46 protein-coding genes and 1 tRNA gene (1 of these 47 cut by a window edge) are annotated in these 57,671 nt (G+C 52.9%); 24 read left to right on the forward strand and 23 right to left on the reverse strand.

Annotated features, from left to right (window positions below; translation table 11 throughout):
• The 3 genes from NXT09_RS17150 to NXT09_RS17160 form a co-directional block, all read right to left on the reverse strand.
• Positions 1-463 carry the 5' portion of a 23S rRNA (adenine(2030)-N(6))-methyltransferase RlmJ gene (locus NXT09_RS17150; RefSeq protein ID WP_039316638.1) on the reverse strand. 380 nt of this gene lie to the left of the window's left edge, so 463 of the gene's 843 nt are visible here — the first part of the coding sequence; it begins with the start codon at positions 461-463; its stop codon lies off the left edge, out of view.
• Positions 464-733: 270 nt separating this feature from the next.
• Positions 734-1,117 (reverse strand): TfoX/Sxy family protein, encoded by a 384-nt coding sequence (locus tag NXT09_RS17155; protein WP_268580668.1) that lies wholly within the window; start codon positions 1,115-1,117, stop codon positions 734-736.
• A gap of 121 nt (positions 1,118-1,238) precedes the next feature.
• A complete protein-coding gene (locus NXT09_RS17160; protein WP_268580669.1) occupies positions 1,239-2,594 on the reverse strand; it encodes an alkyl/aryl-sulfatase in 1,356 nt (451 codons plus the stop codon).
• Between the two features lie 384 nt (positions 2,595-2,978).
• On the opposite strand from NXT09_RS17160, the gene NXT09_RS17165 reads away from it, so the two are divergent.
• Positions 2,979-3,707 carry a DUF1266 domain-containing protein gene (locus tag NXT09_RS17165; protein WP_268580670.1) on the forward strand — a complete coding sequence of 243 codons (729 nt, stop codon included), beginning with the start codon at positions 2,979-2,981 and terminating at the stop codon, positions 3,705-3,707.
• On the forward strand, positions 3,707-6,436 hold the full coding sequence (locus NXT09_RS17170; protein ID WP_268580671.1) for a J domain-containing protein: 2,730 nt from the start codon (positions 3,707-3,709) through the stop codon (positions 6,434-6,436). The genes NXT09_RS17165 and NXT09_RS17170 overlap by 1 nt, the downstream gene beginning before the upstream one ends.
• A 167-nt stretch (positions 6,437-6,603) precedes the next feature.
• Here NXT09_RS17170 and NXT09_RS17175 read toward each other — a convergent pair whose 3' ends face one another.
• Positions 6,604-8,295 carry a molecular chaperone HscC gene (locus NXT09_RS17175; protein ID WP_268580672.1) on the reverse strand — a complete coding sequence of 564 codons (1,692 nt, stop codon included), beginning with the start codon at positions 8,293-8,295 and terminating at the stop codon, positions 6,604-6,606.
• 219 nt (positions 8,296-8,514) lie between these two features.
• Between NXT09_RS17175 and NXT09_RS17180 the strand changes: the two genes are divergently transcribed.
• Positions 8,515-8,808, forward strand: coding sequence for a DUF2623 domain-containing protein (locus NXT09_RS17180; protein ID WP_005968196.1), 294 nt, complete (start codon positions 8,515-8,517; stop codon positions 8,806-8,808).
• A gap of 10 nt (positions 8,809-8,818) precedes the next feature.
• On the opposite strand, the gene NXT09_RS17185 is transcribed toward NXT09_RS17180, so the two are convergent.
• From NXT09_RS17185 to NXT09_RS17200, 4 genes are all read right to left on the reverse strand, one after another.
• Positions 8,819-9,640, reverse strand: a complete 822-nt coding sequence (locus tag NXT09_RS17185; RefSeq protein ID WP_268580673.1) for an energy transducer TonB — start codon at positions 9,638-9,640, stop codon at positions 8,819-8,821.
• Positions 9,641-9,840: 200 nt separating this feature from the next.
• Entirely contained in the window at positions 9,841-10,830 is a 990-nt protein-coding gene (locus NXT09_RS17190) for a FecR domain-containing protein (RefSeq protein ID WP_268580674.1), read from the reverse strand.
• On the reverse strand, positions 10,827-11,339 hold the full coding sequence (locus NXT09_RS17195; RefSeq protein ID WP_010296516.1) for a sigma-70 family RNA polymerase sigma factor: 513 nt from the start codon (positions 11,337-11,339) through the stop codon (positions 10,827-10,829). Before NXT09_RS17195 ends, NXT09_RS17190 begins: the two co-directional genes overlap by 4 nt.
• A 179-nt stretch (positions 11,340-11,518) precedes the next feature.
• Entirely contained in the window at positions 11,519-14,068 is a 2,550-nt protein-coding gene (locus NXT09_RS17200) for a TonB-dependent hemoglobin/transferrin/lactoferrin family receptor (protein WP_268580675.1), read from the reverse strand.
• A 323-nt stretch (positions 14,069-14,391) separates the two neighbouring features.
• Here NXT09_RS17200 and prlC point away from each other — a divergent pair, with 323 nt between their 5' ends.
• The 3 genes from prlC (at position 14,392) to NXT09_RS17215 (ending at position 19,225) form a co-directional block, all read left to right on the forward strand.
• Positions 14,392-16,434 carry an oligopeptidase A gene (prlC, locus tag NXT09_RS17205; RefSeq protein ID WP_268580676.1) on the forward strand — a complete coding sequence of 681 codons (2,043 nt, stop codon included), beginning with the start codon at positions 14,392-14,394 and terminating at the stop codon, positions 16,432-16,434.
• The gene (gene rsmJ / locus NXT09_RS17210) at positions 16,431-17,177 is read left to right on the forward strand and encodes a 16S rRNA (guanine(1516)-N(2))-methyltransferase RsmJ (RefSeq protein WP_268580677.1); all 747 of its coding nucleotides are present in this window, start codon (positions 16,431-16,433) and stop codon (positions 17,175-17,177) included. Before prlC ends, rsmJ begins: the two co-directional genes overlap by 4 nt.
• Before the next feature lie 152 nt (positions 17,178-17,329).
• On the forward strand, positions 17,330-19,225 hold the full coding sequence (locus tag NXT09_RS17215; RefSeq protein ID WP_268580678.1) for a bifunctional metallophosphatase/5'-nucleotidase: 1,896 nt from the start codon (positions 17,330-17,332) through the stop codon (positions 19,223-19,225).
• A 102-nt stretch (positions 19,226-19,327) separates the two neighbouring features.
• Here the strand turns inward: NXT09_RS17215 and NXT09_RS17220 are convergent, their stop codons facing one another.
• The 3 genes from NXT09_RS17220 to uspA all read right to left on the reverse strand — a co-directional run bounded on the left by NXT09_RS17220 (position 19,328) and on the right by uspA (position 22,888).
• Positions 19,328-20,641: an NAD(P)/FAD-dependent oxidoreductase gene (locus tag NXT09_RS17220; protein WP_268580679.1), complete on the reverse strand. Its 1,314-nt coding sequence runs from the start codon at positions 20,639-20,641 to the stop codon at positions 19,328-19,330.
• Positions 20,642-20,815: 174 nt separating this feature from the next.
• Entirely contained in the window at positions 20,816-22,159 is a 1,344-nt protein-coding gene (gdhA, locus tag NXT09_RS17225; RefSeq protein ID WP_010298201.1) for an NADP-specific glutamate dehydrogenase, read from the reverse strand.
• 291 nt (positions 22,160-22,450) lie between these two features.
• The gene (gene uspA / locus NXT09_RS17230; RefSeq protein WP_014913652.1) at positions 22,451-22,888 is read right to left on the reverse strand and encodes a universal stress protein UspA; all 438 of its coding nucleotides are present in this window, start codon (positions 22,886-22,888) and stop codon (positions 22,451-22,453) included.
• 552 nt (positions 22,889-23,440) lie between these two features.
• Here uspA and uspB point away from each other — a divergent pair.
• The gene (gene uspB, locus NXT09_RS17235; protein ID WP_010281678.1) at positions 23,441-23,776 is read left to right on the forward strand and encodes a universal stress protein UspB; all 336 of its coding nucleotides are present in this window, start codon (positions 23,441-23,443) and stop codon (positions 23,774-23,776) included.
• Positions 23,777-23,995: 219 nt separating this feature from the next.
• Here uspB and pitA read toward each other — a convergent pair whose 3' ends face one another.
• A complete protein-coding gene (gene pitA / locus NXT09_RS17240) occupies positions 23,996-25,501 on the reverse strand; it encodes an inorganic phosphate transporter PitA (protein WP_039550184.1) in 1,506 nt (501 codons plus the stop codon).
• 278 nt (positions 25,502-25,779) lie between these two features.
• On the opposite strand from pitA, the gene NXT09_RS17245 reads away from it, so the two are divergent.
• From NXT09_RS17245 to NXT09_RS17265, 5 genes are all read left to right on the forward strand, one after another.
• Positions 25,780-26,982, forward strand: a complete 1,203-nt coding sequence (locus tag NXT09_RS17245) for a BaiN/RdsA family NAD(P)/FAD-dependent oxidoreductase (protein ID WP_268580680.1) — start codon at positions 25,780-25,782, stop codon at positions 26,980-26,982.
• Positions 26,983-27,024: 42 nt separating this feature from the next.
• Entirely contained in the window at positions 27,025-27,183 is a 159-nt protein-coding gene (locus NXT09_RS17250) for a hypothetical protein (protein WP_268580704.1), read from the forward strand.
• Positions 27,184-27,368: 185 nt separating this feature from the next.
• A complete protein-coding gene (locus NXT09_RS17255; RefSeq protein WP_240584118.1) occupies positions 27,369-27,854 on the forward strand; it encodes a (R)-mandelonitrile lyase in 486 nt (161 codons plus the stop codon).
• Positions 27,855-27,864: 10 nt separating this feature from the next.
• Positions 27,865-28,647 (forward strand): carboxymuconolactone decarboxylase family protein, encoded by a 783-nt coding sequence (locus NXT09_RS17260; RefSeq protein WP_268580681.1) that lies wholly within the window; start codon positions 27,865-27,867, stop codon positions 28,645-28,647.
• A gap of 211 nt (positions 28,648-28,858) precedes the next feature.
• Positions 28,859-30,463, forward strand: a complete 1,605-nt coding sequence (locus tag NXT09_RS17265) for an EAL domain-containing protein (protein ID WP_268580682.1) — start codon at positions 28,859-28,861, stop codon at positions 30,461-30,463.
• 43 nt (positions 30,464-30,506) lie between these two features.
• Here NXT09_RS17265 and NXT09_RS17270 read toward each other — a convergent pair whose 3' ends face one another.
• The 4 genes from NXT09_RS17270 to ligB form a co-directional block, all read right to left on the reverse strand.
• Complete coding sequence (locus tag NXT09_RS17270) at positions 30,507-31,169, reverse strand: Ail/Lom family outer membrane beta-barrel protein (RefSeq protein ID WP_268580683.1); 663 nt, start codon at positions 31,167-31,169, stop codon at positions 30,507-30,509.
• Between the two features lie 303 nt (positions 31,170-31,472).
• Positions 31,473-31,549 (reverse strand) — tRNA-Pro (locus NXT09_RS17275).
• Between the two features lie 131 nt (positions 31,550-31,680).
• Positions 31,681-33,360: a kdo(2)-lipid A phosphoethanolamine 7''-transferase gene (eptB, locus tag NXT09_RS17280; protein ID WP_268580684.1), complete on the reverse strand. Its 1,680-nt coding sequence runs from the start codon at positions 33,358-33,360 to the stop codon at positions 31,681-31,683.
• A gap of 255 nt (positions 33,361-33,615) precedes the next feature.
• Positions 33,616-35,307 (reverse strand): NAD-dependent DNA ligase LigB, encoded by a 1,692-nt coding sequence (ligB, locus tag NXT09_RS17285; protein ID WP_268580685.1) that lies wholly within the window; start codon positions 35,305-35,307, stop codon positions 33,616-33,618.
• Between the two features lie 321 nt (positions 35,308-35,628).
• On the opposite strand from ligB, the gene gmk reads away from it, so the two are divergent.
• The 7 genes from gmk to NXT09_RS17320 all read left to right on the forward strand — a co-directional run bounded on the left by gmk (position 35,629) and on the right by NXT09_RS17320 (position 45,076).
• Positions 35,629-36,252 (forward strand): guanylate kinase, encoded by a 624-nt coding sequence (gene gmk / locus NXT09_RS17290; protein ID WP_268580686.1) that lies wholly within the window; start codon positions 35,629-35,631, stop codon positions 36,250-36,252.
• A 53-nt stretch (positions 36,253-36,305) separates the two neighbouring features.
• Positions 36,306-36,581, forward strand: coding sequence for a DNA-directed RNA polymerase subunit omega (gene rpoZ, locus NXT09_RS17295; protein WP_005968230.1), 276 nt, complete (start codon positions 36,306-36,308; stop codon positions 36,579-36,581).
• Between the two features lie 18 nt (positions 36,582-36,599).
• On the forward strand, positions 36,600-38,699 hold the full coding sequence (spoT, locus tag NXT09_RS17300; protein WP_240584124.1) for a bifunctional GTP diphosphokinase/guanosine-3',5'-bis pyrophosphate 3'-pyrophosphohydrolase: 2,100 nt from the start codon (positions 36,600-36,602) through the stop codon (positions 38,697-38,699).
• Positions 38,700-38,704: 5 nt separating this feature from the next.
• A complete protein-coding gene (trmH, locus tag NXT09_RS17305) occupies positions 38,705-39,397 on the forward strand; it encodes a tRNA (guanosine(18)-2'-O)-methyltransferase TrmH (RefSeq protein WP_095993239.1) in 693 nt (230 codons plus the stop codon).
• On the forward strand, positions 39,397-41,478 hold the full coding sequence (gene recG / locus NXT09_RS17310; RefSeq protein WP_268580703.1) for an ATP-dependent DNA helicase RecG: 2,082 nt from the start codon (positions 39,397-39,399) through the stop codon (positions 41,476-41,478). The genes trmH and recG overlap by 1 nt, the downstream gene beginning before the upstream one ends.
• A gap of 360 nt (positions 41,479-41,838) precedes the next feature.
• A complete protein-coding gene (locus tag NXT09_RS17315; protein ID WP_010281660.1) occupies positions 41,839-43,227 on the forward strand; it encodes a nucleobase:cation symporter-2 family protein in 1,389 nt (462 codons plus the stop codon).
• 157 nt (positions 43,228-43,384) lie between these two features.
• On the forward strand, positions 43,385-45,076 hold the full coding sequence (locus NXT09_RS17320) for an AsmA family protein (RefSeq protein WP_268580687.1): 1,692 nt from the start codon (positions 43,385-43,387) through the stop codon (positions 45,074-45,076).
• A gap of 174 nt (positions 45,077-45,250) precedes the next feature.
• Here the strand turns inward: NXT09_RS17320 and fabY are convergent, their stop codons facing one another.
• The 4 genes from fabY to typA form a co-directional block, all read right to left on the reverse strand.
• Complete coding sequence (fabY, locus tag NXT09_RS17325; protein WP_205551867.1) at positions 45,251-46,192, reverse strand: fatty acid biosynthesis protein FabY; 942 nt, start codon at positions 46,190-46,192, stop codon at positions 45,251-45,253.
• 134 nt (positions 46,193-46,326) lie between these two features.
• Positions 46,327-46,764, reverse strand: coding sequence for a D-aminoacyl-tRNA deacylase (dtd, locus tag NXT09_RS17330; RefSeq protein WP_010281657.1), 438 nt, complete (start codon positions 46,762-46,764; stop codon positions 46,327-46,329).
• Between the two features lie 64 nt (positions 46,765-46,828).
• The gene (gene yihX, locus NXT09_RS17335) at positions 46,829-47,440 is read right to left on the reverse strand and encodes a glucose-1-phosphatase (protein WP_268580688.1); all 612 of its coding nucleotides are present in this window, start codon (positions 47,438-47,440) and stop codon (positions 46,829-46,831) included.
• Positions 47,441-47,602: 162 nt separating this feature from the next.
• Positions 47,603-49,426: a ribosome-dependent GTPase TypA gene (gene typA / locus NXT09_RS17340; RefSeq protein WP_010298147.1), complete on the reverse strand. Its 1,824-nt coding sequence runs from the start codon at positions 49,424-49,426 to the stop codon at positions 47,603-47,605.
• A 369-nt stretch (positions 49,427-49,795) separates the two neighbouring features.
• On the opposite strand from typA, the gene glnA reads away from it, so the two are divergent.
• The 4 genes from glnA to NXT09_RS17360 all read left to right on the forward strand — a co-directional run bounded on the left by glnA (position 49,796) and on the right by NXT09_RS17360 (position 54,159).
• Positions 49,796-51,205 (forward strand): glutamate--ammonia ligase, encoded by a 1,410-nt coding sequence (glnA, locus tag NXT09_RS17345; RefSeq protein ID WP_010281651.1) that lies wholly within the window; start codon positions 49,796-49,798, stop codon positions 51,203-51,205.
• 217 nt (positions 51,206-51,422) lie between these two features.
• Complete coding sequence (glnL, locus tag NXT09_RS17350; RefSeq protein ID WP_010298136.1) at positions 51,423-52,472, forward strand: nitrogen regulation protein NR(II); 1,050 nt, start codon at positions 51,423-51,425, stop codon at positions 52,470-52,472.
• Positions 52,473-52,480: 8 nt separating this feature from the next.
• Positions 52,481-53,893: a nitrogen regulation protein NR(I) gene (glnG, locus tag NXT09_RS17355; protein WP_010298133.1), complete on the forward strand. Its 1,413-nt coding sequence runs from the start codon at positions 52,481-52,483 to the stop codon at positions 53,891-53,893.
• Between the two features lie 143 nt (positions 53,894-54,036).
• Positions 54,037-54,159, forward strand: coding sequence for a YshB family small membrane protein (locus tag NXT09_RS17360; protein ID WP_015842303.1), 123 nt, complete (start codon positions 54,037-54,039; stop codon positions 54,157-54,159).
• A gap of 58 nt (positions 54,160-54,217) precedes the next feature.
• Here the strand turns inward: NXT09_RS17360 and hemN are convergent, their stop codons facing one another.
• Positions 54,218-55,591, reverse strand: coding sequence for an oxygen-independent coproporphyrinogen III oxidase (hemN, locus tag NXT09_RS17365; protein ID WP_268580689.1), 1,374 nt, complete (start codon positions 55,589-55,591; stop codon positions 54,218-54,220).
• Between the two features lie 321 nt (positions 55,592-55,912).
• Positions 55,913-56,467 (reverse strand): Der GTPase-activating protein YihI, encoded by a 555-nt coding sequence (yihI, locus tag NXT09_RS17370; RefSeq protein WP_268580690.1) that lies wholly within the window; start codon positions 56,465-56,467, stop codon positions 55,913-55,915.
• 203 nt (positions 56,468-56,670) lie between these two features.
• On the opposite strand from yihI, the gene yihA reads away from it, so the two are divergent.
• Positions 56,671-57,306: a ribosome biogenesis GTP-binding protein YihA/YsxC gene (gene yihA / locus NXT09_RS17375; RefSeq protein WP_029367904.1), complete on the forward strand. Its 636-nt coding sequence runs from the start codon at positions 56,671-56,673 to the stop codon at positions 57,304-57,306.
• A gap of 206 nt (positions 57,307-57,512) precedes the next feature.
• On the opposite strand, the gene spfP is transcribed toward yihA, so the two are convergent.
• Positions 57,513-57,560, reverse strand: coding sequence for a small protein SpfP (gene spfP, locus NXT09_RS22645; RefSeq protein WP_071892919.1), 48 nt, complete (start codon positions 57,558-57,560; stop codon positions 57,513-57,515).
• Positions 57,561-57,671 lie beyond the last annotated feature (111 nt).

Below are 57,671 nucleotides of genomic sequence, written 5' to 3' on the forward strand. Positions count from 1 at the left end.
GCGGCGGCAGCTGTGATTTCAACTGCTGGTAGCCATCGTCACGCAGCACTTTGGTACGCGAATCCTTCTGGAATTCATTGCGCAGCAATGGGAAATCGCTAGGGTGCAGTTCGGTCAGGTGGAGCTTGTCCTGTTCACGCAGCAGCTGGCGCGCAATCAGCGGGGAGCCCGGGTAATAGCGCAGTTGGCCGTTGTGGTTATAGGTGCGTACGGCCTGCATGTAAGGTTCGAGTTCAGCCGGAATGTCGTCACGCTGCCAGATTTTCGCGATGCCATCCAGATACTCGCCTGTGCGCTCGGCGTGTTCGCCGCTGAGCTGATAGCGACCCGCACCCGCGTGGGTATCCAGATACAGGAAAGGTTTCTCTTTCTCTTTCAGGGCAGTGATGATCAGGCTCTGAACGGTGTGTTTCAGCACGTCGGCGTGATTGCCGGCATGGAAACTGTGGCGGTAACTTAGCATGCTTGCTTTCCGGTGAAGTTTTTATAAATAACGTCGATTAACTGACAGTATAACCGTCTGCGACGGAAAATATCCCGTCAAACACTCCCCTCTGCGAACCGTCCCGCAAACCAGTCATTTTTATCGTCTTAAATCAGTAAATTGAGAAACAGGGTCGTTTTTCATTCGATTGAAAACTTCCGATATTCAGGCAGATAAAGGGGGGGCAACGCAGCACTCGAAAAATCAACCACGCCAGCGCGGTAACCTCTTACGGACAGCTAAAAACATTCACGGAGTTGGCACGTGGGTAGATTTACCTTTCGGGAGCGCAGTGCGTCGTGCGGCCTCAATACCAGATGCCACCCAACGGACAAACGTTTCCTGTTCCTCCATCGCATCGTCCGGCAGTTGTGAGAAAGACAGGCAAATGGTTTTGAGTTTGCCATCCTCTCCACGGCGGGTGTAAGTGAACGGCGGGCACCCTGCCTTATCAAAAAAACTGCGATTCAGGTCGTCTGTTTTAACGAAAATCTCACCCTGATTGTTGATAAGTAAAACCATTAAGCCATCGTGAAAAATCGCCAGACAGCCAAACATCTTACGCGGAACAAAACGACCGAGTGGTGAGAGCTGATCCATGATGAACGCGGTCAACTCTCCGGAAATATTCATATCAGTCTCCTTTTACGCGATACGCTGGACAGGTTTTACAAGTGCCTAAACAGGCGTTGATGAAAGCAGAATGCCGGATAAATCCGGCATTCGATAAGGGTATTAAAGCAAGGGTAGCAGGTTAGGGATTTTTCTTCAGATACTGTGCCGCGGTCAGGTAATAATTACGCGCAGTGGCGTTATCCTGACGTTCGCCCAACTCAGTCAGCGCATCCGCTTTAATCTTTCTAGCTTCTGAATGATGGGGTTCAACGGCCAGCACGTAATCCGCCTGTTCGGCAGCCCACTGGAAATCGCCGGACGACAGCGCTTTCTCCGCGCTTTTAAGCATGTTCGCCTGACCTCCGATCATAGCCAGTAACCGTGTGGCTCGATCTTTCTCAGTCAGCGGATAGATGTGTGTGGCATTGCCGTCAAACCAGCCCGCCTGCTGCGCGTAAATACCGCGTACGGTAAACGCCACGCTACCGTAATATTCCTGTAGATAAGGATTTTTTGCCAACTCTGGAGGCAGTTTCACCGTCTGTACCAGCTCATCCGGCGTCATTCCCTTCGCGATACCGGCCATCGTCTGATCCCAGACGCTTTTGATGCCGTCGCGGTAAGCGGTCAGCGCAGCCTTGACGTCGGCAGCACCGCTGACTGGCTGCATGTGCCCAGGAATGAGGTGCTCTGCGTTCAGTGCAATTATTTTATCCAGACTGGCAATCCATTCATCAATCTTACGCGTTGGCAGACCACGCAGCGGGGCGATGTTCGGAAAGGTTTTCAGAAAATTATCACCCGCCAGCAAGACCTTCTGCTCAGGCAGCCAGACCGCAGTGTTTTCGTCAGACTCACCCGGCGTATGGAGCAGTTCCATTTTTACGCCTGAAAGGGTCAGGTTCTTGCTGTCACCGTCAAATGTTTGGGTCGGTGGCAGAAAACCTTCACGGGTGTGTGGCGTTTTACGACCGTATTCAAGCTGCGTGCCCGCATTGATAAATTTGTCATCAGGCAAGGAAGTCCCGAAGGCATCACCGCCCTCACGCTTTCCACGACCGGTATCCGGTTTTGCTGTAACCAAAAGGCGGTGGCTGATAATTTCTGGCTTGTCATTACTGGCAAAAACCGTCGCGCCGCCGGAGTGATCGGGGTGGTTATGTGTGTAAATGATGGCTTGCACAGGCCGAACCATACGGCTGCCAAATGCTTCAATGATCGCTTTTGCATCCACAGGATTCGCCGACGTATCCACGATAATCGCGCCATCTTTTCCCTGAATCAGGGTCACGTTTGCAGCCGAATACCCAACGGCCACATAAACGCCTTTTGCGACTTCCACGATCTGCTTCTGAAAATCGGCATTATGTGCGAGCAGCGTTTTTGCACCCGCCGTTTCTTCATGCGCACCTGCGTAGCCTGCCGCCGTCAGTGCCATAACCGTTGTGAGCAACAATGTAGCTTTCCTCAGTTTTCCGTCGAAATACTGTGTCATCTTTTCTCCGTCAATTCACGACGCTGAGTCCCATTTCTGATTCATGTACCAAAAACGGGAGGGACAGGAACAAAGCCCGCGCAAAACCTAGCGAATTGGCAGGATTCCGTAATCCCCGCAGCATAAAAGCAGCAGAGCCAAAAGGGTATAGTGATAAATGACAGTCCACTTCTCATAAGTGAGAGGAGTGTAGTGAAAGGGAGCGTTCCGTTTCGAGCCTTCACCTGACGGGCGTCATCACCTTACTCTGGGGTCTGGAAAACGTGCCCATTGCGCGGCCGATTCCAACTTGTATACAGATCCAATCTGGATAAAAAACCGCTTTAGCGTGGGATATTTTTCGTTTCCCAGACGGGTCACATACAGTACGATCGCACGCTAACCATGATGGAATTGGACGTTATTCTGATGGAACCTGAATATCAGCGCTGGCTGATGGCGCTTTCCGCCCCGATGGTCGCACTCAATATCAAGTACGGCGCCCGCTTCTGCGAGCCGACCTTTTATGAGCCCGGTGAACCCATCAGTCTGAGTAACAGCTGGGGCATCACCTCCCGCGAAGGCCTGATCACAATGATTAACGATATGACAGACGGCGGCCACGCCGAGCGTCTGGCGTATTACTATCACCTTTGGCACCACCTGACGGCATCCGAATGGCAGCAGCACTGCGCCAATCAATCCGAAGACGTACAGGGTACACTCGCGCTGGTGACCGAAACGGCCGCGCTGTGCGGTGAAGGCGGGATCCGCGCCTGGGATCTGGGGCGCATGAGTTTCCTGAGCCGCATCGGATTACTCAACGGCTGGATTAGCGAAAAAGAGAACCTGTGGATTCACACCCGGCTGGCCGACAGAGCGCGTTACTATTACCGCAGTTGGGAAAATTATTACGCAGCATTCCTGATCGGCCGCACCTACTGGCTCGGCTCGGATGAGGAAGATCAAGAATGCCAGCGCTACATTTTCAGCAACTGTAGCCAGATTCCTGACTACATTGACCAGATCGGCACGCTCTATACCCACCCGGACTGCCCGATTCATGACCTCGACTGGGATGTTGATCCGATAGAAATGGATAAGCCCGAGTCCTTACCAGAAGCGGAAATATAATGGACATACAATGCTGGCAGCGACTAGGCATTGAGCCGACTCAGGATCTGGATGTTATCCGTCAGGCTTATCGTCAGAAAGTACCGCAGTTTCATCCGGAAACCGACCCAGAGGGCTTTAAACAGCTGCGCGATGCGTACGATACCGCCTGTAAGCTGGCGAAAAATCCCGTACTGTCGGATGAAGAAGAGCAGACCCCCGCCGAATCACAAAACGCCACTTCGGCAACCGAGAATGCCTCCGCCGAGCAGGCCGCTCCCCAGTCAGAAGCGCTGGTTAACGCGTTTGAGCAGCTGTTAAGCAACCCGGCCGAACGTTTCGTTCCGCTGTGCTGGGAACGCTACATTCAGTTGTTGAATCAGCAGGCTTTCGAGGTGATCGATCGCATTCGCTGGCCGCTGCTTCAGCGTCTGATGCGCGAGTCTTGCATCTCAACTCTCTGTGTCCGCGTATTGGCCGAACGCCTGCGCTGGCAGCAGCGGCAAGGAGAGCTGTCCGGCGACGGGGTGGAAGATGTCCGCCACTTCCTCGACTCGCTCGGCTATGAGGATCTGTTCGATTTTTCCCTGCTATCGCACCTGAACCTGCCCGCACAGTTGGAAACCATCTTCCATTTCCAGCAGGCCAACGGAATGTACTGGAATCGGCCCGCATTTATGCTGGGCACGCTGCTGCGCACCCCGACCGCGATTTATTGGCCCGACAGCCCGGCGCTGATGCAAAAGCTCGCGCGCTGGCACAGCCACGCCGGTGTGCCCAACGCCACCCTGCGCGATTACTGTCTGCAACAGTTGGATGCGGCTCCGAACGACGCGGAATGGCTCGAACTCAGCGCCAGCCTCTGCTCACTGACCGGAGAGAACGAGCAGGCCTTCACGCTGTGGCTGACGCTTTATCAGCAAACCCGCCATGCACAAGCGGAACACTGGCTGATTAACTGGTGCAAACAGCATCAGCCGGATGCGCTTCCCTTACTGATTCAGTCGTTCAACCACACGCCAGCGCCGGATCTGACAGGACTAGCGCTGGACGATCCGCGCCAGCGTTTCTTCATTTCTCAGCATAATACCCAGATGCTGATACGCTGGGGAGAAGCGCTGAAACTGCCGCTGTCGCCCATGGCAGAAAGCTATGCCCGCTGGAAGCTGGGCAAGCAGGAGCTGCGGGATATCTACCGACATCTGCTGCTACACAGCGGGGACGCGATTCAGGATCGCCTGTATTGGCACGCCAGCATGTTAACCGTGGGTAATGAGCGTCTGTTGCAGGACATTCTGGCGCAGCCGTTGCCCGAGGAACCGCTGTATGCGTTGATCTTACAGGGGTTACAGTTTCAGGCGACACAGCGCCTATCCTGGCTGGACACCTCCGGCGCGATTCACGCCTTCACGGAATGGCTGTATTCGCCGTCAGAAGACGCGTTGCCCAACGTATTCACTAACCAGAAATCGTCCGCCTGGCTGCAGGCGCAAACCTGGCTGCGGCAATGGCGTCCGCTGTCGCTGAATCAGCTTAACAAGCTATATAGCAGCGGCATACATACGGAGGAAATCGACCCGATCAACGATTGTCTGGTCGAGCTGTCCGCACGCTACCGGCGCGATGTGTCTCTGGTGCCGCAAGGAGTGGAGAAGCCGCAGGATCTCAGCGCCAAAGAGGAACTGAGACAGGCTATGCTGATCGCATTAATGATGACCGATCCAACCTCTTGTCTGGGTTTACCGCGTCAATCGGTGCTGCCCGAACTGGCCTTAACCCACCCTGCACATTCGCTCTCTCGGCTCTTCCGCAAGGCGGAATGCCACGATGGTGATGCGGTAACGCCGTTGAAAAAACAGCTGGAACTCACCAATCCGCTGCACTATCACTGCTGGATGAACTTCCCCGCGTCTATTGAGGAATATCTCGGCAGCAGGGAGACTTACAGCGAATCCGCTGCAAGCCATTTTTATCTCACCGATGAGCATTGGCAGACGGAACTGGCGAAATCGCCCATCATCTACCAGATATTTTTCCACGCGTTTTATGCCCTTGTGGGAGAGGAAGGACAGGCTGAGCAACACCTTGAGCGGCTGGCGGCTATCCCCGTAGAAACGGAACAGGAAGATGCGATCCGTACTGCCTTTACCGAAGGGTCGGATGAACTGGAGAAACAGCTAAAACAGCTCTCCGACGACAAACGGGTCACGCTCATCGGCAAGCTTATTCAGAGCTGTGCAAAGGATGACACGTCCTTATTCGATAACAGCGATCAGGAATTTCTAACCGAGCATCTGTCCTATCCGCACGAAGACGTTACGCTGAGATTGGTGTCGAAAATGCTGCTGCAATGTGCCGATCGGCGCGAACGTCAGTTTCAGGCATCACAGGCTAAAAAGAGCTACTGGTGGCAGCTCTGGCGCACGAACGCTCGCATCGGCCGTCTCGGTTTTCTGATGCAGGCCGGGTTGGGAAGCTATTTTCTCTATCGCGCGAGTGACTGGATCGGGTCGCCACCGGCGTTTATTGAGGGGCTACTGATGGTGCTCATCGTGCTCAATCTGCTGAGTGCGACGCGTCGGCGCTATAACGATATCGGTTCCAATATGCCGTGGGTGATGAGTTTCTTCACTCTACTCATACCGCTGTTTCTGCTGCTCCCCTTGCTGACGCCGAGCCTGAATCGCTGGAACCAATTCGGGCCGCCGCCAGCTGGCAAGAAAGCCGAAACGGACACCATGCCTAGCTGACGAAAATAACTCGGGCGGCGTAGCAATTATACGCATGCATATACCCAATAGATTTCGAGTTGCAGGACGGCGGCAAGCGCAGGAATCCCCAGGAGCTTACTCAAGTAAGTGACTGGGGTGAGTAAGCGAAGCCAACACACCTGCAGCTTGAAAGATGACGGGTATATTTAGCGGGATACCTCATCCAGATATTGCTCAATACGCTGCCGCGTTTCGTCAATCGCCGGAGCGTATTGCCCCGCCAGCACCTGTTCAAAATCCCGCAGCCAGAAGCCAATCTGTTCTCGCTCTTCCAGACGCGTCTGCGCCCAGGCTTTTTCCAGCCGTGCCAGCAGGTTGCGGTTCATTAGATTGTCTCTGGGGTGAATTTTCAGCGCTTGCAGCTTGTGGTGGCTTTTCTGCTGCTGCTCGGCACTCAGGCCGGTCGGGCTGCGATCGATCACTTTCGTGAAGTTATCGCCGCTGTCCGGCAGGTTAACATCCACTTCCAGCAGCCCATTGATGTCATAGCTGAAACGCACCTCGATGGATTGCTTATACGTTTTCGCTTTTATCGGCATGGTGAATTCATCGATAAACACGTTGTTATCGACGTAAGGGCTTTCCCCCTGATAGATCGCGATGCAGATGTTGTCCTGTCCGGCGGAGCCCGTGGAAAACGTCTCGACCCGCGAGGTCGGCACCACCGTATTGCGCTCCAGTATCGGGGAAAACAGGCCATTTTGCTTATCGTTGGCGGTCTTAATCCCGAGGGTGTACGGGCAAACATCCGTCAGGATCACTTCTTCGATATCCTGCTCGCGTAGCCGACAAGCGGCCTGTACCGCCGCGCCTTTAGCGACAACGGTATCGGCATCCAGATGCTGATAAGGTAATTTGCCAAACAGTCTGACCACCAGCTTCTGGATAATCGACATCTTCGATGCCCCGCCGACCAGCACCACATGGTCTAGCTGCTCCGGTTTCAGGCGTGCATCGTGCAACGCCTGCTCTATCGGCGCGCGAATGCGGTTCATCAACGGCAGCCAGGCCGCTTCGATTTCTTCATTATCCAGTACGATGCGCCATTCTTCCTCTCGCCAGTGCCATACCAGCTCATTCGATTGAGAAGGAAAACCGGGCTGACATTTCAGCGCTTCTGCATGGCTGTAAAGACGCGCTAGATCCGTCGCAGGAATCGCCGACTCCTCAAGCTTCCATGCATTCAGACAGGTTTTCACCATCGCCTGCGTGAAGTCTTCTCCCCCCAGATAGTTGTCACCCGCCGAACTGTGTACTTCGATCAGCGGAAACGCGTATTCCAGCACGCTGACGTCAAAAGTGCCGCCGCCTAAATCGAAGACCAGCGTACGCCCCAGCTCCTGCGTGTGTAAGCCGTAAGCCATAGAAGCAGCGGTGGGTTCATTGATTAAACGAACCGCATTCAGCTCTGCCAGTTCTGCCGCAAAACGCGTCTGCTTACGCTGTTCATCGCTGAAATAGGCTGGCACGGAGATCACCACATCCTTAATGGGGTACCCGAGGTAACTTTCCGCATCGGCTTTGAGCGATTTCAACACCATGGCCGACAGTTCGGCGGGAGAGAACGTTTTATCCCCGAGCCGGAAAGCTTTCTTGCTCCCCATGTAGCGCTTAAACAGCGACGCCGACACCTGCGGGTGCGTGGTCAAACGGGAAATCGCGGGTTTACCGACCAGAATGCTGCCGTCTTCATCAATGCTGACGGCCGAGGGAGTGAAGTTATCATTCAGCGCATTCGGTATCAGGCGGGCCTCGCCATTTTGCCAAACGCTAATCAGGCTGTTCGTCGTGCCCAGATCGATACCAATCGCCAGAGAAGCATCTTGCGGGTGCGTCATGCTGTTATTCCTTATTTAACCATTCCGTACACTAACTATTCCCAGAGTGCCCATCAGGCGCAGATCGGTAGCCTGTTCGGCGAGCAGAGCAACAGTATATACATACTGATCGGGAAAGACCGCGCACGACGGATTCAGGAATATTTTTCAACAGATCTGGTGAGTGATAAATAAGCGTTATATTATTTACTATATAACGATCATTTGCGGAGCATTATCATGGGAAACCATTTTGAGCGGGGCGTCCTCGCGGGGCTGAGATCGGCCAATCCAAAATCCACCAACGACATTAATCCCTACTGCTACGACTATCGGCGCGGCTATATCTGTGGCTACGCCCACAATCTGGCGGAAACTAAAGGCGACCGCCAGCAGGCCGCCTTCGAGGCAGGATTGTTGTCACGCCGCTATGGGCTGGAGCGAGAGAGAGTCGCAGAGTTCTTTACCGAACAAGGTAACCCGTACGCGATTCGGTTTTTTTATGCGGGCTATGATGCGCACACGCCGCGCTAGTAGATACCCGCTAGCGGCGCACGTCGCGTAAATCGAAGCTAATGGGGATTGTGATGGTGAGCTGCGCATTATCCCCTATCACCTCTGCTGGTGGAGCAGGAAGCGGCTGAGCACGCTGCGGCAAGGCGACAGACTCCTTATCCAGCGGCATCACGCCGCTGCTGCTGGCTAACGAGACGGCCAGCACGTTCCCCGCCCGATCCAACGTCACGCGAATCTGGGCGACGCCCTGCAATCGCTGCCTTACCGCCTGCGCCGGGTAACGCTTATAGCGGCTCAGGTGCGCCAGCAGCTGGCTGCTCCAATCTGCAACCCCTTTACGCATCTGCGCGGCATCGCTGTTATACGGCGCTGCGACTTGCTGGCTGCTGCCCGGTAGCGGCGCGCTGGTAACGGGAGCGGGCGGTTTTTCCGATGGCGCAATCTCTTCCTGTGGCGTCGTCTCCTGCACCGGCTTTTCCATTTTTTTCTGCACTTTTTTCTGCGGCTGCGGCTTTTCCTTTTGCGCCGTCGTAATAACTGGCTTCGGTGCAGGCGCGAGCGGCGGCACATCCTGCGTCATTTTTTCCGGTTGAGTCGACGCTTCTTGCGGCGTGGATAGCGTCTGCTGCGGGCCGACTGGCGCATCCTGAGGGCTGGGAGTCGATTGCACGCTATCCGCCACCATTAACATCATGGCGGGCGGCGGCGCTTCAATGGAGGAATCAAGCGCGTGGTAGCTAATCCAGACAATCAGTCCCGCATGTAGCGCCAATGCCAGCAGCCCGCCACTCCCCCAACGAACCGTCGTGGCGGGCCGAACCGTATTGTATTTCAGCGTCTGTGCAGCCATTAGCCTACTGCCCCTCGCCGTGGAGACAGGGCTGTACTCTCAATGAATGGGGTTCCGAGGAGGTCATCATGCGTTCTTCATCACATCGTTAGGTATAAAACGGATAGCAGATAATAGTAGGTCGTTCAGCTACGGGGATCGGGCAGAAAAAAAATGAAAACAGCATAAAAAGTAATGTTATTACGTTTTAGCAGGATATTTTATCGCGCAGCAATCTGAACCCAGTAGCGAGAGAAATAACGCACCTGTACAGGGAGCGCCTCCACCAGCGCCGCTAAAATATTATCGGTATCCGACAGTGGGAAGACGCCGGAAAACCGCAGGCTCTCCACCTCGGGCTGGCAGCGAATAACACCGCTGCGATAGCGGCTCAGTTCGTCAACAAAATCCACCAGACGCTGATTATCCGCCAGCAGTTGTCCTTTCACCCAGCCAGGTTCAGCCTTCGTCGTCGCTATCTGGCCGCAGCTCTGCGTGGTGAACGTCGCCGTCTGTCCGCTTTTCAGCACCTGTACATCCTGACCGTTCTGCTGCGGATGCAGTCTCACCGCGCCGTCATACACCGCCACCTGCGTGTGTTCATCCTGCACTCGCAGACTAAAGCGTGTCCCCAGCGCCTGCACCTTTCCCTGTGCCGTCGTCACGATGAAAGGGCGCGGATACAACGCGCTCTTCTCCGCCTGACCGGTTTCGATCATGACTTCACCGCGAATCAGCGTGAGCTGGCGTAGGTCGTCACCGTAGGCCACATTCAGCGCCGTCTGCGTATTCAGCAGCAGCGTGGTGCCATCGTCCAATACCGCATGGCGCTGTTCGCCCACCTGCGTCTGGTAATCCGCCGTCAACGACTGCCAGAGGTCGGTGCGCGATCCGGCCACGCCAGCGCCCCCGGTCAGACAGACGATCGCCAACGCTTTAAGTACGCTGCAGCGCTGCATACCGTTAAGCGTCGACAGGCTCTGGTGTGCCGCCCGCGCGTTAAGCTGACCCAAATTGGCACACACGGATTCGATATGCTGCCACGCTTGCTCGTTATCCGGCGAGGCGTCCCGCCAACGCTGCCACTCGCGGCGATCTTGTTCGGTGACGCTGTCGGACATCAGCTGCGTCAGCCACGCCACCGCTTCACGTGCGCTGTCTGGCTGAATCGGCTGGCCCTGTCTATCACGATAAAAAGTACGATCGTTCATAGCGGCAGTGCAAAGAAACACTGGAGGTTGGCGCGTTGCAGATACTGTTTCACCGAACTGCTGGAAACCCGCAAGCGTTCGGCGATATCGCTGTAGCGCATGCCGTGGAGATGTGCGAGCAGAAACGCTTCCCTGACCGGCGCTGGCAGGCCATCCAATGCAGCATCAAGCTGTTCAAGAATTTCGAGGGTAAGCAGGCGCGTTTCCGGGGAGGGCATACAGGCATCCGGCTGCGTACTCAGCACATCCAGATAGGCATCTTCAATCTTTTTACGACGGTAATGATTGGCGACCAAACGGCGGGCCACGGTAGCCAGAAACGGGCGCGGCTGGCGAATCGTGAGCAGTTCCGGGTTCATCAGCACGCTAAGGAACGTGTCCTGTGCCAGATCTTCCGCATGCTGGGCGCAGTCCAGTTTATGGCGCAGCCAGTTACACAACCAGCGGTGGTGATCGAAATAGAGCTGCTGAGCAAAGTCATTAACGCTGGCCGTCGCTTTCCTCACCATCGAACTTTACCCCAGAGCACTATTTAAACATAAGAATGATAATCGTTCTTATTTATGTTTTTTCCCTCTGACTGTCAAGTTCCGAAACGAAAATTATTCAAATTTGCTGAATTTGCATTACGCCCATGCAACATCATCCGCTAACGGGGCGGCAAGGATATCCGCCCCGAGCACCACGATTAGAAACGCTGTAACACGCTGATTTTTACGTTACGTCCCACGCCGGATACGGATTCGCCCAGGTACGGGTAGTAATCGGTATTCAGCAGGTTATCGACCGTCACACGTGCTTCAAATCCTTTTATCGCCTGCGGCTGCCAGCTAGCGAACAGGCCATGCAGCACGTATCCCTTACTCTTCGGCAACGCCCAAATATCGGCCTGTGGATCGCCATCGGCAGGTGAACGATCCTGCTTACGCACAAAATCACCCGTCCAGCCTACGGCCATATCCAGACTTGGGATTTTGGTGCCCAGCGTGGCGTGTGCTGTCGTTGGTGGAATCTCGGCGATCCAGGTTTTATTGCCCCACGGATTACGCGGTGACGCATCGCGCTCGCCACGAATTGAGGAGAAGGACAGGCTGCCAAACAGCCAGCGGCTGTCGTAGAAGGATTCAATCTCTACCCCTTCAATCGTATAGCCCGGCAGATTACGGTAGTTAGAGAGCGGCTGCCCACAAGATGATGACGTACCGCTCTGCGTCTGCGCTTCACACAAGATACCGCGACGGTAGAAAATTTCGTTTTTACCGCGGTTACGGAATAGCGTGGTGCGGATTTGCAGACTGTCTTCTTCCAGCATCAGGTTGTTGAAGTCCAGAATCGCGCCCAGACGAAATGCTTTGATGCTTTCCACTTCCAGATTACGGCTGGTTCCCGGCACGCTGGACGCGGCAGACTGCACTTCATACTGTTCATCGACGACGGGCGCGCGCCAGGTACGGCTGGCATCGGCAAACAGCGACAGATTGTCCGTCGCCTTCCACAGCGCCCCAATACGCGGCGACCAGCCGGTGTAGGTCACGCTGCTGTAGTCATGCCCTGCAGCCGGAATGCTGCTGTTATAACGTGGTGCCGCGTTGGGTTTCCCCGTGTTCGTCACGTGGTCATAACGTACGCCCGGCGTGATCGTCACGCTACCCAGCGTCACCGCATCCTGTACATACAGGCTGCGGGTTTCCTGTTCCCCTGCCGGCATATAGTAAGGCTGGAAATAGCCGTAGTTATACTCGGCGTTATTCTTACCGGATGGATAGTAGATCAGCGTGTCGCGCTTATGCTGATGCCAGCGCATACCCACCAGCAGCTTATGATCGAGCGGGCCGGTAGTGAACAGAATTTCATTACTGACCTCCGCAAGCTGATCCTTGTAGCTCACCCAGCTTTCGTTCCCCAGCGAGCCCAGATAGCTACTCTGTGAAGCTGAATCAGGGCGTCGGTCATGCTGTTCGGTTTTTGAGGTGGCAAATGACGCCGTCAGATTCAGCCACGGCTGATCCTCCGGTGCAATATTCCATTTCAACGAGTAGTTCTTATCCACCTGATCGCGGTAAACCAGCTTACGCCGCCAGGCCTCTTCCCAGCCGTAGCGAGTAATTTCCGCTTGTGTGGGCGACGCCATGTCGTCACGCTTAGCGGCAAACGGCTGCCAGCCGTCAGATTCGGAGCGCATCGCAGAGAGCGTCAACGTCTGAGCGTCCGTCAGATAGATGTTGGTCTTCAGTAAGTAGGACGCCATGTCGCTGGTCGAGTAGACAAAGCGTGTGCCGTCAGGGCGTTCGATGTTGTCGCCATCGCGCTTGCTCATGTAGAGCAGGCCGTCAGCCATTCCCTCTTCCGTGCGGCCATACAGCGCGCCACTGTAGATATTTTGCCGATCGTTGGTGTGATAGCTGTATTTGACCATCCCACCGAAATTTTCTCCCGGCATCAGCAGATCGCTGGCGTCTTTGGTATCAACGTGAATGGTGCCGCCGAAGCCGCCGTTGCCGCTGCGAATATCATGCGGCCCTTTATCGACATCGATCCGTTTAATCAGCTCAGGCTCAATAAATACCGAGCCCTGGCGGTATTTCTCAAAGCCTTTCGGCGCGCCGTCCAGCACGACTTTGACGTCTTCCATATCGCCCATGCCCCAGATATTCAGGCTCTGCCCACCTGGACGTGGAGACCCTGCCATCGACACGCCGGGGAGTTTATCGAGCAGGCTGGCAATATTATCGGCCTGTACGCGGTCAACATCGGCCTGACGTAGCACGGAACGTCCGGCGGCGGCGCTGTCCGATGTGCCGCCAACGACCGAGAGCGTCGGGATCATCAGGCTGCCGTCGCTTCCTTCGGCGGCAAGCGCGGATTCCAGCCGATAGCCCGTGGCCGTCTGGACTGCACTCAGCCCCGTTCCGGCCAGTGCAGCCGCAAACGCGGCCTGAACGGTGTAGGTTCCCTGTATGCTCCCGCTGGTTTTATTCTGTGTTTGATCGAGAGAAAACGTGAGAATGACATTGGCGCGGCTGGCGACGGCCTGCAGCGTGGATCCGAGCGGCCCTGCCGGAATGGAAAACGCCACTGTCGGTGCTGCGGCAGTAGCGGCCGTTTCCGCCGCCAGCGCCGAGCCTACCGTTCCGGTACTCAAGATCAACACGCCAGACAGTGCCAGATGCACTGCCCGCGCCACCGTCAAGGCGGGTTTGTGCGCGATGCGCCCGCCATTATGATTATTTATCGCCATTGTCATTCCCCTGAAGTATTGAAAAAAAAGACACATCAGGTAGGTCACGCGAAAAACCAAATCGGGCAGAAAAAGTGCAAAAATTTTCAGGAAAACCTCTTCAATGCGATGTAAGCAGCCGTGTTCTGGCGATCAACGGGGCTTCTCCATCACCGCAAAACGCACCTTCGGTCATGAACAGCATCCCTTCCGCCATTGATTTTCACGGCGCTTGACCTCATCTTAGTGATTAATCCGCAATAGATATCCGCCTTGCCGGTTTCTCTCTGCAACGGATTTCACTTACCGGCAACGAGATCACCCACAATTATCAGGACGGCACCATGACGAATCCATTACTGACCTCATTTACCCTGCCCCCGTTCTCCAGTATCAAAACGGAAGATATTGTCCCTGCGGTGAAGTCCGCACTGGATGAATGCCGCGAGACGGTAGAACGCGTGGTGGCGCAAGCGGGGCCGTTTACATGGGATAATCTGTGCCAACCGCTGGCAGACAGCGACGATCGTCTTGGCCGCATCTTCTCACCCATCAGCCACCTGAACGCGGTGAAGAACAGCCCAGAGCTGCGTGCGGTTTATGAAGAATGTCTGCCATTACTGTCCGAGCACAGCACCTGGGTCGGCCAACATGCCGGCCTCTATCAAGCTTATCGCAGCCTGCGCGACGGCGAGCACTATGCCGCACTGAGCGTGGCGCAGAAGAAATCCGTTGATAACGCGCTGCGCGATTTTGAGCTGTCCGGTATCGGCCTGTCGCCAGAAAAACAGAAACGCTACGGCGAAATCTCCGCTCGTTTATCCGAACTCGGTTCGCAATACAGCAACAACGTGCTGGATGCCACTATGGGCTGGAGCAAGCTGATTACCGATGTCGCCGAGCTGGATGGCATGCCGGAAAGCGCGCTGGCAGCGGCCAAAGCGCAGGCTGAAGCCAAAGAAAAAGACGGCTGGCTGCTGACGCTGGATATCCCAAGCTACCTGCCAGTGATGACCTACTGCACCAATCAGGCGCTGCGTGAAGAGATGTACCGCGCCTACGGCACCCGCGCGTCCGATCAGGGGCCGAACGCGGGCAAGTGGGACAACAGTGAGGTGATGGCAGAAGAGCTGGCACTGCGTCACGAGCTGGCACAGCTACTGGGCTTCGACAGCTATGCGCACAAGTCGCTGGCGACCAAAATGGCGGAAAACCCGCAGCAGGTGCTCGATTTCCTGACCGATCTGGCTAAACGCGCCCGTCCACAGGCTGAAGAAGAACTCGCGCAGCTGCGTGCCTTCGCCAAAGAACACTACGGCGTGGATGAATTGCAGGCCTGGGATATCACCTACTACAGCGAACAGCAGAAGCAACATCTGTATTCCATCAGCGACGAGCAGCTTCGCCCGTATTTCCCGGAAGAACGCGCGGTGAACGGCCTGTTCGAAGTGGTCAAACGCATCTACGGCATCACCGCCAAAGAGCGCAAAGACGTCGATGTCTGGCACCCGGACGTTCGCTTCTTCGATCTGTTCGATGAAAGCGGTGAACTGCGCGGCAGCTTCTACCTCGATTTGTACGCCCGTGAACACAAGCGCGGCGGAGCCTGGATGGACGACTGCGCGGGTAAACTGCGTAAAGGCAACGGTGAACTGCAAAAACCGGTCGCCTATCTGGTCTGTAACTTCAACCGTCCGGTCAACGGCAAACCAGCGCTGTTTACTCACGACGAAGTCACTACGCTGTTCCACGAATTCGGTCACGGCCTGCACCACATGTTGACCCAGATCGATACCGCCGGTGTCGCGGGCATCAACGGCGTACCGTGGGATGCGGTCGAACTGCCGAGCCAGTTCATGGAAAACTGGTGCTGGGAACCGGAAGCGCTAGCCTTTATCTCCGGCCACCACGAAACCGGTGAACCGCTGCCGCAGGAACTGCTGGATAAAATGCTGGCGGCGAAGAACTATCAGGCTGCGCTATTCATTCTGCGTCAGCTGGAATTCGGCCTGTTCGATTTCCGCCTGCATGCCGAGTTTGATCCTGCAAAAGGCGCGCAGATTCTGCCGACGCTGGCCGAAATCAAAGCGCAGGTGGCCGTGGTGCCAAGCCCAAGCTGGGGCCGCTTCCCGCACGCGTTCAGCCACATCTTCGCTGGCGGTTATGCCGCAGGCTACTACAGCTATCTGTGGGCCGACGTACTGGCGGCGGATGCTTACTCTCGCTTCGAGGAAGAAGGTATCTTCAACCGTGAAACCGGTCAGTCATTCCTGGATAACATCCTGACCCGCGGCGGTTCCGAAGAGCCAATGGAGCTGTTCAAACGCTTCCGTGGCCGTGAACCGCAGTTGGATGCCATGCTCGCGCATTACGGCATCAAAGGATGAGCATCTGCTTAATTGCAGAAGAAGGCGCCGATAGTGGCGCCTTATCTTCTCTGGCCGCACGTTGGGGGTTAGTTTCCGATCCCGATGCGGTCATGGCACTGGTGCTGACAGCGGAACGTTTGGAACTGCGTAAGCAGGACGAACCCAAGCTTGGCGCTATTTTCGTGGATTTCGTTGGTGGGGCGATGGCGCACCGTCGCCGCTTTGGCGGTGGACGCGGCGAGGCCGTTGCCAAAGCTGTCGGGATCAAAAAAGATTACCTGCCGGATGTCGTAGATGCGACGGCCGGGCTAGGCCGCGATGCTTTTGTGCTGGCCGCATTAGGCTGCCACGTACGCATGGTGGAGCGCAATCCGGTGGTCGCGGCGCTGCTGGACGACGGGTTACAGCGTGGCTATCAGGACGCAGAAATTGGCCCGTGGCTACGGGAGCGACTGACGCTGCTGCACGCATCGAGTATGACCGCGCTGCGCGATATCACACCGTCGCCGGATGTGGTTTATCTCGATCCGATGTTTCCGCACAAACAAAAGAGCGCGCTGGTGAAGAAAGAAATGCGCGTGTTTCAGTCGCTAGTAGGTGCAGATGACGATGCCGATGCGCTGCTGGAACCCGCCCGCGCGCTGGCGAAAAAACGCGTCGTGGTGAAGCGACCAGATTATGCGCCGCCGCTGGCGGGCGTACCGGCACAATCCATGCTGGAAACCAAAAGCCACCGTTTTGATTTCTATCTTCCCGCCTGAAAAATCTCATCGCCGCGACGCTAAGCGTATCGGCGACTAAAAACTTACCCTGCTTCGCATTTCCTACGCTGCTTTTGCAAAGTCTGTGGCACTAATGAGAAGCAAATCGCATAATTCCGCACTATCACCGTTTATGACACTAAGATGACATAATGAAAAAAACGCTTCTGTCACTTCTGCTTTGTTTGAGTACTTCTGCTATGGCCGCTCAAGAACCCGTCAATATTACGATTCTAGGGACATCCGATCTGCATGGCACCTTTGTTCCCTGGGATTACGCCACTGACACCGCCAACATGGCGGGCAGCCTGAGCCAGATCGCCACACAGGTGCATAAGATTCGCGCACAGCAGCCGAATGTGATTCTGGTTGATGCGGGCGATACCATTCAGGGCAACTTTGTCGAAACCTTCAAAAATGACAAAACCAGCCCGATGATCCTCGGTTTTAACGCCCTGAATTATGATGTCTGGGTGCTGGGCAACCACGAGTTCGATTTCGGCCTGAACGTGCTCTCCACCTCGCTTGACCAGTTCAAAGGCACCGCGCTGGCAGGCAACATTTTTTGGGAAAGCGGTAAACCTTACTTACCCGCCTATAAAATTGTCGAACGGCAGGGCGTGAAGATTGGCATCATCGGTATGGATACGCCGATGACCGCGGAATTCGCCAAAGGCACTGACCGCGTGAAAGGGCTGAACTTTACCGATCCCGTCGGGGCGGTAAAAACCGTTATCCAGCAACTCCACGGCAAAGTGGATGCCATCGTACTGGTCGCCCATATGGGAATCGATAACGAGAACCAGCGACCGGGCACCGGTGTCGGTGATATCGCTCGTGCGAATCCTGAATTAGCCGCCATCGTCGCGGGCCATATGCACGTAAAAGTGGACAAAGAGGTGATTAATGGCGTGATCGTCACCGAACCAGACAGATATGGTCGTGCACTGTCGCGCATCGATTTGCAGTTTGAGCAGCAGAACGGCAAGTACGTGCTGATCAACAAAGACAGCTATACCTATTCGATCAAGGACGTGGATTCTGACCGCAAGATGGAAGATATCTACGAGCCTTATCACAATACCCTGCGCGCCAACGCCAACCGTCCGATTGCCCAGCTTCTTGGGCACGATCTGGTGCCGCAAGATGTCGTGAAAGGCATTCCTCAGGTACACGTGCAGGACACAGGCATCAGCGCCCTGTTCCAGGAAGCCAGCCGCTATTACGCCCCTAAAGCACAGGTTATCGCGCTGCAAATTGATAACGACCGGCCCAAGCTGAACGTCGGCACCATCGCCGCGAAGGACATTGCCTTTAACTATCAATATGCTGGCGGTGAGATCACGGTTTATCAGCTCACCGGTAAAGAACTGAAGAAATACATGGAATGGTCAGCGGGTTACTTCAACCAGTTGCAGGACGGCGATGTGACTTACAGCTTCAATCCACAGCGCCGCGCGTCCAAGTATTCCACCAATGATTTCTTCGACGGCGTGACGTACACCATCGACCTGACGAAACCCGCTGGGCAGCGCATCACCGACCTGAAAATGAATAACGGCACGCCGGTTACCGACGACACGCCGATTCGTCTGGGCATGAACAGCTACCGCATGGGCCACCTGACGCAGAAAGGCGGCGTGCTAGAAGGCATGCAGTTCCCGGTGCTGTCGGACACCAAAGCGGAATATGGCGAAGAGGCGGGCACGATTCGTAACCTGACCATCCGCTATCTGACCGAAGTGAAAAAAGGCCAATACGAAGGTACAGTACCGCAGCGCTGGAAGTTGGCGGGATTAAAGGGCTATGAGCGCGAACGCCACATCGTCGAATCGCTGCTCAACAGCGGAAAAATCAGCATACCGACCTCAGATGATGGCCGCTACAGCAACGTGCAATCCATCAACGTGAAAGCATTGCTGCTGCCAGATGCCGCGCAGAAGGAGAAACGCGTAGCGGAATTGACGCAACAGCGCGACAGCACCACCAACGCGTTGATCAAACAGCGGCTGAACGATCAGCTGACGATTATCGCAGCCATTAACTAACCGACGCCTCAGCGGGAATCCAAGACCGCTGACAACGTGCGTCGAGCGGTGATAATGGATAGATCGTAAAGACGCTGCACAGCCTGCCATTGGCAGGCTGTGTTATCTCTCGCTGCGAGCTTTCCAGCGTTCGCTCGTCAGGTAGCCGTTCACGCCTACATCCAGGAAAGGACGTGGCGGCAGGTAGTTCGCCTGTCCGAGCGATTGCATATCGGCGATCAGCGGGTTGTCTTCACCCAGCGCCAAATCCGCCAGAATATGTCCGGCAGCGGTTTGCTTCGACAGCCCCGCTCCGTTACAGCCAGCGGACGCGTACACATTGTCGCTTAGCTGCCCCCAAATTGGCGCGCCGTTGCGTGTTACGCTAATCAAACCTGACCAGGTATGCGCCATCTTCACATCGCTCAACTGCGGGAACATCCGGGCAAAAATAGCGGCGTGGCGACGCGCGTGGCGTCCGGTTTCTACCGCGCTATTGACCAGCTCCGGGGCAAATTTCACATGTTCCCGAATCAGGAAGCGATGGTCGCGCGTATAGCGCAGCGTCGCACTGGCCAGGGCATTGACCGGCGTCAGCCCCCAGTCCGGCATGTCACCCATGCGTGCTATCTGTTCCGTGTTCAGCGGTTCTGTCAGGGTCGCGAAGGTCGCCACGGCAAATACCCGGCCATTGAACAGCGGTAGACCGCGCGCCGCGCCGTTAATCGCCATCATCAGCTTATCTGCCTGAATCTCGCCGTAGGGTGTTTCCACGCGAATGCGCGATCCGGTCTCGATATTCAGCGCGGGTGAATGGGCGTAAACCGTCACGTTCTTCGGCAAATTCGCCACCAGCCCGACCACCAGCGCCGCCGGGTTTAGCAGAATGCAATTGGGGGTATACACAGCACGATGGTAGAAAGACGTGCCGAGGCGGCGAGCAAGCTCGTCTTTTTCCACCACCTGATAGGGTTCACCCAGATCGTTCAATTCACGGACATAGGTATCGATCAGGCCGTTAAACGTTGAACTGACGGCGCAGTGATATTTCCCCGCTACGCTCCAGTCGCACGCAATCGCATGGCGATCCACCTTCTCTTTCAGATGCGCCACACCGGACTGCAACAAGCGACGATAAGCCGCCGCTTTTTCCAGCTCGGCCGTCGAGCTACCGATGTTATGCGGCAAATCGATAACGAAACCGGAGTTACGCCCAGAAGCATTGTCGCCAATCTCGCCCGCATCCAGCAGGATAATGTGTTTATCCGGGCGCTGTTCAGCCAGACGTTGTGCAAAGGCAATCCCCGCATAGCCCGCGCCGATCACCAGCCAGTCCGCTGTTGTTTTTCCACGCTGCTGCGGGTAATTCGGTTTATCGATAAGATCTGCCGACCAGCCATTACGATTCTGATCGAAAGGAAGATGTTTGATTTTCACAATGGTGTAAGCCTTGAAGAGAACGGGTTGTACCAGAAGACTGACGATACACAATGCTGATTAAGATAAAGAAAGGCAGGAAGCGGTGTCCAGCAAGAAATGTCGCTAAAATTTAGATAAATAAGTGAGAAATCAAAGCGCCTGCGAATACAGGCGCTTTAAGTAAAGCAGGTGTTACACGACGCCCTGCGCCAGCATCGCGTCGGCTACTTTTACAAAGCCAGCCACGTTGGCACCGCGCACGTAGTTAGTCTGGCTGTTTTCACCGCCGTACTGCACACAGGCATTGTGAATATCCAGCATGATGTGGTGCAGGCGCGCATCCACCTTCTCGGCTTTCCAGCCCAAACGAGCTGCGTTCTGCGCCATTTCCAGACCGGATGTCGCCACGCCGCCGGCGTTGGCCGCTTTGCCCGGCGCAAACAGTACGCCTGCATCCAGGAACGCGTCGGTCGCTGGGATCGTGGTTGGCATGTTGGCACCTTCTGCCACGGCTTTCACACCGTTAGCAATCAGCGTCTGCGCCGCTGGCAGATCCAGCTCATTCTGCGTCGCACACGGCAGCGCGATATCTACCGGTACTTCCCACGGCGTTTTGCCTGCGAGGTAGGTCAGTTTCGCTTCGCGCGCGTAATCTTCCACGCGGCCATAGCGTTTGTTTTTAATCTCTTCCAGCAGCGCCAGTTTCTCTGGGGTAAACCCGTTCTCATCCACCACCGTGCCGTTAGAATCCGATGCCGTAACCACGCGTGCACCCAGTTCCATCGCTTTTTCAATCGCGTACTGCGCCACATTACCGGAGCCGGATACCGCGACACGCATGCCTTCAAAGCCCAGACCGTGGCGTTTCAGCATCGCTTCCGTGAAGTAGATCAGACCGTAGCCCGTCGCTTCAGGACGGATCAGACTGCCGCCGAACGACAATCCTTTACCGGTGAAGACGCACGCGGTGTTGTTGGTCAGTTTCTTCATCATGCCAGTCATGAAACCGACTTCACGGCCGCCCACGCCGATGTCGCCCGCCGGAACGTCTGTGTCCGCACCCAGATGACGATACAGCTCCGTCATCAGCGCCTGACAGAAGCGCATGACTTCGCCCTGGCTTTTCCCTTTCGGGTTAAAGTCCGAGCCGCCTTTGCCGCCGCCCATTGGCAGCGTCGTTAGCGCATTTTTGAAGGTCTGCTCGAAGCCGAGGAATTTCAGAATCGACAGGTTAACGGACGGGTGGAAACGCATGCCGCCTTTGTATGGGCCGATCGCAGAGCTGAACTGGACACGCCAGGCGCGGTTTACCTGTACCTGACCTTTGTCGTCCGTCCATGCGACGCGGAACTGAATCACGCGTTCTGGTTCTACCAATCGTTCCAGCAGGCTGTAATCCGCATAGTGAGGGTTCTGTTCCAGAAAAGGCCACAGAGTGGAAAGGACTTCATTAACGGCCTGTAGAAACTCAGGCTGATGCGGATCGCGTTGTTGAACAGAATCAAGAAAACTTGCCAGAGATACGATTTGTGCCATGAACAGCTCCTGATTGAACGAATAAGTTCCCGTCTGCTTCTTTATTTTTAGACACGCAGAAGCTTGTGGGATCGGTGAAAATGATGTTGTGTCCTCTGGACTATAACACTGGCGATGGATATTTAAGCAAGCGTTTTCTTTTCAGATAAACGTTATAATCCAATGGGATAGGAAGGGTTTTTTGGCGATTTGAGAAGAGAAATTTGCTATAAGTTTTTGTTATATAACAAAAGGCACAGCTAAGAAGCCGTGCCTTTCATCACTGAAAAAAAATGCAAAAAAAGCTAATTTTTATTCGTCTTCATCATCACGCAGCGGCACGATGAGCATGTCGACATGTACGGTATTAATCAGCTGACGAGCAGAAGACATCAGTTTGCTCCAGAAGTCCTGATGGTGACCGCACAGCACGAGGTCGACATCATATTTCTTAATCGCATCAACCAGCACCTGCCCTAAATCGCCGCTGCCGCTCAGCGTCTCGCTGATAGGGTAGCCCGCGTTCTGGGACAACTCAGCCAACGCGTTCTGGGTTTCTTCGGAGATACGCTGTTGCATGTCACCCAAATTGACGTCAATCAGCCCGGTGTAGAGATCGGAGTAGTTCACATCGACGTGGATTAACGACACTTTCGCATTGTACGGCCTTGCCATTGAAACCGCTTTTTCCACTAACACTTTGCTTTCTGGAGAAAGGTCAACAGCAATAAGGATGTGTTTGTAAGCCATAATAAGACTCCTTCCGTAAAGACTAATTAAGGGTTAGCAGATATTTCTCCTGCCGCTTTAATACTTAACAGAGAGTTATACGATAGCACTCGTCCGCGCTATCGGACTGTTCAGTCGATCACAACCCGTTTTCAAACCTGTTAATTCTATTGATAAGTGTAGTAGAAACCGCTCCTTTTCACAGTTAAATCGCGCAGCTTCTCCTTTCAGAAAGGGCATTATCTCGTCGAAAATCGTCCTTCATGCCGATTGCGCCTGCCTCTCTGGCACAAACGAACATTCTTCTTCTACACTACAAGTAGGGAGCGGTGAGCCTGTCCGCTGCACCCTGGGATGGAAAACGAGAATGGGGCTAGCCGTGATGCCGTTGGCTATCCAAATGACAATAAAATCGTGCGCAAGCGCGTGGCATAACTATTCGTAGAAAAATGTCACAGACAAACGTCGTAGATAAGCGTCGCGGATAAATAGTAACGCTTGTCATCGGTGACAGGTGGACAACGGGAAGGTATGACCATCGAATCTGACGAATAGAACGACCGGGAGGGAAGCATGATTAGTACATTTGCGCTTTTCTGGGCTTTATGTATCGTCTGCATCATCAATATGGCGAGGTACTACTCTTCATTACGCGTGTTACTGCTGATTTTGCGTGACTGTGACCCGCTGCTTTACCAATACGTTGACGGGGGTGGCTTCTTTACATCGCACGGCCAGCCAAGTAAACAAATCCGGCTGGTACGCTATATCTACGCGCAACGCTATCTTGATCATCACGACCCTGAGTTTATTCGCCGTTGCGAGCGAGTGCGGGGACAGTTTCTGCTTACAACCGCTCTGTGCGGCCTTATCGTCATCAGTCTGTTTGCAATGACAATATGGTATTAAACGCGGGTACTGACACAACTCTCTGGCATTAACACTATTATTGCTATTAACACCATCATTGGTATGACAACCATGAACGTCGATAAAAAGTAAAAAGGCGATTCCCCACAGAATCGCCTTTTTTTATGACGGACATCCTTGTCCGTTACCCTTCGGGCCGTCGCAAGCGACGTTGAAAAACGTTCCCTACGTTTTTTTATGCGTGATGAATTAACGCCGTTAGATCAGCTTCAACGCCAGCCAGTACAGCGTACCGGACATCAGCATTGAGACAGGTAGCGTCAGCACCCAGGCAAGCAGAATACTTCTTATCGTTTTGCCCTGTACGCCACCACCGTCCGCAATCATCGTCCCGGCAACCGCCGAGGACAATACGTGCGTGGTGGAAACCGGCATACCGGTATAGCTGGCAACACCAATCGACAAGGCCGCCGTCACCTGCGCCGAAACGCCCTGTGCGTAGGTCATGCCTTTCTTACCAATCTTCTCACCGATGGTCACTGCAACGCGTTTCCAGCCCACCATTGTGCCCAGAGACAGCGCCAATGCGACAGCGACGATAATCCAAAGAGGCGCGTACTCAACCGTCTGTAGCATGTCTTTACGCAGGTTGCTCAGGTAGCGCTTATCTTCGCCCGACGTTTCTGGCAGCTTGATCACCCGATCCATCGTGTCAGAGATACACATCAGCAAACGACGTACTCTGCTACGATCGTCAGGATTCAGCTGGTCGTAACTTTTCAGGTTATTCAGCAGACCCTGTGTACGGTCAATCGCAATCATCACGCGTGAACTGTCACAGTGAAACTCTTTCTGACCGTTGCCGGGAATCGTGCTTTCTGGCGTAGGAATGACTGGCGGAGACAGGTCGATCACATGCGTCAGCGCGTCGCCGTGCTGCTTGTAGTATTCCTGCAAATTGACAACGGCATCACGGGTACGGCTGATGTCATAGCCAGACGCGTTCATGTTGACAATAAACCCGGCTGGCGCGACGCCAATCAGCACCAGCATAATCAAGCCGATACCTTTCTGACCGTCGTTTGCACCGTGAGAGAAGCTCACACCAATCGCCGATAAAATCAGCGCGGTACGCGTCCAGAACGGCGGCTTACGCTTGCCGTCCTGCTTTTCGCGATCGACAGGCGTCAGATGCACGCGCTTGCGTTTTTTGCTGTTGTTCCAGAACCGACGCAGCACCAGCACCAGCAGACCTGCAACTACCATCCCCACAATCGGCGAGAGCAGCAACGACAGGAAAATGCTGATCATTTTCGGCACGTTCAACGCATCCACGACGGAGGTATCCGTCAACAGCGCGTTGGTTAAACCAATACCGATAATGGAGCCGATCAGTGTGTGAGAACTGGAGGCAGGAATACCGAAGTACCAGGTACCGAGGTTCCAGATAATGGCAGCCAGCAGCATGGAAAAGACCATGGCCAGGCCGTGCGCCGAACTCACGTTCAGCAATAAATCCGTGGGGAGAAGGTGAACAATTGCATAGGCCACGCTCAGGCCGCCCAGCAGTACACCGAAGAAATTAAAGACACCCGCCATAACAACAGCAAACTCGGCACGCATGGCACGGGTATAAATAACAGTGGCAACGGCATTCGCAGTATCGTGAAAACCGTTGATGGCTTCATACATCAGTACAAACAACAAAGCCAATATCAACATCAGGCCAGTGTAGTAATCCAAACCGGCAAATAAATGTAGCATAAACGTTAGGCCATTTAGTGGTCATGAACGCGGCGCATTATCGGCGACAAGCAGGGGTCGGGAAAAGCGAAATATGACATTTTTTTGACTTAATATGTGACGGCGATCGATGGAAAAACCACTTAATCAATAAAAATCAAATAATTATATATTTTTACTAAAATATGCAAATTGTTACGCTGGTATCGAACAAAAACCAACACTACAATTTGCCGCCCTACGGCTTATCAGCCTGTGGCAATCCAAGAAGATAAAATCACTCATCGGAGAAATGCATTGTGGAACAGTTTGACGCTGTCATCATCGGTGCCGGTGCAGCAGGCATGTTTTGTGCGGCACAGGCAGGACAACGCGGACTGCGTGTTCTACTGCTCGATAACGGCAAGAAGGCTGGCCGGAAAATATTGATGTCCGGGGGCGGGCGCTGCAACTTTACCAATATGTATGCAGAGCCGGCGGCCTATCTGTCTCACAATCCTCACTTTTGTAAATCAGCATTGGCGCGTTATACCCAATGGGATTTCATCAGTCTGGTCAACAGCCACCGCATCGCTTACCACGAGAAAACACTCGGTCAGCTATTCTGCGATGATTCCGCACAGCAAATCGTGGACATGCTGGTAACAGAATGTGAGCGAGCGAATGTCACCCTCCGTCTGCGCAGTGAAGTGACCTCGGTGGAGAAATCAGACGATCGGTTCACCATCCAGCTAAACAACGGCACATCATTCCAAAGTGCATCGCTGGTTGTTGCCTGCGGCGGCCTGTCGATGCCCGGTCTGGGCGCGACGCCGTTCGGTTACCAGCTCGCCGCCCAGTTCGGTATCAACGTGCTCCCAACTCGCGCAGCACTGGTGCCCTTTACGCTCCACAAGCCGCTGCTCGAACAGTTGCAAACGCTCTCCGGCGTCTCCGTGCCGACCGTCGTCACCGCAGAAAACGGCGTGACGTTCCGTGAAAATATCCTGTTTACGCACCGTGGGCTCTCTGGCCCCGCTATTTTGCAGATCTCCAGCTACTGGCAGGCGGGTGAATTCGTCACCATCAATCTACTGCCCGATCGCGATCTCACCCAGCTTATTAATGACGAGCGCGCCGCTCACCCGAACCAAAGCCTGAAAAACACGCTGGCACAGTGGCTACCTAAACGACTGGTTGAATGCCTACAGGAGTTAGGGCAACTGCCGGACGTCACGTTGAAACAGCTCAACAGCGCACAGCAAACGCAGATTGAGCAGAGTCTGCAACAGTGGCGCGTGCAGCCAAACGGTACGGAAGGTTATCGCACAGCCGAAGTGACCATCGGTGGCGTTGACACCCGCGCGCTGTCCTCCAAAACCATGGAGGCCAGCGCGGTGCCGGGGCTGTATTTCATCGGTGAAGTGGTCGATGTGACCGGCTGGCTCGGCGGCTATAACTTCCAATGGGCGTGGAGCTCAGCATGGGCGTGCGCGCAGGCGCTACCTTTTGTAGAAAGCTGATAGATATAGAATTGATGTAAGGCGAGCAGGGTAAACCGTTCAATGTACCTTGCGAGCCTCAGCGGCGCTCACTCTTCCAAAGTGGGTTATGAAAGCCCTTCGCAATTCAGCCGCGAATACCGCCGTTTGTTCGGCGTTCCAGCCAAGAAAGATATTACCGCCCTGCGCGAGCAGACTTCCCCATCGGGTATGCAGTCATAACTTCAACCAATCCTCACCAAAACGTTCGCACAGATCAGCCTGATTGATGAGATAAACTCATAAAGGCTATCGATTTTCATTAATTATCTTTCATACCAACTCTGCTAAATATCACTGGGGTAGTACAAAACTTAATTTCATAAACATCCGCCCCATTATTTCTTTTCCCTCTAACGGAGTTAGTGATGAATGTTAAAACCTCTTCGATAGCCGGTGCATTTCTGTTCTCAGCCTTTGCTGTACCAACGGCGCTGGCGGCAGACGCCCAGATGACGATTTCTGAAAGTGGAAGCCGGGAGTTTATCCGCGCTCCAGAAGCAAACTTCACCGGCAGAGCCTGGATTGACCCTCTGTTTATCAAAGCGCAATCACCTCAGCGCACGACAGGCGCTTACGTATCCTTTGAGCCCGGCGCACGCGCAGCCTGGCATACTCATCCTCTAGGTCAGACGCTGGTGGTCACTTCTGGAACCGGCTGGGTTCAACAGTGGGGCGGGGAGAAAAAAGTAATCAACGCAGGTGACGTGGTTTTCTGCCCACCGGGCGTTAAGCACTGGCACGGCGCGACCGCAACAACCGGAATGGTGCACCTTGCGATTCAGGAAAGCGACGCTGAAGGGAAAAACGTTCAGTGGATGGAGAAGGTTTCCGACGAGCAGTACGGACATTAAGGAGAAAGCGATGAAAAAAACATCCCTTTCACTGATCGCCGCCGCGTTTTTCCTGTCTGGTTGCGCGACACAAGGGCAGCATACTTTCCCTGCTCAACCAGACGTTAATGCTGCCGTTCGCACAGCGGCACCAGCCATGACCGCCTATACGCAAAAGCTGACCGATGGCGAACTTTGGCAACGACAGCAGCTCTCCGCCCGCGATCGTAGTCTGGTCACTCTCGCCGCGCTTGTTACCCGCGACAATACCACCCTTCTGCCTCATTACCTGAATGTGGCGCTGGATAATGGCGTGAAGCCGTCCGAAATTTCAGAGCTGCTTACGCATCTGGCGTTCTATGCTGGCTGGCCTAACGCTTCCTCAGCGGCGATGGTCACAAGCAGCGTGTTTGCCAGCCGGGGGATCCGCTCGGAGCAGCTTCCAGGGGCTGACGTCACACTGCTTCACATTGATGAAGCTGCCGAAGCCCGACGCGTCAAGCTCGCATCAGAAAGCCTGGGCAATCTGGCACCTGGCGTGGAGAAGTACACCACTGAGGCCCTTTTCCGCGATCTGTGGCTGCGGCCGGGGCTGGCTCCACGAGATCGTAGCCTGATTACGGTCAGCTCACTCATCACTGAGGGCCAGTCAGCCCAACTGCCTTACCACCTGAACCGGGCAATGGATAGCGGGCTCACCAAAGAGCAGGCTTCCGAAACGCTGACTCAGTTGGCCTTTATTGCTGGTTGGCCAAAAGTGTTTGCCGCATTGCCAGTGTTTAAAGAGGTCGTCACGTCCCGTAACGGAAGCTGATGTTCGCAATATGCCCTGTGTAATGCACAGGGCAATATTCAGCTCGAGTGAACAGCAATCCAATCCCCGCTTATTCAGGTTACAAACTTTATTGTCGCCGAATCTCTTTCAGCAAATAACCACTATAATAATCTCTATTCAGCACTCTCCTTTGATTCACGGAGAAAAGGACGTCTCTACATAGGCCTCTGCTGCCAGAAAGGAGATGTGAATGAGCCCCAGACGTAGTGAACATAAAATCAACATATTGCTGCTACTGGTTGCAGGTATGCTGCCACTGCTGCTGGGTTTATTGTTCACTTTTGTTGAGTCCAGATTAATGGTAAAGCGCGATTTGGAATCCACTGCGCAAATCGCAATGAATCATGCCGAGAATATTTCGACACAGGCATGGCAGATGGTGGATCGCCTCCAGCGCTTTCATGGTCAGCCCTGCGATGTCATCGGCGATGAACTGCAACGCCTTGGCTCGGTCTTTTCTTACTTCCGCGCTATCGGCGTTATCCATAATACTGACGTCTATTGCTCTTCGACGTTTGGCAGCACGTCGACACCACTCAGCCGCGTCATTCAACAGCCGCTACCGGAGACCTATTCTGAACGCTGGAGCCTGTCGATTGCCGGTTCAGATAACGTGAAAGAACGCCCAGCGCTGATCTTCGTCCAGATGCCTCCTACGGGTTACGGCGCTTATGCTATGGTCGATGCGCAATATCTGATCGATCTCATGACTGCGATTAGCAAGATTCGCGGCTATCAACTTATCCTGCAAATGGATAACGGTCACCCGATTCAAACGGGCCCAACCATTACGCCGCACAGGAGCCTATTTTCTACCTCTGCGCTTGAAATCAAGTCGAGCCGCTTTCCGATTACCCTCAATGTTACCGCCCCTGCCACTCAGGAAATCACCAACTGGAAGCAGGCATTTTTCACGTTTCTGCCACTGGCCATTATCCTCTCTCTGCTTTTCACTACGGCGATGTGGTACTGGCAAAAACGTAAGTTATTCTTCCGCGAAGAAATCCGTAAGGGCATCGCTAACGGCGAATTTTCCGTCTATTACCAGCCTATCTATGACACGGAATCACAAGCCTGTACTGGAGTAGAAACGCTACTGCGCTGGCGACGCAGCAACGGGCAGTGGATTAGACCCGATGTATTTATCTCTGCCGCCGAAGCAGAAAGTATGATCATTCCTATCACTCGGCATTTATTTGATCTGGTGGCGTCAGATATCGCCAGTTGGCAGGTAAAACCGGGGTTCCATCTGGGGCTCAACGTTGCAGCAGAGCATTTGCATCACCCAAGCTTCGTCTCAGACGTACACCGCTTCGCAGAGAAAGTCGCCGCTCATTCATTAAGCATTACGCTGGAACTGACAGAACGTAACCTCATCAGCAACGGCCCTGAAATCATACAGCGCCTACATCAGCTGCGTGAAGATGGCTTTATGATTGCCATCGATGACTTCGGCACCGGCCACTGTTCACTTTCTTATCTGCAAAATTTTCCGCTGGATTGCCTGAAAATAGATCAGGGATTCGTCGGCGCGGTTTCATCACCGGATGAAGAAGCTCCTATTCTTGATGCCATTATTACTTTGAGCCATCGCATCAAGCTTCAATCCGTAGCGGAAGGTGTGGAAACCGAACAACAGCTCATGTATTTACAACGGCGCGGCGTCAAATATATACAGGGATTCCTTTATGCCAAGCCGATGGACAATGAATCGTTGCTGGTCTGGCTTCACTATAATGGCAATAAATCGATTGAGAGCTTTATGAATAAAAACAAAGAAGGGGAAAAGCAGTAATAACCGGCAGAAACCTGTCCACCGGTATTCAATAATCGGTAAATCAGAAACGGTAACCGACGCCAATATTAAAGCTATCTATACGCGTTTCATAAATCTTCGTGCCTTCGTAGCCAATATCAATCGCCCAGTTTGCTACTGGTGTGATTTGAATACCGGCACCGTAAGCAAAGCGTGTTTCTTTCTCACTACCGGAATCAGCAAAAGTACCGTAATCGTATTTCCAATCCACTTTGCCATGACCAACACCCGCCAGGCCATAAACACTAACGACGTCATTAAAACGGTAAGATGGCCCAGCCATCAAGGAATAGTATTTAATTTTAGTCGTATCATTGGAGTTGAAGTCACGATCATAATAATCTTCTTTTGCCCCCAGATAAGTGAAAGAACCGATAATACCAAGTGCGGAGTCGCCCTGATAATGGTATTTGGCCGTAATCCCTTTTGGATCTTTCAAGTCATCAATTTTCGCCTGAGCATAACCCAAAGACACTGTTTGTGTCGCCTGAGCAGCAGACATTCCCATGGCACAAGCAATCAAAGTGGAGAGTAGCAGTGTTGTTTTTTTCATGATCGAAACATCTTCCATGTTTGAATAAAAAGACGGTTTCAACAAAGCGAATATATAAATTTCGCAAATGTTGGCCGCACATAAACTTACATTTAAATACGGCGAGGTAAAGTCAGTTTTATTTTTAAACAACTGGTGAAATTCTTATTTAAATCATTAAAAAACAAATAGATATATATTATCCATGGTAATTTACGTGCGGTTTTAACACTACTTTTTGGGAACATTCTGAACTGAACACCGAGGAGTTATGGAAATTTTCGGCACCAAAGAGTACTGAGGTAAAACCCTATAGTGATAAAGGGTATTTTTTTAAAAACGACTATTTTTTAAACGAAATTGTGCTTAAAACGAGATTATTTTTAAACCGATAGTATGAATAGACGATGATTGAAACAGAAGAAAAACTGAAAAGGATTTACCGAGGAAGGGTGTTGGTCGGCGAGAGAGGATTCGAACCTCCGACCCACTGGTCCCAAACCAGTTGCGCTACCAAGCTGCGCTACTCGCCGAATGCGGGCGCATATTACTGCTACCTTATTAGAGCGTCAATACCTTTTTAACAAAAGGGTTTCAGCTGCCGCTAAAGTATCCATCTCTTGTATTTACAGCCTGAAACCGACGTCCTTGTCCGTGATTCATATCAATTAGCGGGTTTCTGACACCAGTTATTTTTAGGGTTAATACCGCCGTCAGGCGACGTGTATCCCACACATCCAAGAATCGTGTCAAACAGCTCTTCATGGCGATGTGTTTTGCCAATGCGCTGCTGAGCCTTCAACTGCTCAAACGCATGCTGATTATTGGTATCAGCCAGAAACTTATCCGATGTCCAAACCATCATCGGTGAACGGAACTGTTCAGGCGGTGCCATGTGACGCGGCGTGCCGTGCAAATGATAGTTATCATCAATAGATTCACCGTGATCGGAGGCATAAAACACGATTGCTTTCTTATCCCGCACCTGATCGATCACGCTATCAATAAAGCTATCGGTATAGAGCACGCTATTATCGAAAGCATTAATCAACTGCTCACGCGTACAGGAGGCATCAACGCCCATACATTCTGGCTGATAGCGCGCATAGCTGCGGGGATATCGCATGGAATACAGGTAGTGAGAGCCTTTGGTATGCAGCACAATCAGGTGCTTACCTTTGGGGTAGCGTGCCAGCGATTCCTTGACCTCGTCGACCAGCAACATATCCTGCACCGACTTGCCGTCATTGTGTTTCTCTGACGCAATCATCTCACGGAAAGAGTAGTTGTTCGCCTCGATGCTATTGTAAAACCACACCTCACTTTGCATCGCAAAAAGCTCGGAGGTAAAGCCCAGCTCTTTCAGTACGGCAAAGATATTCTGCTCTTTCAGGGTTCGCTGTGGGTTGTCTTCCGTACCACCTTCTCGCACAAACATACAGCGCATAGAAAGCTTGGTTGAGGTATCACACGACTGACCACGGAACGCGACCAGATTTTTTTCTTTTGATAGCTTCGGCGTCGTATCGCGCTCATAGCCTAACAGCCCCATATGATCCCAACGGGTTGTTTCACCGATAATGAAAACGACGTAGGTATCATCAATGCCTTTCGGCGGGACATAGGTAAAATGCTGAGCCGGATCGAAAAGATTAGAAGAATCCTGACTCTCGTCATACTTGGTGTACGCAAATAATCCTAGTGCAGACAACCAGTTAGAAGGCAGATACGAATGCGCCACTACACCGCCATAGCTGGGCAAATCCACATTGGATTCTCGCTCGGACACCGACTGAACATTGTCCATATAGCGAAGCGGCATCCAAACCAACGCAACGACAGCGACAAGAACCAGAAGAGGAACCAGACGCTTTCCCGGTGATTTAAGCTGTTCGATCAGCGTATGACGCAGCGAGTTCTTCCAGATCAAAAACAGCGGCAACGCACTCACCGCCAGCATCCACAGGAAAAAACGAAAACCAATAACTTCTTTAGAAAGATCAATATCTGTGGTCATGACCGCCGCAATAATGCCATAGCCAATCACAACATTAAAAAACGTCATGTAATAACTGGCGGCAACGGAAATCAGCACCAGGAGAGAAGCGATAACCCGATAAAAACGACGTCCCCCAAGTGAGATAATTCTCATCAGGAAAAAGGTAAATAAGATGCTCGCGGTCAATTCGACAATAGCGGGAATAAACGTTGAAACATGACTACCAGCAGAGAGTGAAAAATAATCAATCCGGCGATAATATACTGAGATATTGAGAAAAAGACCAATATAGACTGCCAGGACAAACGATAATTTGGGTTGCGAAAAAGATGCTACAAACTTCATTATGACAAGTGCTCCAACAAACCTTTCTTATTATCTGAAGCTATACGACAACATTCGTATGCCTGAGTTCAACGGAAATAATCAGACTCACAGGCATTTCTATATCGTAAAACAGCAAATAGGCTTAGAATTTTAATTCGTAAATTTTACTTATGATTAAGCAGAGAAAACAGAAAAAAATTGTCCTTTTATGTGAATGAATCCACGAAAAAATAAAAGGAGCGATCCCAATCTGTTATGAAAAATCACCACCGCTTATCTATGTATACCTTCGCGATCTAATCGGGCAATTAATTCCACCACGATAGGGTGCTTCAGGAACGCCATAATCTCTTCCGCACGCCGTTCTCCGATACCAGAGAACTGCCGCCACTGTTGCGCTGTCCATTGCTGTAACGCCAACCAATCCACACTATCCAATGCGCTAATGGCGGATCGAGGCACAGGAATACCCAGCGCAAGCAACCAGCGGGATAGTGGCATCTGCCGTGCCGACTGCAAGCTCGTATAAATATCTCGCGCCCGCTTATCGCCCATACCATTGATCGCATTAAGCTGTGCCTCCGTCAGAGATAGCCATGACAGCACATCTTCTAGTAGACCATGTTGTATCAGGCGCAGCCACATTCCTTCACGCACTCCCGCCAGATTCAATCCCTGTTCACCACTCAACCAAACTAAGCGTGCCAGAAATTGCTGATGGCAAACCGCGCTATACCGAAAACAGCTAAAAGCATGGAAATCATGTTCATTGGGGGAAACGATGGCAGGCCGTTCAACACCCCGCCATACCACATCATCCAGACGTGGAATCCCCTGCCCCGCCAGACTGACGCTCACCCGGTCACCGGGCAACACGTCCCACTGTTTCCAACGCGACAGAGAGCCCACATTCACCCGACTGACTGATTTGTCATCCAATTTAAGAGGATTGAGTTTTAACACCACAGCAATCTTACCCGTCCGCCCGACAGAAAATACCACATCAGCCACTTCCACAACCTGATGAACAGGTGGGTATTTCCATGCGATCGCCCAGTCAGCTGATGTATTACGCCAATAGCGCCCCTGCGGCTCTTTAGTCTGGCGGATAACCACACCATCCGTCACGAAGGGCAGCGGAGTGTGATACCAGTGATTACGCCATTTCTCCGCGTCGGCGAATGACCCAATAGCATGGGTATAGTCCGCCGTCATCGCAAACCCCATTTCCTTCAATTTCTCCAGACGCTCAGGCATCGTCTTTGGGCCATCCGGCCATTCCCAGACAAACAGACCAATCTGCGACAACACGGGAGATGGCTGATGGCGACGCATTTCACCAGCCACGACCGAGCGGGCATTAACGCCGCCCTGAGTACGCTGCCGATGATCGGTCATCTTCAGGAAAAGCTCCCCTTGTAGTACCAATGAGGAAGGTGCATCGGTTGATAGATGAGGAATTCCCGGAATCAGGCGCACCTTTTCCGTCCAGTTTTCACCTTGCAGGCCGTTACCCCGGCTAACCGCAGACACGAGCTTACCGTGCTGATAGACCAGCGTGACGGCCACACCATCAACTTTTGGTTGAATCCATAAATCCTCCCGCGGTGCGATCCATTGCACCAGTTGCCCGCGCGTAGACAATTTTTTCAGTCCCGTATGGGCAACAGGGTGAGGCTGTTTGCCATTATCGGGTAACCGAGCAGAAATAGCGTTTTGAGGCTGAAAACAACCTAACCACTGGTTTAACTGATCCCGCAGTTGATCGTAAACGTCATCTTCTATCGGGCTTTTCCCTTCGGTGTAATACACGTCATCCCACTGTTCTAACTGGTGACGCAATGCATCAATTTCTTTGCTGGAACGCGTGCTATCCCAATCGGGGCACACCGCAGCCATGGCGGGGAAATTGCTGATGCCTCCCATGACGATGATGATTAAAAATGTGCGGATCCTGAGCCACATAAACCCTCCTGCCATCCATTAGCGAAGAGCCGCAGTACATAGCAACGGAGAGGAAAATACGAGGCAAAAAAAGGAGAAATGCCAAACGCGCCGCAAGATGATTCATCGTTTGCAGCAGCGATAAAAAAGACGGGAACGCGCTTCGCAATCTAAAAAAGAAACGTTGGCAAAAAGTTTTCCCGATGGCATAACGAAAAAACAGTCAGCGGAGAATTTATCGCAGCGCGACTGATGACATATAGGCGTGTATAATACGGGGAAATGCGCATTTTTCTGCTGCATATCACCATTCACCATCGTAACCGTTAATAAAACTTCATTATGGCTCAAGGCACGTTATATATCGTTTCTGCTCCCAGTGGAGCTGGGAAATCCAGCCTGATTCAGGCGTTATTAAAAACTCAGCCGCTTTACGACACTCAGGTATCGATTTCGCATACCACGCGAGCTAAACGACCGGGAGAAAACCACGGCGAACATTATTTCTTCGTCGAAGTCGATGAATTTAAGCGTATGATTCAGGATAACGAGTTTCTGGAACACGCTGAAGTCTTTGGCAATTATTACGGTACATCCCGGCCGACAATTGAGCAGGTATTAGCGACTGGCGTTGATGTTTTTCTGGATATCGATTGGCAGGGAGCCAAGCAAATCCGCGCCCAGATGCCGCACGCACGCAGTATTTTCATTCTGCCGCCGTCAAAAGAAGAGTTGGCTCGCCGCCTGCGTGGCCGTGGACAAGACAGCGATGAAGTCATTGCCCGTCGTATGTCTCAGGCAGTGGCTGAAATGACGCATTACGGCGAGTATGATTACCTGATTGTGAATGATGATTTCGATCTGGCGCTGCTCGATCTAAAAACCATTATTCGCGCCGAACGTCTGCGTTTGAGCAGACAACAGGTTCGGCATGATGCATTAATCACCAAACTATTGGCAGACTGACGCCTCTTTAAGTATGATGCGCAGTCATTTTATTTCCTGTGGAGTAGCACATTATGGCACGCGTAACTGTTCAAGACGCTGTAGAGAAAATTGGTAACCGTTTTGACCTGGTGTTGGTCGCTGCTCGTCGCGCCCGTCAAATCCAGACTGGCGGCAAAGATCCGCTGGTTCCTGAAGAAAACGATAAGTACACCGTGATCGCACTGCGTGAAATCGAAGAAGGTCTGATCAACAACCAGATTCTGGATGTTCGTGACCGTCAGGAACAGCAAGAGCAGGAAGCCGCAGAGATTCAGGCGGTTACCGCGATTGCTGAAGGCCGTCGTTAATCACACCACGAGTCGCCCTTGTACATTTTTGAAAGCCTTAATCTGCTGATTCAACGTTATCTGCCAGAAGATCAGATCAAACGTTTACAGCAGGCTTACTTAGTTGCACGTGATGCTCACGAGGGGCAGACTCGCTCCAGCGGTGAACCCTATATCACACACCCTGTTGCCGTCGCCTGTATTCTGGCGGAGATGCGTCTCGATTACGAAACGCTGATGGCAGCACTGCTGCATGATGTCATAGAAGACACCCCCGCCACCTATCAGGACATGGAACAGCTTTTTGGTAAAAGCGTTGCTGAACTGGTAGAGGGCGTGTCCAAGCTGGACAAGCTGAAGTTCCAAGATAAAAAAGAAGCGCAGGCTGAAAACTTTCGCAAAATGATCATGGCGATGGTGCAAGATATTCGCGTCATCCTGATCAAACTCGCAGACCGTACCCATAACATGCGCACGCTGGGCTCATTGCGCCCGGACAAGCGCCGCCGTATTGCCCGTGAAACGCTGGAAATATACAGCCCGCTGGCACATCGGCTGGGTATCCATCACCTCAAAACCGAGCTGGAAGAGCTGGGTTTTGAGGCGCTGTATCCGAACCGTTATCGCGTCATTAAAGAGGTCGTCAAGGCCGCACGCGGTAACCGCAAGGAAATGATTCAGAAAATCCTGTCGGAAATCGAAGGGCGTTTGACTGAAGCCGGGATTGCCTGCCGCGTCAGCGGTCGCGAAAAACACCTGTATTCCATCTACTGCAAAATGCACCTGAAAGAGCAGCGTTTTCATTCCATTATGGATATTTACGCGTTCCGGGTCATCGTGAAAGAGTTGGACACCTGCTATCGCGTGCTCGGCCAGGTTCACAGCCTGTATAAGCCGCGCCCAGGTCGGGTAAAAGACTACATTGCCATTCCCAAAGCTAACGGCTACCAGTCGCTGCACACGTCTCTGATTGGCCCGCACGGCGTGCCGGTCGAAGTACAAATTCGTACCGACGACATGGATCAAATGGCGGAAATGGGTGTTGCTGCGCACTGGGCCTATAAAGAAGGCGAGAGCAGCACAACGGCACAGGTCCGCGCTCAACGCTGGATGCAAAGCCTGCTGGAACTCCAGCAAAGTGCCGGTAGCTCATTCGAATTTATCGAAAGCGTGAAATCCGATCTCTTCCCTGACGAGATGTACGTCTTTACGCCGGAAGGCCGTATTGTGGAACTCCCCGCAGGCGCGACGCCCGTCGATTTCGCCTACGCGGTACACACCGATATTGGGCATGCCTGCGTCGGCGCCCGCGTCGACCGCCAGCCTTACCCGCTGTCACAGTCGCTCACCAGCGGCCAAACCGTTGAAATCATTACCGCGCCGGGTGCCAGACCGAATGCCGCATGGCTTAACTTCGTGGTTAGCTCCAGAGCGCGCTCCAAAATTCGCCAGATGCTGAAAAACCTCAAGCGTGATGATTCCGTGAGCCTCGGTCGCCGTTTGCTGAATCACGCATTGGGCAACGGCCGCAAACTCTCCGACATCCCTGAAAAGTCGATTCAGCTTGAGCTTGAGCGCATGAAGCTCGCTACGCTGGACGATCTGATGGCGGAAATTGGTATGGGTAATGCCATGAGCGTCGTTGTGGCGAAAAATCTGCTGAACGAACAATCTGAACTGGGAACCACCGGGCTGCGCAAATTGCCGATCAAAGGCGCAGATGGCGTCATGATCTCATTTGCTAAATGCTGCCGCCCCATCCCCGGTGACCCGATTATTGCCCACGTCAGTCCCGGTAAAGGGCTGGTTATTCACCATGAATCCTGTCGCAATATTCGCGGCTATCAGAAAGAACCTGAAAAATTCATGGCGGTAGAGTGGGATAAGGTGACGGAACAAGAGTTCATCGCCGAAATCAAAGTCGATATGTTCAACCATCAGGGCGCGCTGGCAAACCTGACGGCAGCGATCAACGCCGCAAATTCCAATATTCAGAGCATCAATACGGAAGAGAAGGACGGCCGCGTATACAGTGCCTTTATCCGTCTCACGACTCTCGATCGCGTTCATCTGGCCAATATTATGCGTAAAATCCGCGTGATGCCGGATGTCATTAAAGTTAACCGTAACCGAAATTAATCGTCATGACCCCTCAACGTTATGCACGTATAAAAGAAATGCTCAACTGTCGTCAGCCCGACCTGACGATTTGCATGGAGCAGGTGCATAAACCTCATAACGTTTCTGCGGTTATCCGTACTGCGGATGCTGTCGGTGTGCATGAGGTCCATGCGATTTGGCCCACCAGCAGGATGAAAACGCTGGTTTCCTCCGCGGCAGGCAGCAATAGCTGGGTACAGGTGAAAACCCATCGCAACATAGGTGATGCGGTTGGTCACCTGAAGGCTGAAGGCATGCAGGTTTTGGCGACCAATTTGTCTGAACATGCGGTCGATTTTCGGGAAATTGATTACACCCGCCCCACCTGTATTCTGCTCGGACAAGAAAAAACCGGTATTACTGCCGAAGCGCTCAAACTGGCCGATCGGGATATCATCATTCCGATGACTGGCATGGTGCAGTCGCTGAATGTCTCCGTGGCCTCGGCGTTGATCCTGTACGAAGCCCAGCGCCAGCGCCAGATCGCTGGTATGTATCAGCGTGAAGATAGCCCGCTGGATGAGGAAGAGCAACAGCGCCTGCTTTTTGAAGGGGGCTATCCGGTACTGGCGCGCGTCGCAAAACGTAAAGGGCTGCCTCGTCCTTATATTGACCATCAGGGTCAGATTGTAGCGGATACCCCGTGGTGGGCCGCGATGCAATCGTCGGAGTGCTGATGAAAGGCCGCCTGCTGAACACCCAACCGCTGAGTACACTTACCGGCGTGGGTGCAAGTCAGGCTGCGAAGCTCGCGCGACTCGGGCTGGAAACCGTGCAGGACCTCCTGCTGCACTTACCTCTCCGCTACGAAGACCGCACGCATCTTTACCCGATTGGCGACCTTCTTCCCGGCATGTATGCCACCGTGGAAGGTGAAATCCTACGCAACGACATCACCTTTGGCAGCCGTCGCATGTTGACCTGCCAAATCAGCGACGGCAGCGGCATGCTGACCATGCGCTTCTTCAATTTCAGCGCCGCGATGAAAAACAGCCTCGCACCGGGGCAGCGCGTTACCGCTTATGGCGAAATCAAGCGTGGCAAAATCGGCGCGGAGATCATCCATCCTGAATATCGAGTTCAGGGGGAGAGTACGCAGGTCGAGTTACAAGAATCGCTCACGCCAGTTTACCCTTCCACAGAGGGCGTTCGTCAGGCCACGCTCCGTAAACTGACCGATCAGGCGCTGGCGTTGCTCGATGCCAACCACATCGATGAGTTGCTGCCTGAATCTCTAAGTCGCTCGCTCATTAGCCTGCCAGACGCACTACGCACCTTACATCGTCCCCCGCCAGATATGCAGCTCAGCGAGCTTGAGCACGGGAAACACCCGGCACAGCAGCGGCTGATTATGGAAGAACTGCTGGCGCATAACCTGAGTATGCTCGCCGTGCGGGCGGGGGAACAACGGCATAAAGCCTCGCCGCTACAGGCGCAGGACGGTTTGAAGCAACAGTTACTCGCTGCCCTGCCGTTCAACCCCACGCAGGCGCAAGAACGTGTCGTAGCCGAAATTGAAGCGGATATGGCGAAAGATTTCCCGATGATGCGTCTGGTGCAGGGCGATGTCGGTTCAGGAAAAACGCTGGTCGCCGCACTGGCAGCATTACGCGCGATTGCCAACGGCAAACAGGTCGCGCTGATGGCGCCAACAGAGCTATTGGCCGAACAGCACGCCCATAATTTCCGTCAGTGGTTTGAACCACTAGGGCTTGAAGTCGGCTGGCTGGCTGGCAAACAAAAAGGGAAAGCGCGTCAGGCGCAACAGGATGCCATCGCCAGCGGTCAGGTTTCCATGGTTGTCGGGACGCACGCTATTTTCCAGCAGCAGGTAAAATTCAACGGGCTGGCATTGGTCATCATTGATGAACAGCACCGCTTTGGCGTGCATCAACGCCTTGCGCTGTGGGAAAAAGGCGAAGAACAGGGCTTTCATGCTCATCAATTGATCATGACCGCGACACCGATTCCCCGTACGCTGGCGATGACGGCCTATGCCGACCTGGATACGTCCGTCATTGATGAACTGCCGCCGGGCAGAACCCCCGTCACCACCGTCGCCATACCGGATTCACGCCGCAGCGACATTATCGAGCGCGTGAATAATGCCTGTCAGCAGGAAGGGCGGCAGGCCTATTGGGTGTGTACGCTGATCGAAGAATCCGACCTGCTGGAAGCGCAGGCAGCAGAAGCCACTAGCGAAGAGCTGAAGGCGGCACTGCCGAATCTCAAGGTTGGATTGGTTCACGGCCGCATGAAAGCGCAGGAAAAGCAGGCGGTGATGCAGGCTTTCAAACAGGGCGAGCTACAACTGCTGGTGGCGACGACCGTCATCGAGGTAGGTGTGGATGTGCCGAATGCCAGCCTAATGATCATCGAGAACCCGGAGCGTCTGGGTCTGGCACAGCTGCACCAATTGCGTGGTCGCGTCGGACGCGGCGCGGTGGCATCTCACTGCGTGCTGCTCTACAAAACGCCGATGAGCAAGACGGCACAAAAACGGCTTCAGGTTCTACGCGATAGCAACGATGGCTTTGTTATCGCGCAACGCGATCTGGAAATTCGCGGGCCGGGTGAATTACTCGGTACGCGCCAGACGGGCAATGCCGAGTTTAAAGTCGCTGACCTCCTGCGCGATCAGGATCTGATTCCACAGGTGCAGCGCGTTGCTCGCCACTTGCACGAACACTATCCCGAGCATGCCATCGCGCTCATCGAACGCTGGCTACCAGAACGTGCACGGTACACCAACGCCTAATCGCAGCAGCGCATTCTTCATTTTTTAAAACTATACACCAAATAATTCAAGTTGCAGGAAGGCGGCAAGCGAAGGACAAATTCGTCGGGAACGAATTTGACCAGCCAGCGGCTGGCCTTCGGTGAGAGACAGGATGTCTCTCATTTCATCCCGATGAGCTTACTCAAGTAAGTGATTCGGGTGAGTGAACGCGGCCAACGCACATGCAGCTTGAAGTATGACGGGTATATCCCCTTAAATAATAAGGCCTTGCTTGTCAGACAAAATTCATATCAAAAAGATGCGTTAGCAAACGTTTGCTTTCAGCAAAGAGATCATTAAAATGCGCTCTTTGTCGTTTCAGGAACGCCAACTTACATCATGACAACCACCACGGAAACGTCCCAAACAGAAGCCGCTGCCGCACCTCAGCGCAGTGAACTCATCTATCATCTTGAAGACCGGCCGCCGCTGCCGCAAACGCTGTTCGCCGCCAGTCAGCACCTACTTGCCATGTTTGTTGCGGTGATTACCCCCGCGCTACTAATCTGTCAGGCATTAGGTTTACCCGCGGAAGATACGCAGCGCATCATCAGCATGTCGCTTTTCGCTTCCGGTCTGGCCTCTATTCTACAAATTAAAACCTGGGGTCCTGTCGGTTCTGGTCTGCTGTCTATTCAGGGCACCAGCTTTAACTTCGTGACGCCGCTGATTATGGGTGGACTGGCACTGAAAAATGGCGGAGCAGATGTTCCCACGATGATGGCAGCACTGTTCGGTACGCTGATGGTCGCTTCCTTCACCGAAATCATTCTTTCACGCTTCCTGCATTTAACCCGCCGCATCATTACCCCGCTGGTTTCCGGCATTGTGGTGATGATCATTGGGCTGTCGCTGATTCAAGTCGGCCTGACCTCCATTGGCGGCGGCTATGCCGCAATGGGTAATAACACCTTCGGCGCACCTAAGAACTTACTATTAGCAGGTGTGGTGTTGCTGGTTATTATTCTGCTTAACCGCCAGCGTAACCCTTACCTGCGCGTCGCGTCGCTGGTGATTGCCATGGCGGTGGGTTATCTGGGTGCCTGGTTGATGGGAATGCTGCCGGAAAATGCGCCTGCTCAAAACGACACGGTCATTATGGTGCCCACGCCGCTGCATTACGGTCTAGGCTTTGACTGGAACCTGTTGATTCCGCTGATGCTAGTCTTCATGGTGACCTCGTTAGAAACCATCGGTGACATCACCGCGACCTCCGACGTTTCAGAGCAGCCGGTCAGAGGCCCGCTGTACATGAAACGCTTAAAAGGTGGTGTGTTGGCAAACGGCTTGAACTCTTGCCTGTCTGCCGTATTCAACACCTTCCCTAACTCTTGTTTCGGCCAGAATAACGGCGTCATCCAGCTTACTGGTGTTGCCAGCCGCTATGTGGGCTTCGTGGTTTCGCTGATGCTGATCGCACTGGGTCTGTTCCCTGCCGTTAGCGGATTTGTGCAGCATATTCCAGAGCCAGTTCTGGGCGGTGCCACTATCGTGATGTTTGGTACGATCGCCGCTTCTGGTGTGCGTATTGTGTCCCGTGAGCCGCTGAATCGTCGTGCGATCATGATTATTGCGCTGTCTCTGGCTGTTGGCCTTGGCGTATCGCAGCAGCCGCTGATTCTGCAGTTCGCACCGGATTGGATTAAAACATTGCTGTCTTCCGGTATCGCCGCTGGCGGGATTACGGCAATCGTGCTGAATATTGTCTTCCCACACGAAGAAAAATAGCGCCAGCCCGCAATAATTTCAGTTCAGTTCATGTAAAAGCGAGCGGTGATGCAACACCGCTCGCTTTTTACTGTCTGTAACAGCATTACCTATTGAGCCTTCAGGGAAATTGCGGCATAAGAACAGTTCTCCCTGACGATTGGCATGGACTGACACGATGAAATTTATCGGGAAATTATTGCTGACCCTACTGCTGCTGGCCTTTTTAGCGCTAGTGGTCGTATATGTATTACTGCAAACCAGTTGGGCAGCAGGCTGGGTGAGTAATTGGGTAAACCAGAATACCGACTACCAGTTGTCACTGGGCAAAATTAATCATGACTGGTCAACAGCCGATCATATCCAACTCACCGATGTCAGTTTTGGCCAGAAAAATCAGCCGCCAACACTCACTGCAAAGCAGATTTCAGCCGGGTTTAGCGCCCGTCAAATTACCGATCCACGCCACTTCGCCAGTCTCGAACTGGAAGGCGGTACGCTAAATCTTTCCTCACAGGCTGCCACACTCCCTATCGAAGCCGATGTGCTACAGCTGCGTACGATGGCACTGCAGGCAAAGGACGGCGATTGGCGTCTGAATGGTCAACAAATTAACGGCGGAATGATGCCGTGGCAGCCTGAGGCGGGCTATCTGCTGGGCAAGCAGGGACAGTTCCAACTCAGCGCCCGCTCACTCGAACTCAACGATATTCCCGCCAGTCAGGTATTGGTTCAGGGCGAAATCAACCACAACCAGCTGATTCTGAGCAATTTCGGCGCAGATGTCGCTCAGGGGCAGCTAACGGGCAATGCCAGCCGCGCAGAAGACGGCAGTTGGCAGATCGGTAGCCTGCGACTCAGCAATGTCCGTTTGCAAACGCAGAGAACGCCGGAGGCCTTCTGGCAGCCCGTGACCGAGCTGCCTTCTGTTACGGTTGACCGCTTTGATTTGATTGATGCCCGCATTGAAGGGCCGGGATGGGCGTTTATCGACCTTGATGTTGCCCTGCAAAATGTCACGTTTAAGCAGAATGACTGGCAGAGCGAAGGGGGAACGCTGTCATTCAATGCGACCGACATTGTGAACGGCAACATGCACCTTATCGACCCTATCGTGAATCTGGATTTGTCACCGGCGGGCGTTAACATCAAACAGTTCTCTACGCGCTGGGAAGGCGGTTTATTGCGAACCAACGGCAGTTGGCAGCGCAGTAACCACCGTTTACAGCTGAATGAGTTTGTTGTCGCAGGGATGGAGTACACGCTCCCCGGCGACTGGCGTCAACGCTGGCAAGCGACCCTGCCATCATGGCTGGCAGAAGTGAATGTGCGAAAATTCACGGCGAACCGCAACCTGATAATCGATATCAACCCAGACTTCCCCTTCCAGCTAACCGCATTAGATGGCTACGGCAGCAATTTGCTGCTGGCTCGCAACCACCAGTGGGGAATGTGGACAGGATCGTTGAATCTTAATGCCAGCGACGCGACGTTTAATAAAGTCGATGTCCGCCGTCCTTCGATGGCACTGGTAGCCGACGATAACCAGATCGCCATTAACGAACTCAGCGCGTTTACGCAAAATGGCATGCTGGATGCCAAGGCAACGATCAGCCAGCAACCGGCACGCAATTTCTCCCTGTCACTGACAGGACGCGCCGTACCGCTGGATGTTCTGACGCGTTGGGGATGGCCAGAGCCCGCAACCGCACCGACGGGTAATACGAATCTGCAATTGCAACTGAATGGACGGCTTGCCGCTGATACGCCGTTGAAGCCGACGCTAAACGGTACGCTGCAAGGCGTGGATAGCAACGACAACCCGATAAGGCAGCAGATGCATCAGGGTACTGTGACAGAAACGCCGTAAATTCGGAGGCTAGAAGAATATCCGCAACGTCATGGCATGCTGAAACAACCAGACAAACCCCGTGAAAATCACAGGGTACTTGTGTCTTGCGGTACAACAGTCATAAGATACTGCAGGTTAGAGTGAAGCGTTGATGTACCGATAGGAAGGCCATCATAATATGGTCGCTGCGTATTAATCCGCTTCCGATCCACCTTCTTCCAGCGGTGCATCCGGTTGAGCAGGCAACACGATATAAACGCCTTCAAATAACGCCCCTTTATTGTCATCACCGAAGAGCTCAACATTGAGCTGCACACGCGCCTTACGCCCACGCGCGAGGCGATCCAGATCGCCACTCAGCGATCCTAAATCAGCGATGGCATTCGGTCGGCCACTCACCGGCGTACTGTAACGAATGTGCGCATCCGCCAGAATTATCGTGCCACCGAGGTGCCGTTCACGCAGCAACAGCCAGATTAATCCCCACCCGGTGAGCGTAGCGAGAGAAAACATACTGCCGGCAAAAAGCGTATGATGCGGGTTCTGATTTCCCGTTTCAGGCATGGTGGTAATAAATTGCTTTCCGGTGTACTGGCTTATCCGCACACCCATTTTTTCACTCAGGGGAATGTGCTCATACCAGGCCTGCTGAAGCTGTCCGCACCAGTCAGGACGATGCAAAATGTCATCCAGAGTAGCCACCGGTTTAATCATCAGGAAGTGCCGCACGGGTGTGGTTTGTGGCGCGGTGATTTCACCCTGATTAACAAAGCCCAGCTTGGAGAAGAAATCCATTGCGTCTTCACGGGCGCTACAGACCACACGCTTGACGCCTTCCTGACGCGCGACTGACTCCAGGGTAATCGCAAGCAGCGTACCTAACCCTTTCCCTCGCACATCGGGGTGAACGGCTAAAAAACGGATTGCCGCTTCATTATCTGCATTGATAGAAAGACGCCCAATCGCGACCAGCCTTCCCTGCTCATCCACCACGGTTTGGTGATGTGCCAGGGCATCGTAAGCATCACGCTCAGAACCCAGCGGCTGGCGTAGAGGTTTACGCAGCATTTCCCAGCGAAATTGATAGTACGCATCCAGTTCTTCCGCGCTTTCAGGTACTCTCAAATGATACATAACCCTTCCTCTATACCGAGATGCCTCAATGCATCGGGGTTCATAAGATTGGACCACTGACAAATTTATGCACGAAACGACAGCGGTAATAGCACTTCACAACGATAGCGTTACAACACCATGACGTTACAACCCTATGTCTGTAGCCAGAACGTCACCGGGCCGTCATTCACCAATGCCACTTTCATATCCGCCGCAAACTGCCCTGTTTCCGTGTGAACACCTTGCTCACGACACTGTCCGACAAAATACTGATAGAGGCGATCGGCCTCTGAAGGATGCGCACCGCGAGAAAACCCAGGCCGCATGCCACGCTGCGTATCAGCCACCAGCGTAAACTGCGAAACCACCAGCACATTGCCGCCAGCCTGACGAACATTGAGATTCATTTTCCCGTCATCGTCACCGAATATGCGGTAACCCAACACACGTTCGCAGAGTCGCGTGGCTTTTTGTTCGTCATCGCCCTGCTCAACGCCCAGCAGGATCAGCAAACCTTTATCGATTTCCCCAACCACACTGCCTTCTACCGTAACGCTGGCGCTGGATACTCGCTGAATTAGCGCAATCATAAAACCCGACTACTCCTGATGTCATCATTCCCAATAGGGGCGATGTCCGCCCCTACGATATAAATCATGCTTTAGCCGTCGTCGCCTGCATGGCGAAAAAATCCGGTACTACCTGACGATCGGTAACCAGAATGCTGTGAATACCCAGGCTTTGGGCCGCATCGATGTTCGCGGCATTATCGTCAAAAAAGACGGCTTGCGCAGGCGAAACACCTTCCTCTGTCAGAACGTATTGGTAAATCGCCAGCTCCGGCTTACGTAATCCAATATCTTGTGACAGGTAGAGTCTGTCAGCCGCCGTTGCCACTTCTGGGAATAGCGCAGGCCAGTGTGAACAGTGGAGACGATTGGTATTCGACAGAATCACCACGCGGTGCCCTTCCTGACGCAGGCGCTGCATGATGTCGATAACCTCAGGACGCAACGCGACAAAAATAGCCTGCCAGCCAGCGGTGAATTGTTCGAAGCTCAGGGCGATGCCCATTTCCTGACACAGTCTGGCAGCAAATTCCTCGTCGCTGATCTCACCCCGCTCATGCTGTTCAAACGCTTCGCCCATGACAAAACGCTCTTGCAACGTCGCGAGCGGCGCGCTGCTCAGATTACTCCAGACACCCAATACTCTATTGAAATCAATATCTATGACGACATTGCCTAAATCAAAGATATACAGCATGGCAGTGACCTCCTGACGTAATCGTAGGATTTTCACTGTAGCGGGAAATGAAGAAACTGAACAGGGAGGAAATCTAAAGGAAAGGTTAAAGTGGAAGAAAGCGCATAAAATTCAGGGCACCCGAAGGTGCCCTGTTGCGTAACAAGACAAATCCGTCTGAAATTAGACGTCTTTGCTGCCGCGGCTAGCGCGTTTACGATCGTTTTCGGTCAGGTGACGCTTACGAATACGGATCGACTGCGGCGTAACTTCAACCAGTTCGTCGTCATCGATGAACTCCAGCGCTTGTTCCAGAGACATTTTGATCGCCGGAACCAGTGTGGTTGCTTCATCGGTACCCGATGCACGCATGTTGGTCAGTTTCTTACCGGTCAGACAGTTTACTGTCAGATCGTTAGAACGTGAGTGAATACCGATGATCTGGCCTTCATACACTTCTGCACCGTGTCCGAGGAACAGCTTACCGCGATCCTGCAGGCTGAACAGCGCAAACGCGACAGCTTTACCCTGACCGTTAGAGATCAGTACGCCGTTCTGACGCTGGCCGATTTCACCTGGACGCACGTCATCGTAGTGGCTGAACGTGGAGTACAGCAGACCGGTACCAGACGTCATGGTCATGAATTCGGTACGGAAACCGATCAGACCACGAGCAGGGATCAGGTAATCCAGACGGATACGACCCTTGCCATCTGGAATCATGTCTTTCACATCACCTTTACGCTCACCCATGGCTTGCATGACTGAACCCTGGTGCTGTTCTTCGATGTCCAGCGTTACGTTTTCAAACGGCTCTTGGTTACGACCGTCGATAACGCGGTTGATAACTTTCGGACGTGATACAGCCAGTTCAAAGCCTTCACGACGCATGTTTTCGATCAGAACTGACAGGTGCAATTCACCACGGCCAGAAACGCGGAACGCATCAGCGTCTTCGGTTTCGTCAACGCGCAGGGCAACGTTGTGTACCAGCTCTTTGTTCAGACGCTCCAGAATCTGGCGCGACGTAACATACTTACCTTCTTTACCGCAGAATGGTGAAGTATTGACGTTGAAGAACATGGTAACGGTAGGTTCATCGACGCTCAGTGCTGGCAGCGCTTCGACATTCTGCGGATCGCAGATGGTGTCGGAAATGTTCAGCTCGCCCAGACCGGTGATCGCGATGATATCGCCCGCTTCCGCTTCAGTCGCATCGATACGCTCCAGACCCAGGTGAGTCAGAACTTTACCGACTTTACCGTTACGGGTTTTGCCTTCGCTATCAACAATAGTGACTTGCTGGTTAGGCTTAACTTTACCGCGCTTGATACGGCCGATACCGATAACGCCAACATAGTTGTTGTAGTCCAGCTGAGAAATCTGCATCTGGAACGGCGCATCCATCTCAACCTGAGGCGGAGAAACGTGATCAACAATCGCCTGATACAGCGGAGTCATATCTTCCGCCATGTCGGTATGGTCGAGACCCGCGATACCATTCAGCGCTGAAGCATAAATGATCGGGAAATCCAGCTGCTCGTCAGTCGCATCCAGGTTCACGAACAGGTCGAATACCTGATCGACAACCCAGTCAGGACGCGCACCAGGACGGTCAACTTTGTTGATAACAACAATTGGTTTCAGACCGTTGGCAAATGCTTTTTTGGTCACGAAACGCGTTTGCGGCATCGGGCCATCCATCGCATCAACAACCAGCAGTACCGAGTCAACCATCGACATTACACGCTCAACCTCGCCGCCGAAGTCGGCGTGTCCCGGGGTATCTACGATGTTAATACGGTAGTCTTTCCAATTAATGGCGGTATTTTTTGCGAGGATGGTAATTCCACGCTCTTTCTCCAAATCGTTGGAGTCCATTACACGCTCGGTTGCTTCGACACGTTCACCGAACGTTCCGGATTGTTGCAACAGCTTGTCAACCAGGGTGGTTTTCCCATGGTCAACGTGCGCAATAATGGCGATGTTACGCAAATTTTCGATCACAGCTTTGCCTCAGGCATTTAGAAATAGCGCGCTATTGTACACGTATTAATCGAGGGACTAAACAAGATCACAAGCATCTATGATAAACAACCTAGAGCTGCCTGCTTTGTGATCCCTTTCACGGTGCAAAAGCGCTACAAGCGAACATGAATGCACCAAATAAGTGCAATAATTCACATATTAAGCACCATTTTGGTGCTTTAGACTATAATGGTGCAGTGGGTTTACGTGAGAAAGCCCCAAGGGGCAACACATTGCACACATTTAAAAAGTTGGCACACTTTTAGCTTTAGTCTACTCACGGCAACAACATCAATCCACAACGATATTCGTTCCACGACGATAAATGACCAATCGGGAGAACCAAGTATGTCCGCAGAACATGTTTTGACGATGCTGAATGAGCACGAAGTGAAGTTTGTTGATTTACGCTTCACTGATACTAAAGGTAAAGAGCAGCACGTCACCATTCCGGCTCATCAAGTCAATGCCGACTTCTTCGAAGAAGGTAAAATGTTTGATGGTTCCTCGATTGGCGGCTGGAAAGGTATCAACGAGTCAGACATGGTTCTGATGCCCGATGCTAGCACCGCAATGATCGACCCGTTCTTCGAAGATTCTACACTGATCATTCGTTGTGACATCCTCGAGCCAGGCACGATGCAAGGTTATGACCGCGACCCGCGTTCCATCGCGAAACGTGCGGAAGATTTCCTGCGTTCTTCCGGCATTGCCGATACCGTCCTGTTCGGGCCTGAGCCAGAATTCTTCCTGTTCGATGACATCCGTTTCGGCAGCAGCACTTCCGGTTCCCACGTTGCTATCGACGATATCGAAGCGTACTGGAACTCCGGTAAAGCATACGAAGGCGGTAACAAAGGTCACCGTCCAGGTCTGAAAGGCGGCTATTTCCCAGTTCCACCAGTCGACTCATCACAGGACATCCGTTCTGCTATGTGTCTGACCATGGAGCAAATGGGTCTGGTTGTTGAAGCTCACCACCACGAAGTGGCTACTGCTGGTCAGAACGAAGTGGCTACCCGCTTCAACACCATGACCAAAAAAGCTGACGAAATTCAGATCTACAAATATGTCGTGCACAACGTGGCTCACGCCTACGGTAAAACCGCGACCTTCATGCCAAAACCAATGTTTGGTGATAACGGTTCTGGTATGCACTGCCACATGTCTCTGTCTAAAGACGGCACTAACCTGTTCGCTGGCGACAAATACGGCGGCCTGTCTGAAATGGCACTGTTCTACATCGGCGGTGTTATCAAGCACGCTAAAGCTATCAACGCCCTGGCGAACCCGACTACCAACTCCTACAAGCGTCTGGTCCCAGGCTACGAAGCCCCAGTTATGCTGGCTTACTCTGCCCGTAACCGTTCTGCTTCAATCCGTATCCCAGTGGTTGCTAGCCCGAAAGCACGTCGTATCGAAGCGCGCTTCCCGGATCCAGCTGCTAACCCGTACCTGTGCTTCGCTGCACTGCTGATGGCTGGCCTCGACGGCATCATCAACAAAATCCACCCTGGCGATGCAATGGACAAAAACCTGTACGACCTGCCGCCGGAAGAAGAAGCAGAGATTCCAAAAGTTGCAGGTTCTCTGGACGAGGCCCTGGCTGCACTGAACGAAGACCGCGAGTTCCTGACCCGTGGTGGCGTGTTCACCGACGACGCTATCGAAGCGTATATCGAACTGCGTAAATCTGAGATTGACCGCGTTCGCATGACGCCGCACCCAGTTGAGTTTGAACTGTACTACAGCGTCTAATAACGACAGCGTCTAATCTCTACCTCGGCGTGGTTGGGTGTGCTGATACCCGACCATGACCGATAAACAACAGAATACTAAGAAGTTTGTTTTTGTTGCCGTGGAAACGCTTCAGCCCATCTTCGGATGGGCTTTTTTCACCACCGGCATTGGCCGTTGCGACGTAACATCCATCATTCACACTACAATGCACCACGACGGTGCGGGAGTCTGCGTTATGGCAACAGGCACGCTGCCCGATGCTGGGCAGATCCTAAATTCCCTGATAAACAGCATCTTATTGCTGGATAACGATCTGGCGATTCACTATTCCAACCCGGCAGCACAGCAATTACTGGCACAAAGTTCGCGTAAATTATCCGGCACGCCGCTGCCCGATTTGCTGGGATACTTTTCTCTGAATATCGATTTACTGCGTGAAAGTCTGGATTCAGGGCAAGGTTTTACGGATAACGAAGTCACTATCGTCGTAGATGGCAAAGCGCACATCATGTCGCTCACCGCTCAGCGGGTACAAAACGATTTTATCCTGCTGGAAATGGCGCCGATGGATAACCAGCGCCGCCTCAGTCAGGAACAGCTTCAACATGCACAACAGCAGGCCGCCCGTGATTTGGTCCGGGGTCTGGCGCATGAGATAAAAAATCCGCTTGGCGGATTGCGTGGTGCCGCGCAGTTGCTTGCTAAAGCACTGCCCGACCCGGCGTTGACGGAATATACCAAGGTCATTATTGAACAGGCGGATCGCCTGCGTAATCTGGTTGATCGCCTGCTGGGGCCACAGCAGCCCGGCCTGCACGTCACCCAAAGCATTCATCAGGTCGCCGAACGCGTTTGCCAGCTCGTTTCACTGGAAAAGCCAGATAACGTGACGCTGGTGAAAGACTATGACCCCAGCCTGCCAGAGCTGACTCATGACCCCGATCAAATTGAACAGGTACTGCTGAATATTACCCGCAACGCGCTACAGGCGCTGGGCGAGGAAGGCGGGACGATTACGATACGTACCCGCACGGCTTTTCAGCTCACGCTACACGGTGTGCGCTATCGTCTCGCCGCTCGTATTGATGTGGAAGATGACGGCCCCGGCGTACCTGCTCAACTACAGGACACACTGTTTTACCCGATGGTGAGCGGACGCGAAGGGGGAACCGGTTTAGGGCTTTCCATCGCCCGCAGTCTTATCGACCAACACTCCGGTAAAATTGAATTTAACAGTTGGCCAGGACACACCGAATTCTCGGTTTACCTGCCCATTCGCCAGTGAGGTTCACAATGCAACGAGGGATAGTCTGGATTGTCGATGACGATAGCTCCATCCGTTGGGTGCTTGAGCGCGCGCTTGCTGGTGCGGGTTTAACCTGCGCAACGTTTGAGAACGGAAATCAGGTACTGCATGCGCTGGCGACACAAACGCCCGACGTTCTGCTGTCCGACATCCGTATGCCAGGGATGGATGGATTAGCGCTCTTACAGCAAATCAAACAGCGCCACCCGATGCTCCCGGTCATCATTATGACGGCACATTCCGATCTGGATGCCGCCGTCAGCGCTTATCAGCAGGGTGCGTTCGACTATTTGCCGAAGCCATTCGATATTGATGAAGCCGTTGCGCTGGTTGAGCGCGCGATCAGCCATTATCTGGAACAGCAGCAGCCGGTACGTAACCAGCCAATCAATGGCCCGACGACGGACATTATCGGCGAAGCCCCCGCGATGCAGGATGTCTTTCGCATCATCGGTCGCCTGTCTCGCTCGTCGATCAGCGTGCTGATTAACGGCGAATCGGGAACGGGTAAAGAGTTGGTCGCGCACGCCCTGCATCGCCACAGCCCGCGTACCAAAGCCCCTTTTATCGCGCTGAATATGGCGGCCATTCCCAAGGATCTGATCGAATCAGAACTGTTCGGCCATGAAAAAGGCGCGTTTACGGGCGCAAACCAGATTCGTCAGGGCCGCTTTGAGCAAGCCGATGGCGGTACGCTGTTTCTGGATGAAATCGGCGATATGCCGCTAGACGTGCAAACACGTTTGCTGCGCGTATTGGCTGACGGACAGTTTTATCGCGTCGGCGGCTATGCCGCGGTGAAAGTGGATGTCCGCATTATTGCGGCAACGCACCAAAACCTTGAGCAACGCGTGCAGGAAGGCAAGTTCCGTGAGGATTTGTTCCACCGCCTGAATGTGATCCGCGTCCATCTGCCGCCGCTGCGCGAACGTCGGGAAGATATTCCCCGCCTGGCGCGTTATTTCTTGCAGGCTACCGCCAAAGAACTGGGCGTCGAACCGAAGAATTTGCATCCAGAAGCGGAAACGGCGCTAACCCGTTTACCGTGGCCCGGCAACGTGCGCCAATTGGAAAATACCTGCCGCTGGTTAACGGTCATGGCCGCCGGTCAGGAAGTGCTGATTCAGGATCTGCCGCCTGAACTGTTCGAGACCACGGCACCAGATTCCACCGTGCATATTCTGCCGGACAGTTGGGCCACGCTGTTGGCACAATGGGCCGATCGCGCGCTGCGTTCCGGTCATCAAAATCTGTTGGCAGAGGCACAGCCGGAAATGGAAAGAACGTTGCTGACGACGGCACTGCGACATACGCAGGGGCATAAACAGGAAGCGGCAAGATTGCTGGGATGGGGCAGAAATACCCTGACGCGTAAATTAAAAGAGCTGGGAATGGAGTAGCAAGATTGCTTTTTTATTGCTCAATTGTTAACAAACAAACTGGTGATAAAAAATACAATCTGGCGCACGAAATTGTCATTAATTTGTACTTTACTTGCCTCGAGTCAGCAGTATGATCGTGTCGCTGATTCGGGAGGAACACCATGCTGGATTCATTGATTTCCGTTGCAACACATGGCGCTGAAATTGGCTCTGCGGCAAGCCATTCGCCGCAGGCTGCTATTGCCGCCGTTTTGTGTGCTGCACTGATTAACTTCTTTAGTTAATCCAATAAGCGTTCGAGAGCAGCCAGTCGATGTTTGCACCGACTGGCTGTTTTTTTGACTAAATCACACGGGAAAATTGCTGGGTTCTGAGCTTGCTACGTAGATAGACATCAAAGCACATACAGATATTGCGGATCAGCAGCCGTCCCTTCAGCGTCACCACCAGCCCATCTTCATGACTATCGACCAGCCCATCGGCCACCAGCGGAGCAAGCAGTGCTAAATCCTGCTCAAAGTAGGTTTTAAAATCGATAGCGTATTCCGCCTCAATGGGCGCATAGCTAAGCTGGAAATTACAAATGAGAGTCTTAATTACATCGCGGCGGAGGCAATCATCACGCGTCAGCTGTAACCCACGCCACAAGCCATTCCCTTGATCTTTGACCTGCGCATAATACTGCTTCAGCTCTTTCTGGTTCTGAGCATAGCTATCACCGATCATACTAATCGCCGAAACACCCATCCCAAGCAGATCGCTATCGCCCTGCGTCGTATAGCCCTGGAAATTGCGATGCAGTTTCCCTTCTCGCTGCGCCACCGCCAGTTCATCGTCCGGGCGAGCAAAGTGATCCATACCGATAAACTGATAGCCCGATTGCGTCAGCGACCCAATCGTCTGTTGCAGAATATCCAGCTTTTGCTCCGCGCTCGGTAAGTCTGCTTCTTTAATCTTGCGCTGCGCGGCGAACAGGCTGGGTAAATGCGCATAGTTAAAGACGCTAAGCCGATGCGGGCTTAATTCCGCAACGCGCTGTAGCGTAAAGGCGAAACTTTCCGGCGTTTGTTTCGGCAGGCCGTAAATCAAATCAATATTGGTTGAGGTGAAACCCAGCGCTTTTGCCCGTTCAATAAGGGCAAAAATAAAGTCTTCATCCTGCTCGCGATTGACCAGCTTCTGCACGTCTTTATTAAAATCCTGCACGCCCATACTCAGGCGGTTAAACCCTTCGGCACGCAGATGATCGAGGACGTCCAGCTCAATTTCTCGCGGATCGACTTCAAGCGACAGCTCAGCCTGATCGGAAAAAGAGAACAGCTCGCGCAGCAGCGACATCAGTCGGCTGATTTGTACTTTATTCAGATAGGTTGGTGTACCGCCACCCCAATGCAATTGCGTCACCGTTCGCCCGGCGAATAGCGGCGCACGCTGGCGGATTTCCAGCTCCAGCACATCAAGGTATTCATCCGCTTTATGCTGCTGACGCGTAACCAGCTTATTACAGCCGCAGAAATAGCACAGCCGATGGCAAAAAGGGATGTGGATATACAGCGACAGCGGTCGCTGCGGATAACGGGCAATGGCCTGCTGAAACGCTGGCTCATCGTAAGCTTCACTGAATTCTAACGCTGTGGGATAAGACGTATAACGCGGCCCAGAATAGTTATATTTTTGAATCAGGGCCAGATCCCAGTCAACGGACGGTATCGACATATTCGCTCACTCCTTCCAGTTTTTACTCGGTGGGTTATCCTTCCCCTCCTTCAGATCACCAAAAAATGGCGTTCAAAAACGCTCCCGGCGTTTTGTTACTCGTCTCATCCATGAGACTCGCCCTAAAGGGCCGTCACGCTGTGACGTTCAAAAACGCTCCCGGCGTTTTTGTCTTGGCCGTCGTACCTGATTCATGCGCCCGTTAAACAGGGCGCGATGCAACCGATGCTTACGCTTCGACAATAGCCATAGTTTACTGAACAGACAGAGCAGATAAAACGCAACCAGCAATATCAGGAACAGAAACAGCCATTTCATTGATTAGAACGTGTCTTTCGGGTTATTACGTTTCAAAAGCTGCAGCATATCTTCCTGCTGCTCTTCTTCGTCATCATCACCCAGCTCGATTCCAAGCTCTTCCATCAGGATGTCGATACGATCCAGCGTTTCATCAACCCATGACTGATCTTTGGCGCTTAGCGTCTCGCCGCTATCCAGACGATCCAACAAGGCATCCAGGCGCGCATCGTTTTCTAACATTTCCAGCTCTTCTTCCGGTGACATTGTCGGCTTGGCAGCAACGACTTTCTCCACAGGCTCAGAAGGCTTCGACTTAGGCTTCGGTTTAGCCACAGCGCTCTCTAACACGCCAAGCTGTACAGGCTTTTTGCTGCCGATACGCGGATCGGCAGCTTTACGCTGACCGGAACGCTGATCGGTAGACGCTTTTTCCTGAGTTCGGCTACCCGACGCGTTGCCACGATGCTTTTTATCTTTTTTCCGCTCGCGCGCTTCACGTTCCAGCTCTTCGCGGGTCTTTCTTTTTACTTTGGGTTTCCCTGCCTTATCGGCAGCCCCTTTGACAGGTCGGTTCATAATATTGTTCTCAGGTACACAGATATAAGGGAAGTGCGGCGGAATCTAGCAGAAAGCCCGCGAATAAAAAAGCGTCCACATCAGACGGCCGAGCTTTTCTTTTCGCATCAGTCTGCTGCATTTCAAGACAGATAAAGCCGCCTTTATTGTCAGTTACAGGTATAATCCCCAACCAGACAGAGATCCAGATAGAGATAACCATCGTGACCCAGCAATATAACTACCACATGACGCGTTTTATCATCAGCGCCCCGGATATTCGCCATCTGGCAACAGATAGCGGTATTGAAGTGGCCTTTGCTGGGCGCTCTAATGCCGGAAAATCCAGCGCACTGAACACGCTGACCAACCAGAAAAACCTGGCACGAACCAGTAAAACGCCGGGCCGTACTCAGTTGATTAACCTGTTCCAGGTGGTAGACGGCGTGCGTTTGGTCGACCTTCCCGGCTATGGCTATGCCGAAGTGCCGGAGCAAATGAAGATCAAATGGCAACGTGCGCTCGGTGAATACCTGCAAAAGCGTAACAGCCTTAAGGGTCTGGTTGTGCTGATGGATATTCGCCATCCGCTGAAAGATCTCGATCAGCAAATGATTCAGTGGGCTGTTGATGTCCAGCTTCCCGTCTTAGTGCTGCTGACCAAAGCCGATAAACTGGCTTCAGGCGCACGTAAGACTCAGTTGAACATGGTTCGCGAGGCTGTCTTGCCATTTATGGGTGACATTCAGGTCGAAGCATTTTCGTCACTGAAAAAGCTCGGCGTCGATAAACTACGGCAGAAACTGGATAACTGGTTCAGCACGTTGGAACACGCTGAAGAAGAACAAGAAGCAGAGTAATCCTTTCGCGTGGTGCAGAGTATCATCACTCGCATCACGCCCCCCACTTTCCCGCAATGCTCACCCACCCGAGATGTTCTTTTCACACGCGAAACCGTGCTGACTCACAACTATCGATCAGGCAGTTACTCGCGTTTTAAGGGCAAAAATCCTGGATAAAGCCCATAAAAAACGCCCCGCTCAAAACTGAGCGGGGCGGCTAATATTCAGCCAAATCCGATTACGTGAAGTAAAAGGTCTGAAAGATAGAACATCTTACCTCTGTACCCTACGTCTTTAACTCTACCCTATTTTTTCACGGGAACAAAGGCTTTTTTGTTGTTTACTTTCATAGAAAATGGTTATCGATTACACAAAGTTAAACC

This window comes from Pectobacterium jejuense (genome assembly GCF_026800125.1).
GTDB classification, from domain to species: Bacteria; Pseudomonadota; Gammaproteobacteria; order Enterobacterales; family Enterobacteriaceae; genus Pectobacterium; species Pectobacterium jejuense.

Excerpts from the sequence above, each read along its gene's own strand:
- NXT09_RS17215 (WP_268580678.1), top strand. The coding sequence starts at position 17,330 with ATGAAAAAAACGCTTCTGTCACTTCTGCTTTGTTTGAGTACTTCTGCT.
- NXT09_RS17260 (WP_268580681.1), top strand. The coding sequence starts at position 27,865 with ATGAAAAAAACATCCCTTTCACTGATCGCCGCCGCGTTTTTCCTGTCT.
- NXT09_RS17175 (WP_268580672.1), bottom strand. The coding sequence starts at position 8,295 with ATGACGCACCCGCAAGATGCTTCTCTGGCGATTGGTATCGATCTGGGC.
- NXT09_RS17195 (WP_010296516.1), bottom strand. The coding sequence starts at position 11,339 with ATGGTGAGGAAAGCGACGGCCAGCGTTAATGACTTTGCTCAGCAGCTC.
- NXT09_RS17200 (WP_268580675.1), bottom strand. The coding sequence starts at position 14,068 with ATGGCGATAAATAATCATAATGGCGGGCGCATCGCGCACAAACCCGCC.
- gdhA (WP_010298201.1), bottom strand. The coding sequence starts at position 22,159 with ATGGCACAAATCGTATCTCTGGCAAGTTTTCTTGATTCTGTTCAACAA.
- trmH (WP_095993239.1), top strand. The coding sequence starts at position 38,705 with ATGACCCCTCAACGTTATGCACGTATAAAAGAAATGCTCAACTGTCGT.
- NXT09_RS17255 (WP_240584118.1), top strand. The coding sequence starts at position 27,369 with ATGAATGTTAAAACCTCTTCGATAGCCGGTGCATTTCTGTTCTCAGCC.
- recG (WP_268580703.1), top strand. The coding sequence starts at position 39,397 with ATGAAAGGCCGCCTGCTGAACACCCAACCGCTGAGTACACTTACCGGC.
- NXT09_RS17315 (WP_010281660.1), top strand. The coding sequence starts at position 41,839 with ATGACAACCACCACGGAAACGTCCCAAACAGAAGCCGCTGCCGCACCT.
- NXT09_RS17360 (WP_015842303.1), top strand. The coding sequence starts at position 54,037 with ATGCTGGATTCATTGATTTCCGTTGCAACACATGGCGCTGAAATTGGC.
- hemN (WP_268580689.1), bottom strand. The coding sequence starts at position 55,591 with ATGTCGATACCGTCCGTTGACTGGGATCTGGCCCTGATTCAAAAATAT.
- ligB (WP_268580685.1), bottom strand. The coding sequence starts at position 35,307 with ATGTGGCTCAGGATCCGCACATTTTTAATCATCATCGTCATGGGAGGC.
- glnA (WP_010281651.1), top strand. The coding sequence starts at position 49,796 with ATGTCCGCAGAACATGTTTTGACGATGCTGAATGAGCACGAAGTGAAG.
- NXT09_RS17180 (WP_005968196.1), top strand. The coding sequence starts at position 8,515 with ATGGGAAACCATTTTGAGCGGGGCGTCCTCGCGGGGCTGAGATCGGCC.
- prlC (WP_268580676.1), top strand. The coding sequence starts at position 14,392 with ATGACGAATCCATTACTGACCTCATTTACCCTGCCCCCGTTCTCCAGT.
- NXT09_RS17265 (WP_268580682.1), top strand. The coding sequence starts at position 28,859 with ATGAGCCCCAGACGTAGTGAACATAAAATCAACATATTGCTGCTACTG.
- yihI (WP_268580690.1), bottom strand. The coding sequence starts at position 56,467 with ATGAACCGACCTGTCAAAGGGGCTGCCGATAAGGCAGGGAAACCCAAA.
- NXT09_RS17155 (WP_268580668.1), bottom strand. The coding sequence starts at position 1,117 with ATGAATATTTCCGGAGAGTTGACCGCGTTCATCATGGATCAGCTCTCA.
- NXT09_RS17185 (WP_268580673.1), bottom strand. The coding sequence starts at position 9,640 with ATGGCTGCACAGACGCTGAAATACAATACGGTTCGGCCCGCCACGACG.
- rpoZ (WP_005968230.1), top strand. The coding sequence starts at position 36,306 with ATGGCACGCGTAACTGTTCAAGACGCTGTAGAGAAAATTGGTAACCGT.
- glnL (WP_010298136.1), top strand. The coding sequence starts at position 51,423 with ATGGCAACAGGCACGCTGCCCGATGCTGGGCAGATCCTAAATTCCCTG.
- yihX (WP_268580688.1), bottom strand. The coding sequence starts at position 47,440 with ATGCTGTATATCTTTGATTTAGGCAATGTCGTCATAGATATTGATTTC.
- NXT09_RS17170 (WP_268580671.1), top strand. The coding sequence starts at position 3,707 with ATGGACATACAATGCTGGCAGCGACTAGGCATTGAGCCGACTCAGGAT.
- NXT09_RS17250 (WP_268580704.1), top strand. The coding sequence starts at position 27,025 with ATGTACCTTGCGAGCCTCAGCGGCGCTCACTCTTCCAAAGTGGGTTAT.
- NXT09_RS17320 (WP_268580687.1), top strand. The coding sequence starts at position 43,385 with ATGAAATTTATCGGGAAATTATTGCTGACCCTACTGCTGCTGGCCTTT.
- pitA (WP_039550184.1), bottom strand. The coding sequence starts at position 25,501 with ATGCTACATTTATTTGCCGGTTTGGATTACTACACTGGCCTGATGTTG.
- gmk (WP_268580686.1), top strand. The coding sequence starts at position 35,629 with ATGGCTCAAGGCACGTTATATATCGTTTCTGCTCCCAGTGGAGCTGGG.
- NXT09_RS17165 (WP_268580670.1), top strand. The coding sequence starts at position 2,979 with ATGATGGAATTGGACGTTATTCTGATGGAACCTGAATATCAGCGCTGG.
- uspA (WP_014913652.1), bottom strand. The coding sequence starts at position 22,888 with ATGGCTTACAAACACATCCTTATTGCTGTTGACCTTTCTCCAGAAAGC.
- eptB (WP_268580684.1), bottom strand. The coding sequence starts at position 33,360 with ATGAAGTTTGTAGCATCTTTTTCGCAACCCAAATTATCGTTTGTCCTG.
- dtd (WP_010281657.1), bottom strand. The coding sequence starts at position 46,764 with ATGATTGCGCTAATTCAGCGAGTATCCAGCGCCAGCGTTACGGTAGAA.
- NXT09_RS17190 (WP_268580674.1), bottom strand. The coding sequence starts at position 10,830 with ATGAACGATCGTACTTTTTATCGTGATAGACAGGGCCAGCCGATTCAG.
- uspB (WP_010281678.1), top strand. The coding sequence starts at position 23,441 with ATGATTAGTACATTTGCGCTTTTCTGGGCTTTATGTATCGTCTGCATC.
- fabY (WP_205551867.1), bottom strand. The coding sequence starts at position 46,192 with ATGTATCATTTGAGAGTACCTGAAAGCGCGGAAGAACTGGATGCGTAC.
- NXT09_RS17160 (WP_268580669.1), bottom strand. The coding sequence starts at position 2,594 with ATGACACAGTATTTCGACGGAAAACTGAGGAAAGCTACATTGTTGCTC.
- rsmJ (WP_268580677.1), top strand. The coding sequence starts at position 16,431 with ATGAGCATCTGCTTAATTGCAGAAGAAGGCGCCGATAGTGGCGCCTTA.
- glnG (WP_010298133.1), top strand. The coding sequence starts at position 52,481 with ATGCAACGAGGGATAGTCTGGATTGTCGATGACGATAGCTCCATCCGT.